50 protein-coding genes and 1 pseudogene (1 of these 51 running past the window's edge) are annotated in these 57,671 nt (G+C 58.1%); 16 read left to right on the top strand and 35 right to left on the bottom strand.

Translation table 11 applies throughout. The annotated features are described in order from the left end of the window. The 6 genes from Q9R34_RS16255 to dnaA form a co-directional block, all read right to left on the bottom strand. On the bottom strand, nucleotides 1–819 hold the 5' portion of the coding sequence (locus Q9R34_RS16255) for an MFS transporter (protein ID WP_434126179.1). The gene continues 498 nt to the left of window position 1, outside the view; the window shows 819 of its 1,317 coding nt (coding positions 1–819); the start codon lies at nucleotides 817–819; its stop codon lies off the left edge, out of view. A gap of 312 nt (nucleotides 820–1,131) precedes the next feature. Next, entirely contained in the window at nucleotides 1,132–1,941 is an 810-nt protein-coding gene (gene yidA / locus Q9R34_RS16250) for a sugar-phosphatase (RefSeq protein ID WP_485895004.1), read from the bottom strand. Nucleotides 1,942–2,279: 338 nt separating this feature from the next. Continuing rightward, nucleotides 2,280–4,688 carry a DNA topoisomerase (ATP-hydrolyzing) subunit B gene (gene gyrB / locus Q9R34_RS16245; RefSeq protein WP_485895002.1) on the bottom strand — a complete coding sequence of 803 codons (2,409 nt, stop codon included), beginning with the start codon at nucleotides 4,686–4,688 and terminating at the stop codon, nucleotides 2,280–2,282. Nucleotides 4,689–4,705: 17 nt separating this feature from the next. Then, nucleotides 4,706–5,791 carry a DNA replication/repair protein RecF gene (gene recF / locus Q9R34_RS16240; RefSeq protein ID WP_485895000.1) on the bottom strand — a complete coding sequence of 362 codons (1,086 nt, stop codon included), beginning with the start codon at nucleotides 5,789–5,791 and terminating at the stop codon, nucleotides 4,706–4,708. A gap of 235 nt (nucleotides 5,792–6,026) precedes the next feature. Beyond that, on the bottom strand, nucleotides 6,027–7,127 hold the full coding sequence (gene dnaN, locus Q9R34_RS16235) for a DNA polymerase III subunit beta (RefSeq protein ID WP_434126185.1): 1,101 nt from the start codon (nucleotides 7,125–7,127) through the stop codon (nucleotides 6,027–6,029). A 4-nt stretch (nucleotides 7,128–7,131) separates the two neighbouring features. Then, nucleotides 7,132–8,538, bottom strand: coding sequence for a chromosomal replication initiator protein DnaA (gene dnaA, locus Q9R34_RS16230; protein WP_033755444.1), 1,407 nt, complete (start codon nucleotides 8,536–8,538; stop codon nucleotides 7,132–7,134). A 597-nt stretch (nucleotides 8,539–9,135) separates the two neighbouring features. Here dnaA and rpmH point away from each other — a divergent pair. The 7 genes and pseudogenes from rpmH to Q9R34_RS16195 all read left to right on the top strand — a co-directional run bounded on the left by rpmH (nucleotide 9,136) and on the right by Q9R34_RS16195 (nucleotide 14,637). Next, entirely contained in the window at nucleotides 9,136–9,276 is a 141-nt protein-coding gene (gene rpmH / locus Q9R34_RS16225) for a 50S ribosomal protein L34 (RefSeq protein ID WP_003849659.1), read from the top strand. 15 nt (nucleotides 9,277–9,291) lie between these two features. Then, a complete protein-coding gene (gene rnpA / locus Q9R34_RS16220) occupies nucleotides 9,292–9,651 on the top strand; it encodes a ribonuclease P protein component (protein WP_033755442.1) in 360 nt (119 codons plus the stop codon). Continuing rightward, nucleotides 9,615–9,873: pseudogene (yidD, locus tag Q9R34_RS16215) on the top strand (membrane protein insertion efficiency factor YidD). Before rnpA ends, yidD begins: the two are co-directional and overlap by 37 nt. 2 nt (nucleotides 9,874–9,875) lie before the next feature. Next, nucleotides 9,876–11,522, top strand: a complete 1,647-nt coding sequence (yidC, locus tag Q9R34_RS16210; protein ID WP_434126187.1) for a membrane protein insertase YidC — start codon at nucleotides 9,876–9,878, stop codon at nucleotides 11,520–11,522. Nucleotides 11,523–11,603: 81 nt separating this feature from the next. Then, nucleotides 11,604–12,968 carry a tRNA uridine-5-carboxymethylaminomethyl(34) synthesis GTPase MnmE gene (gene mnmE, locus Q9R34_RS16205; RefSeq protein ID WP_084884316.1) on the top strand — a complete coding sequence of 455 codons (1,365 nt, stop codon included), beginning with the start codon at nucleotides 11,604–11,606 and terminating at the stop codon, nucleotides 12,966–12,968. 162 nt (nucleotides 12,969–13,130) lie between these two features. Further along, a complete protein-coding gene (locus Q9R34_RS16200; protein WP_434126188.1) occupies nucleotides 13,131–13,721 on the top strand; it encodes a malonic semialdehyde reductase in 591 nt (196 codons plus the stop codon). A 166-nt stretch (nucleotides 13,722–13,887) separates the two neighbouring features. Next, nucleotides 13,888–14,637, top strand: a complete 750-nt coding sequence (locus tag Q9R34_RS16195) for a 4'-phosphopantetheinyl transferase family protein (protein WP_485894995.1) — start codon at nucleotides 13,888–13,890, stop codon at nucleotides 14,635–14,637. Nucleotides 14,638–14,834: 197 nt separating this feature from the next. Here the strand turns inward: Q9R34_RS16195 and Q9R34_RS16190 are convergent, their stop codons facing one another. Beyond that, on the bottom strand, nucleotides 14,835–16,148 hold the full coding sequence (locus Q9R34_RS16190) for an NCS2 family permease (RefSeq protein ID WP_434126190.1): 1,314 nt from the start codon (nucleotides 16,146–16,148) through the stop codon (nucleotides 14,835–14,837). Nucleotides 16,149–16,297: 149 nt separating this feature from the next. Here Q9R34_RS16190 and yieH point away from each other — a divergent pair, with 149 nt between their 5' ends. Continuing rightward, entirely contained in the window at nucleotides 16,298–16,963 is a 666-nt protein-coding gene (gene yieH, locus Q9R34_RS16185) for a 6-phosphogluconate phosphatase (RefSeq protein ID WP_485894993.1), read from the top strand. A gap of 11 nt (nucleotides 16,964–16,974) precedes the next feature. Here yieH and Q9R34_RS16180 read toward each other — a convergent pair whose 3' ends face one another. The 25 genes from Q9R34_RS16180 to ravA form a co-directional block, all read right to left on the bottom strand. After that, the gene (locus Q9R34_RS16180) at nucleotides 16,975–18,210 is read right to left on the bottom strand and encodes an MFS transporter (RefSeq protein WP_485894991.1); all 1,236 of its coding nucleotides are present in this window, start codon (nucleotides 18,208–18,210) and stop codon (nucleotides 16,975–16,977) included. 110 nt (nucleotides 18,211–18,320) lie between these two features. Continuing rightward, the gene (phoU, locus tag Q9R34_RS16175) at nucleotides 18,321–19,055 is read right to left on the bottom strand and encodes a phosphate signaling complex protein PhoU (protein ID WP_485894989.1); all 735 of its coding nucleotides are present in this window, start codon (nucleotides 19,053–19,055) and stop codon (nucleotides 18,321–18,323) included. Between the two features lie 15 nt (nucleotides 19,056–19,070). After that, a complete protein-coding gene (pstB, locus tag Q9R34_RS16170; protein ID WP_120457711.1) occupies nucleotides 19,071–19,844 on the bottom strand; it encodes a phosphate ABC transporter ATP-binding protein PstB in 774 nt (257 codons plus the stop codon). 44 nt (nucleotides 19,845–19,888) lie between these two features. Next, on the bottom strand, nucleotides 19,889–20,779 hold the full coding sequence (pstA, locus tag Q9R34_RS16165; protein WP_434126195.1) for a phosphate ABC transporter permease PstA: 891 nt from the start codon (nucleotides 20,777–20,779) through the stop codon (nucleotides 19,889–19,891). Beyond that, nucleotides 20,776–21,738 carry a phosphate ABC transporter permease PstC gene (pstC, locus tag Q9R34_RS16160; protein ID WP_434126197.1) on the bottom strand — a complete coding sequence of 321 codons (963 nt, stop codon included), beginning with the start codon at nucleotides 21,736–21,738 and terminating at the stop codon, nucleotides 20,776–20,778. Before pstC ends, pstA begins: the two co-directional genes overlap by 4 nt. Nucleotides 21,739–21,826: 88 nt before the next feature. Then, nucleotides 21,827–22,870, bottom strand: a complete 1,044-nt coding sequence (pstS, locus tag Q9R34_RS16155) for a phosphate ABC transporter substrate-binding protein PstS (RefSeq protein WP_485894986.1) — start codon at nucleotides 22,868–22,870, stop codon at nucleotides 21,827–21,829. Nucleotides 22,871–23,086: 216 nt separating this feature from the next. After that, a complete protein-coding gene (locus Q9R34_RS16150) occupies nucleotides 23,087–23,899 on the bottom strand; it encodes a cytochrome c-type biogenesis protein (protein ID WP_485894984.1) in 813 nt (270 codons plus the stop codon). Between the two features lie 990 nt (nucleotides 23,900–24,889). Then, the gene (glmS, locus tag Q9R34_RS16145; protein WP_434126203.1) at nucleotides 24,890–26,719 is read right to left on the bottom strand and encodes a glutamine--fructose-6-phosphate transaminase (isomerizing); all 1,830 of its coding nucleotides are present in this window, start codon (nucleotides 26,717–26,719) and stop codon (nucleotides 24,890–24,892) included. A gap of 148 nt (nucleotides 26,720–26,867) precedes the next feature. Then, the gene (gene glmU, locus Q9R34_RS16140) at nucleotides 26,868–28,238 is read right to left on the bottom strand and encodes a bifunctional UDP-N-acetylglucosamine diphosphorylase/glucosamine-1-phosphate N-acetyltransferase GlmU (RefSeq protein WP_485894982.1); all 1,371 of its coding nucleotides are present in this window, start codon (nucleotides 28,236–28,238) and stop codon (nucleotides 26,868–26,870) included. 158 nt (nucleotides 28,239–28,396) lie between these two features. Beyond that, nucleotides 28,397–28,816, bottom strand: coding sequence for a F0F1 ATP synthase subunit epsilon (locus tag Q9R34_RS16135; protein WP_033755408.1), 420 nt, complete (start codon nucleotides 28,814–28,816; stop codon nucleotides 28,397–28,399). A 24-nt stretch (nucleotides 28,817–28,840) separates the two neighbouring features. After that, nucleotides 28,841–30,238 carry a F0F1 ATP synthase subunit beta gene (gene atpD / locus Q9R34_RS16130; RefSeq protein ID WP_434126207.1) on the bottom strand — a complete coding sequence of 466 codons (1,398 nt, stop codon included), beginning with the start codon at nucleotides 30,236–30,238 and terminating at the stop codon, nucleotides 28,841–28,843. A 29-nt stretch (nucleotides 30,239–30,267) separates the two neighbouring features. Further along, nucleotides 30,268–31,134 carry a F0F1 ATP synthase subunit gamma gene (atpG, locus tag Q9R34_RS16125; protein WP_033755402.1) on the bottom strand — a complete coding sequence of 289 codons (867 nt, stop codon included), beginning with the start codon at nucleotides 31,132–31,134 and terminating at the stop codon, nucleotides 30,268–30,270. A 52-nt stretch (nucleotides 31,135–31,186) separates the two neighbouring features. Continuing rightward, nucleotides 31,187–32,728 carry a F0F1 ATP synthase subunit alpha gene (atpA, locus tag Q9R34_RS16120; RefSeq protein WP_120457695.1) on the bottom strand — a complete coding sequence of 514 codons (1,542 nt, stop codon included), beginning with the start codon at nucleotides 32,726–32,728 and terminating at the stop codon, nucleotides 31,187–31,189. A gap of 14 nt (nucleotides 32,729–32,742) precedes the next feature. After that, nucleotides 32,743–33,276 (bottom strand): F0F1 ATP synthase subunit delta, encoded by a 534-nt coding sequence (atpH, locus tag Q9R34_RS16115; protein WP_485894979.1) that lies wholly within the window; start codon nucleotides 33,274–33,276, stop codon nucleotides 32,743–32,745. A 14-nt stretch (nucleotides 33,277–33,290) separates the two neighbouring features. Beyond that, entirely contained in the window at nucleotides 33,291–33,761 is a 471-nt protein-coding gene (gene atpF, locus Q9R34_RS16110) for a F0F1 ATP synthase subunit B (RefSeq protein WP_033792955.1), read from the bottom strand. A 111-nt stretch (nucleotides 33,762–33,872) separates the two neighbouring features. Next, a complete protein-coding gene (gene atpE / locus Q9R34_RS16105; protein WP_003849523.1) occupies nucleotides 33,873–34,112 on the bottom strand; it encodes a F0F1 ATP synthase subunit C in 240 nt (79 codons plus the stop codon). 48 nt (nucleotides 34,113–34,160) lie between these two features. Next, nucleotides 34,161–34,979 (bottom strand): F0F1 ATP synthase subunit A, encoded by an 819-nt coding sequence (atpB, locus tag Q9R34_RS16100; protein ID WP_434126213.1) that lies wholly within the window; start codon nucleotides 34,977–34,979, stop codon nucleotides 34,161–34,163. A gap of 8 nt (nucleotides 34,980–34,987) precedes the next feature. Next, the gene (gene atpI, locus Q9R34_RS16095; protein WP_434126214.1) at nucleotides 34,988–35,368 is read right to left on the bottom strand and encodes a F0F1 ATP synthase subunit I; all 381 of its coding nucleotides are present in this window, start codon (nucleotides 35,366–35,368) and stop codon (nucleotides 34,988–34,990) included. 713 nt (nucleotides 35,369–36,081) lie between these two features. Continuing rightward, nucleotides 36,082–36,699 (bottom strand): 16S rRNA (guanine(527)-N(7))-methyltransferase RsmG, encoded by a 618-nt coding sequence (rsmG, locus tag Q9R34_RS16090; RefSeq protein WP_485894973.1) that lies wholly within the window; start codon nucleotides 36,697–36,699, stop codon nucleotides 36,082–36,084. Between the two features lie 47 nt (nucleotides 36,700–36,746). Then, nucleotides 36,747–38,636 (bottom strand): tRNA uridine-5-carboxymethylaminomethyl(34) synthesis enzyme MnmG, encoded by a 1,890-nt coding sequence (gene mnmG / locus Q9R34_RS16085; protein WP_434126217.1) that lies wholly within the window; start codon nucleotides 38,634–38,636, stop codon nucleotides 36,747–36,749. 441 nt (nucleotides 38,637–39,077) lie between these two features. Then, nucleotides 39,078–39,518, bottom strand: coding sequence for an FMN-binding protein MioC (gene mioC, locus Q9R34_RS16080; protein WP_485894970.1), 441 nt, complete (start codon nucleotides 39,516–39,518; stop codon nucleotides 39,078–39,080). 152 nt (nucleotides 39,519–39,670) lie between these two features. Next, nucleotides 39,671–40,132, bottom strand: a complete 462-nt coding sequence (gene asnC, locus Q9R34_RS16075; protein WP_033755376.1) for a transcriptional regulator AsnC — start codon at nucleotides 40,130–40,132, stop codon at nucleotides 39,671–39,673. A 102-nt stretch (nucleotides 40,133–40,234) separates the two neighbouring features. Continuing rightward, entirely contained in the window at nucleotides 40,235–42,373 is a 2,139-nt protein-coding gene (gene ovoA, locus Q9R34_RS16070) for a 5-histidylcysteine sulfoxide synthase (RefSeq protein ID WP_485894968.1), read from the bottom strand. 70 nt (nucleotides 42,374–42,443) lie between these two features. Then, nucleotides 42,444–43,904, bottom strand: a complete 1,461-nt coding sequence (gene viaA / locus Q9R34_RS16065; protein WP_485894966.1) for an ATPase RavA stimulator ViaA — start codon at nucleotides 43,902–43,904, stop codon at nucleotides 42,444–42,446. Then, a complete protein-coding gene (ravA, locus tag Q9R34_RS16060) occupies nucleotides 43,901–45,397 on the bottom strand; it encodes an ATPase RavA (protein WP_434126222.1) in 1,497 nt (498 codons plus the stop codon). Before ravA ends, viaA begins: the two co-directional genes overlap by 4 nt. Before the next feature lie 273 nt (nucleotides 45,398–45,670). On the opposite strand from ravA, the gene kup reads away from it, so the two are divergent. Beyond that, the gene (gene kup / locus Q9R34_RS16055; RefSeq protein ID WP_434126224.1) at nucleotides 45,671–47,539 is read left to right on the top strand and encodes a low affinity potassium transporter Kup; all 1,869 of its coding nucleotides are present in this window, start codon (nucleotides 45,671–45,673) and stop codon (nucleotides 47,537–47,539) included. 3 nt (nucleotides 47,540–47,542) lie between these two features. Here kup and qseC read toward each other — a convergent pair whose 3' ends face one another. After that, nucleotides 47,543–48,874 (bottom strand): quorum sensing histidine kinase QseC, encoded by a 1,332-nt coding sequence (gene qseC / locus Q9R34_RS16050; RefSeq protein WP_485894963.1) that lies wholly within the window; start codon nucleotides 48,872–48,874, stop codon nucleotides 47,543–47,545. Beyond that, nucleotides 48,871–49,533: a quorum sensing response regulator transcription factor QseB gene (gene qseB / locus Q9R34_RS16045; protein ID WP_485894961.1), complete on the bottom strand. Its 663-nt coding sequence runs from the start codon at nucleotides 49,531–49,533 to the stop codon at nucleotides 48,871–48,873. The genes qseC and qseB overlap by 4 nt, the downstream gene beginning before the upstream one ends. Nucleotides 49,534–49,695: 162 nt before the next feature. Between qseB and Q9R34_RS16040 the strand changes: the two genes are divergently transcribed. The 7 genes from Q9R34_RS16040 (at nucleotide 49,696) to rbsR (ending at nucleotide 56,061) form a co-directional block, all read left to right on the top strand. Continuing rightward, on the top strand, nucleotides 49,696–50,091 hold the full coding sequence (locus Q9R34_RS16040) for a YgiW/YdeI family stress tolerance OB fold protein (protein WP_434126229.1): 396 nt from the start codon (nucleotides 49,696–49,698) through the stop codon (nucleotides 50,089–50,091). A gap of 170 nt (nucleotides 50,092–50,261) precedes the next feature. Further along, entirely contained in the window at nucleotides 50,262–50,681 is a 420-nt protein-coding gene (rbsD, locus tag Q9R34_RS16035; RefSeq protein ID WP_485894958.1) for a D-ribose pyranase, read from the top strand. Nucleotides 50,682–50,688: 7 nt separating this feature from the next. Next, nucleotides 50,689–52,197, top strand: coding sequence for a ribose ABC transporter ATP-binding protein RbsA (gene rbsA / locus Q9R34_RS16030; protein ID WP_485894956.1), 1,509 nt, complete (start codon nucleotides 50,689–50,691; stop codon nucleotides 52,195–52,197). Continuing rightward, nucleotides 52,194–53,165 (top strand): ribose ABC transporter permease, encoded by a 972-nt coding sequence (gene rbsC / locus Q9R34_RS16025; RefSeq protein WP_434126232.1) that lies wholly within the window; start codon nucleotides 52,194–52,196, stop codon nucleotides 53,163–53,165. The genes rbsA and rbsC overlap by 4 nt, the downstream gene beginning before the upstream one ends. 26 nt (nucleotides 53,166–53,191) lie before the next feature. Further along, nucleotides 53,192–54,067, top strand: a complete 876-nt coding sequence (gene rbsB / locus Q9R34_RS16020; RefSeq protein ID WP_485894954.1) for a ribose ABC transporter substrate-binding protein RbsB — start codon at nucleotides 53,192–53,194, stop codon at nucleotides 54,065–54,067. A gap of 65 nt (nucleotides 54,068–54,132) precedes the next feature. Continuing rightward, on the top strand, nucleotides 54,133–55,065 hold the full coding sequence (gene rbsK, locus Q9R34_RS16015; RefSeq protein WP_434126233.1) for a ribokinase: 933 nt from the start codon (nucleotides 54,133–54,135) through the stop codon (nucleotides 55,063–55,065). A gap of 3 nt (nucleotides 55,066–55,068) precedes the next feature. Then, nucleotides 55,069–56,061 carry a ribose operon transcriptional repressor RbsR gene (rbsR, locus tag Q9R34_RS16010; RefSeq protein ID WP_485894952.1) on the top strand — a complete coding sequence of 331 codons (993 nt, stop codon included), beginning with the start codon at nucleotides 55,069–55,071 and terminating at the stop codon, nucleotides 56,059–56,061. On the opposite strand, the gene mdtD is transcribed toward rbsR, so the two are convergent. Next, nucleotides 56,058–57,461: a multidrug transporter subunit MdtD gene (gene mdtD, locus Q9R34_RS16005; RefSeq protein WP_485894950.1), complete on the bottom strand. Its 1,404-nt coding sequence runs from the start codon at nucleotides 57,459–57,461 to the stop codon at nucleotides 56,058–56,060. The two genes, rbsR and mdtD, sit on opposite strands and share 4 nt — an antisense overlap. Nucleotides 57,462–57,671 lie beyond the last annotated feature (210 nt).

The following is a 57,671-nucleotide window of genomic DNA, read 5'->3' as shown; positions in this document are numbered from 1 at the left end:
CTCCGCCGCAACCGCCTTAACGATCATCGGCAGAAACAGCGTAATGCCGATGGTGCCGAACGCCTGCAGCAGCCACAGCAGACTGAGCGTCCAGACGCGCCGGCTTGTTAGCGCCACGCGCCAGTTATGATCGCGTATCGCCGCGTGCTGTTCATCGCGCGCCAGCGTCTGCTGCAGGTAACTGCGCTGCTCCGCCGTGAGCCAGCGCGCACTGGCGGGCGCATCGTCGAGATAGAACCAGGTGACAATGCCCAGCGCGAACGCCGGGATACCTTCCAGCAGGAAGAGCCAGCGCCAGCCTTCGACGCCCAGCATGCCGTGCAGATTCAGCAGGCTGCCGGAGAGCGGCAGGCCAATCACCGACGCCAGCGCCGCGCCGATATAAAACAGCGACATGGCGCGCGCGCGGTCGCTGCGCGGATACCAGCAGCTCAGGTAGAAAATAATGCCGGGCGTAAAGCCCGCTTCCGCCGCGCCGAGTAAAAAGCGCATCACGTAGAGCTGCATCGGCGTCTGCACCAGGCTCATGCCTGCGGCGATGATGCCCCAGCTCACCATGATGCGCGCGATCCAGCGCCGCGCGCCGACGCGCGTCAACAGCACGTTGCTCGGCACTTCGAAGATGATGTAGGTGACATAGAAGATACCGGCGGCGATGCCGTACATTTCGGCGGTCATCGCCAGATCGGCGTTCATTTGCAGCGCGGCAACCGAGATATTGGCGCGGTCGATATAGGCAATGAGATACAACACCATGATAAAGGGCATGATGCGCAGGTTCATTTTCTTAATGGTGCTGAGGTGAAGAGAGTTGTTCATCGCAAGGTCCTCAGTTCAGATAGCGCAGCAGCAGAAATTAACTCTTTGATTTTAAATATTTAAATTGTCATACCGCAGCGCGTGGCGACAGGGCATCGCCTGGACAGCTGCGTTCGATCATCAGCGCTGCGACGCTGCGCGACCGACCTTTACTAGCGGATTGATTTCAGCTGATAAGAGTGAGGGTGATTGTAGTACCCAAAAATAATTTTGTACTACAATGAAGATCACAAAACAGACAAGGCGGGCCAGATGGCCCGCCTTGAAAGTGAAAAGTGCGACGCAGGACGGCGGAATGCCGCCTGGGAAGGATTAAAGCACCAGCTCTTCGATAGCGTGCGCGACGCCATCTTCCATATTGGTTTTGGTCACAAACTGCGCGATTTGCTTAACGGAGTCGATGGCGTTGCCCATTGCGACGCCCGTGCCGGCGTATTCGATCATCGCCAGGTCGTTCTCCTGATCGCCAATCGCCATCACCTCTTCGCGCGCCAGACCCAGCTTCTCCGCCAGCATTTTAACGCCCTGACCTTTGTTGACGCGGCTATCGAGAATCTCCAGGTAATAGGGCGCGCTCTTGAGAATGGTGTAGTTCTCTTGCGCTCTGGCGGGCAGACGCTGAATCGCGCTATCCAGCAGATCGGGCTTGTCGATCATCATCAGCTTGGGAAAACGCGTGGCGCGGTCCATCTCTTCCACGGCGCGGTAGCGCACGGGAATGCCGGTCAGGCTCGCCTCATGAATGGTGTATTCGCTGAGATCTTTGTTCGGCGTATAAAGCGAGGATTTGTCGAACGCCTGAAAATGCACGCCCAGCTCGCGCGACAGCTGTTCAATGTAGAGGTAATCGTCAAAACCCAGCGTGATTTCCGCCACGCACTCGCCATCTTTCGCCTGCTGCACCAGTGCGCCGTTGTAGCTGATGGAGTACTGACCGTCGTCGACCAGGCCAAGCTCCATCAGGTAGCGCTGGATCCCTACGTATGGGCGCCCGGTCGCCAGCACCACGGCAACGCCTTTTTTATGCGCGCGATCGATTGCCGATTTAACGCCAGCGGTGATCTCGTGCTGCGGGTTAAGCAGCGTGCCGTCCATATCAATTGCAACCAGTTTAATCGCCATAGCTTCCTCGTTGAGTCAGGGTTTGGCTTAAATGCTAGCGCGATTCAGCTCACTGTGACCAGTTTCACGACATTTCAGGCATAAAAAAACCCTTCCGGATGGGAAGGGTTTGCAAACTGGAGCCGGCGTGGGTGACAGAAACCGATCGCAAAGTCGCTGTGCGTCATCCCTGACCGCTCGGCCCACGCAAATACGCGCCTCTTCCTGAGGCGCGCCCGTAAACGGGCCAACGCGCTGCGTTGTTCAAAAACGCTCCCGGCGTTTTTGTCCTTGTCGCGAGATGCTTTGCTCTTCGGTTCCTGTCACCCACGCTTTAGCTTTAGTCGCCGTCTGTTGGCTTAAATATCGATATTCGCCGCTTTCAGGGCGTTCTCTTCGATAAAGGCGCGGCGCGGCTCAACCGCATCACCCATCAGCGTGGTGAAGAGCTGATCGGCGGCGATGGCATCCTTGATGGTCACGCGCAGCATGCGACGGCTGTCCGGATCCATCGTGGTTTCCCACAGCTGCTCGGCGTTCATCTCGCCCAGACCTTTGTAACGCTGTACCGACAGACCGCGTCGCGACTCTTTCACCAGCCATTCGATAGCCTGCTCAAAGCTGGCGACCAGCTGACGGCGCTCGCCGCGCTCGATGTAGGCGTCTTCCTCAATCAGGCCGCGCAGCTTCTCGCCCAGCGCGTTGATTTTACGGTACTCCGGCCCCTGAATGAACTCGGCGTCCAGCGTGTAATCGGTGTCGACGCCGTGCGTGCGCACGCGCAGAACCGGTTCAAAAATATTCTCTTCGCGGTTGGCGCGTACCTGTGCAACGTAAGTGCTGCCGTGCGCTTCGCGCTCGCTCAGATAAGCCACCAGCTTCTCCAGCCAGGCCTGAACCTCAGCCTCATTGCTCAGCTCGCTCAGCGTTGGGTGATAAACCAGCGCGCGCAGCAGCGCGACCGGATAGCGGCGCTCCATACGCTTGATCATCTTCTGCGTGCTGTTGAACTCTGCGACCAGATTTTCCAGCGGCTCACCGCCCAGCGCCGGTGCGCTGGCGTTGGTATGCAGCGTCGCGCCGTCAAGCGCGATGGCGATCTGATACTGATCCATCGCCTCATCATCTTTGATGTACTGCTCCTGCTTGCCTTTCTTCACCTTGTAAAGCGGCGGCTGCGCAATATAAACGTGGCCACGCTCGATGATTTCCGGCATCTGACGATAGAAGAAGGTCAACAGCAGCGTACGAATGTGCGAGCCGTCGACGTCAGCATCGGTCATGATGATGATGCTGTGATAGCGCAGCTTGTCCGGATTGTATTCGTCGCGACCGATACCGCAGCCCAGCGCGGTGATCAGCGTTGCCACTTCCTGCGAAGAGAGCATCTTGTCGAAACGCGCTTTCTCTACGTTAAGAATTTTGCCCTTCAGCGGCAGAATCGCCTGGTTCTTACGGTTACGGCCCTGTTTGGCCGAACCGCCTGCGGAGTCGCCCTCCACCAGGTAGATTTCAGAGAGCGCCGGATCGCGCTCCTGACAATCCGCCAGCTTACCCGGCAGACCTGCCAGATCGAGCGCACCTTTACGGCGCGTCATTTCGCGAGCGCGACGGGCCGCTTCACGGGCGCGGGCGGCGTCGATGATCTTGCCAACGACAATTTTGGCGTCGCTCGGGTTTTCCAGCAGGTATTCGCCCAGCAGCTCGTTCATCTGCTGTTCCACCGCCGATTTCACTTCAGACGAGACCAGCTTGTCTTTGGTCTGCGATGAGAACTTCGGATCAGGCACTTTAACCGACACCACCGCCACCAGGCCTTCGCGGGCGTCGTCGCCGGTGGCGCTGACTTTCGCTTTCTTGCTGTAGCCCTCTTTGTCCATATAGGCGTTCAGGGTACGCGTCATCGCCGCACGGAAGCCCGCGAGGTGGGTACCGCCGTCGCGCTGCGGAATGTTGTTGGTGAAGCAGTAGATGTTCTCCTGGAAGCCATCATTCCACTGCAGCGCCACTTCCACGCCAATGCCGTCTTTCTCGGTAGAGAAGTAGAACACATTCGGATGGATAGGGGTTTTGTTTTTATTCAGGTACTCGACGAACGCCTTGATGCCGCCTTCGTAGTGAAAATGATCGGCTTTGCCGTCACGCTTGTCTTCCAGACGGATCGACACGCCGGAGTTCAGGAACGAGAGTTCGCGCAGGCGCTTCGCCAGAATGTCATATTCGAATTCAACGACGTTGGTGAAGGTTTCGTGGCTCGGCCAGAAACGCACGCGGGTGCCGGTCAAATCGGTTTCGCCCGTGACGTTAAGCGGTGCCTCAGGCACGCCGTGCACGTAAGTCTGCTGGTGCACTTTGCCTTCGCGACGAATGGTCAGCTCCAGCTTCTGCGACAGGGCGTTTACAACCGAGACGCCCACGCCGTGCAGACCGCCCGACACTTTATAGGAGTTGTCGTCGAACTTACCGCCTGCGTGCAGCACGGTCATGATCACTTCCGCAGCGGAAACGCCCTCTTCTTCGTGAATGCCGGTGGGAATGCCACGGCCATCATCCTGAACGGAAACGGAATTATCGGCATGAATGGTCACGACGATATCACTACAGTGACCCGCGAGCGCTTCGTCGATTGCGTTATCCACGACCTCGAATACCATGTGGTGCAGACCGGTGCCGTCATCCGTATCGCCGATATACATACCCGGACGTTTGCGTACCGCATCCAGCCCTTTCAGAACTTTGATACTTGAGGAGTCATAAGAATTCGACATCAACGTTTCTCGCTCATTTAATCTTCAGGTTGAACCGCTATTTTACCCTGTTCCACGCGGAACATCTTGCCCTTTTCGTCACTCATATCGATGACATGATCGGTGGCGATAGCGCTGACAAACACCTGAGCCTGCGTGGCTTTCAGTCGTTGCGCCAGCAGGCGCCGACGGCTGTCGTCCAGCTCGGAAGCGAAGTCATCAATCAGGTAAAGACAGCGGCGTCCGCTCTGGCGCGTCAGGAACTCGCCCTGCGCCAGACGCAATGCACACATCAATAGTTTTAACTGGCCGCGCGACAGCAGATCTTCGACCGGCGTGCCGTCGGCGCGAATGCGGAAATCCGCTTTATGCGGGCCGCTGGCGGTGTAGGTCAGCGCGCGGTCGCGCTCGAAATTGCGCTCCAGCAGATCGCCGTAGGCGCTCTCTTTGTCCCAGCCGCGCTGGAAAGAGAAGTTCAGCGCGAACTCCGGCAAAAACTGCCCGCAGGTGGCGACGATCTCCGCCGAAATGGCGTCGCTGTATTCCGCGCGCCACTGGCTGATCTGCTCTGCCAGCGGCACCAGCTCCTGATCCCAGGCGCGGATTTGGCTATAGCGCGTGACCTGGCGCAGCGCGGCGTTGCGCTGCTTCAGCAGGCGCCGCAAATTGCTCCAGGCGTTGAAGAAACCGGGGGTGTTGTGAAAACAGCCCCAGTCGACATAGGCTCTACGGTATTTGGGGCCGCCGTTGAGCAAAGTAAACCCCTCGGGGGTAATTAACTGCATCGGCAGCAGCTGCGCCAGCTCCGCGACTTTATGGCCGTCGCTGCCGTCGATACGCACCTTGCTGTCGCCCGCGCGGTTTTTGGTCAGGCCGACCGAAATCTCCCGCTCGCTGCTCTCAATGCGACCGTGCAGCACAAAGGCGGCTTCGTCGTGGCGGATCACGCGTCCCGCCTGCAGGCTGCGAAACGCGCGGCCATGACCAAGCGTGTAGATCGCCTCCAGCACGCTGGTTTTGCCGCTGCCGTTCGCGCCCACCAGGAAATTAAACCCCGGCGCCAGCGCCAGATCGGCCTGCTCGATGTTACGAAAGTCTTTGATAAGGAGGCGGGTTAAAGCCATGAATCAGTCCAGCGTGAAGGGCACAAAGAGGTATCGCCTTTGAGCGGCCAGTGGCCAACGGCGAAGCCCGATAACGGCCTCACCACTACCAGGCCGATTCTACCTCACCAGGCCGTCGGCGTCGCAGCCAGTCTGGTTGCGGCCAGCGCGCAGGCCCTGGGAGCATACTGAGGTATGTGACCAGGGACGAGCACTGCCCGCAACCAGAATGGCAAGTAAGCCAGGCCGATATATTCTACAAGCGCATGGGCATCACGACGTAGGCGGCTGCCGGGCTGGCGAGATCTTCAATCTGCACGCTCGACACCGAATCGGTCAGCAGCAGGCGCACATTCTCGCACTTCAGCGCGTTCAGCACGTCCAGCACGTAGCTGACGTTAAAGCCGATCTCCAGCTCGCTGCCGCCATAGGTCACGTCGAGCATCTCTTCCGCCTCTTCCTGCTCAGGGTTGTTAGCGGTAATTTTTAGCTGATTTTCGGTGATATAGAGGCGAACGCCACGGAACTTCTCGTTTGAGAGAATAGCCGCACGGGCAAACGCCTGCTTCAGGATGTCGCAGCCCGCTTCCAGTACTTTATCGGGATTTTTTGGCAATACGCGGCGATAGTCGGGGAAGCGACCATCTACCAGCTTCGACGTAAAGATAAAGTCGCCCACGTGCGCGCGGATATTGCTGCTGCCAATCTGCAGCTGCAGCGGCGTTTCGCCGCCGTCCAGCAGACGCACCAGCTCAATGACCCCTTTACGCGGCACGATCACCGAATGGTTCGGCAGCGCCTGGCCAATCGGCATCGAGCAGACCGCCAGACGGTGGCCGTCGGTGGCGACGGTGCGCAGCTCTTCGCCTTCGGTTTCAAACAGCATGCCGTTAAGGTAGTAGCGCACGTCCTGATGCGCCATCGAGAACTGCGTCGCCTCGATCAGACGCTTCAGCGTCGCCTGCGGCAGCGTAAACTCCACTTCGCTCTGCCAGTCGTCCAGATTAGGAAAGTCGCTGGCTGGCAGGGTCGAGAGCGAAAAGCGGCTGCGCCCGGAGCGCACCAGCATGCGTTCGCCTTCCAGCGTAACGTTAATCTCCGCGCCCTCGGGCAGTCCGCGACAGATGTCGAGGAATTTACGCGCCGGGACGGTGGTGGCCCCCGGCTCGTGCGGCTGGGTCAGCGCCACGCGCGCCACCATCTCCATTTCCAGATCGGTGCCGGTCAGCAACAGCGTGCCGTCGTTGACCTGCATCAACAGATTTCCCAGGATCGGCAGCGTCGGGCGCCCGCCTAACGGGCCGCTGACTTGCTGCAGCGGCTTTAGCAACTGCTCACGTTCAACAATAAATTTCATAGCGTCAGGAGGATAAAGTTCGGATGAGATTAGAGAAATCTTCTTTTATGTCGTGGCTCTCTTCACGCAGCTGCTCGATTTTGCGGCAGGCGTGAAGCACCGTGGTATGGTCGCGGCCGCCGAACGCGTCGCCGATCTCCGGCAGACTGTGGTTCGTCAGCTCTTTCGCCATCGCCATCGCCATCTGGCGTGGGCGCGCGACCGAGCGCGAACGGCGCTTGGACAGCAGATCCGCGACCTTAATTTTGTAATACTCGGCCACCGTCTTCTGGATATTGTCGATGGTGACCAGCTTTTCCTGCAGCGCCAGTAGATCGCGCAGCGCTTCGCGCACAAAGTCGATGGTGATGGCGCGGCCGGTAAAGTTGGCGTTGGCGATCACGCGGTTCAGCGCCCCTTCCAGCTCACGAACGTTGGAGCGCAGGCGTTTAGCGATAAAAAAGGCGACCTCACCCGGCAGGCGAATATCGTTCTCATCCGCTTTTTTCATCAGAATCGCCACGCGCGTTTCCAGCTCCGGCGGCTCAATAGCGACCGTCAGGCCCCAGCCGAAGCGCGACTTCAGCCGATCTTCCACGCCGTTAATCTCTTTAGGATAACGGTCTGAGGTCAAAATGATCTGCTGATTGCCTTCCAGCAGCGCGTTGAAGGTGTGGAAAAACTCCTCCTGCGAGCGCTCTTTATTGGCGAAGAACTGAATATCATCGATAAGCAGCGCATCGACAGAGCGGTAGTAGCGCTTGAACTCCTCAATGGCGTTGTTTTGCAGCGCCTTCACCATGTCCTGCACAAAGCGCTCAGAGTGCATATAGACCACTTTAGCATTCGGCTTGCGCGCGATGATGCCGTTGCCGACCGCGTGCAGCAGGTGGGTTTTGCCCAGGCCGGTGCCGCCATAAAGGAAGAGCGGGTTATAGGCGCCGCCGGGATTGTCCGCCACCTGACGCGCCGCCGCGCGCGCCAGCTGGTTGGATTTACCCTCAACGAAGTTATCGAAGTTGTGGCGGTTATTCACATTAGAGCGGTAGGTCACATCGGCTGGCGCCGGAACGTTGTCCCAGCTTGGGCGCAGGATCTGCGCGGGCGCGGGACGGCTCTCGACCGGCGCGGGGGCGCTGACGCTCGCCATCGCCGGCTGGCTCATCGCCGCAGGCTGCTGCTGGACGGAACGCGTCCCGACTTCGAAACGCAGCAAAGGCACGTCCACACCGCAGAATTCGTTCAGCAGTCCATTGATGTTATTGATGTATTTATCTCGTACCCAGTCGAGCACAAACCGATTTGGTGCATACAAGGCCAGCGTATTGTCGTTTAACTCCGCCTGCAGCGGTCGAATCCACATGCTGAATTCGGTGGCAGGAAGCTCATCCTGCAAACGGGCAAGACACTGTTGCCAGAGCGTAAGTGACACGGCGGACTCCACTTGTACAAAATCGATAAGAAATAGTAGGCGCTAATAAAGAAACGTTCATTTTTGACACAGACGGTAGAAAGCGCCTGCGACCGCTATCAGCGGTTTCCGTCCCTGGGATCGCGACCGGATCGTCAGCGGAAGGGCGGATCATAGCGCAAAGCGAGACAGAGATCTTCACTTTCTACACAGTTTTGATCCTTTTTATCCACAGGCCGTGGACAGGTAAAACAGTTTACGCCTGCTGGCGAAAAAAGCTGCGGGGATCGTCGGAAAAGAGACGCTTTTTCAGGCGGCCTCTCGTTTTTGCGGTGATTTTCATCGGCCCGATCGCAAGAAGATCCCGCGGGATCCTTGCGCTTTAAAGCGGAGACCGTATAATTCTTCCCCCGGCGTTGTCGCGCTATGCCCAATGCCCGGACTCAGCGGGCTGTATCCGGGCTTCCAGGTACCGCGACCAGCGAAGTAAATTGACTCCGGACTGTACAATTATTACAATCCCGCCTCTTTATTAAAGACACATTGAGGCGTCGGTCGTTTTACTGGCCCAAAAACGCGTCACCCAGTGAAATTTTTCAAGTTTAGGTAGAAATCGCCATGAAACGCACTTTTCAACCGTCCGTACTGAAGCGCAACCGTTCTCACGGCTTCCGTGCTCGTATGGCAACCAAAAATGGTCGTCAGGTTCTGGCACGTCGTCGTGCTAAAGGCCGTTCTCGTCTGACCGTTTCTAAGTAATAAAAGCTAACCCTCGTGGTTAAGCTCGCATTTCCCAGGGAGTTACGTTTGTTAACTCCCACTCATTTCACTTTCGTCTTCCAGCAGCCACAACGGGCTGGCACGCCGCAAATTACCATCCTCGGCCGCCTTAATTCGCTGGGGCATCCCCGCATCGGTCTTACCGTCGCTAAAAAGCACGTCAAGCGCGCACACGAACGCAACCGGATCAAACGTTTGACCCGTGAAAGTTTTCGTCTGCTTCAGCATGAACTGCCGGCGATGGATTTCGTCGTTGTGGCGAAAAAGGGGATTGCCGATCTCGACAACCGTATGTTGGCGGAAGCGTTGGAGAAGTTATGGCGTCGTCACTGTCGCCTGGCGCGCGGCTCCTGATCGTCCTGATCCGCGTCTATCAGCGCGGCATCAGCCCCTTGCTGGGACCACACTGTCGGTTTCAGCCAACCTGCTCTCATTATGGAATTGAGGCGTTACGCAGGTTTGGCCTGATAAAAGGCAGTTGGTTGACATTCAAACGCGTATTAAAATGCCACCCTTTGAACCCGGGTGGTGACGATCCTGTGCCGCCAAAAAACCTTTGATACCAGAGAACATTAACGATGGATTCGCAACGCAATCTTTTTCTCATCGCTTTTCTGTTCGTGTCTTTCATGATCTGGCAAGCCTGGCAGACGGACCACGCTCCGCAGCCGCAGCAGACCCAGACCACGCAAAACACCAACAGCGCAGCAGGTGATGCCGCCAGCCAGGGCGTACCGGCCAGCGGCCAGGGCAAAACGATCACCGTTAAGACTGATGTCCTGTCATTGAATATCAACACCCGCGGTGGCGATGTCGAGCAAGCTCAGCTGCTGACCTACCCGGACAAACTGGGTTCCGACCAGCCTTTCCAGCTGCTGGAGACCACGCCATCCTTCGTTTATCAGGCACAGAGCGGGCTCACTGGCCGCAACGGTCCGGATAACCCGAACAACGGCGCGCGTCCGCTGTTCACCGCCGCACAGGATCACTTCGAAATGGCCGACGGCCAGACCGAACTGCGCGTGCCGATGACCTACACCGCAGAAAACGGCGTGGTTTACACCAAAACCTTCGTTTTCAAACGCGGCGAGTTCGCGGTGGATGTGGACTATAACGTCAACAACACCACGCAGCAGCCGCTGGAAGTGTCGCTCTTCGGCCAGCTGAAGCAGACCATCGATCTGCCTAAGCACCGCGATACCGGCAGCAACAACTTTGCGTTGCACACCTTCCGCGGCGCGGCCTACTCCACCAGCGAAGAGAAGTACGAAAAGTACAAATTCGACACCATCGCGGATAACGAAAACCTCAACGCCACCACCAGCAACGGCTGGGTTGCGATGCTGCAGCAGTACTTCGCTACCGCCTGGGTGCCGCGCACCGCTGGCAACAATTCGCTCTATACCAGCAACCTGGGCAACGGTATTGCGGCTATCGGCTACAAATCCGCACCGGTCACCGTGGCGGCCGGTCAGCAGCAGAATCTGGGCGCAACGCTGTGGGTCGGTCCGGAAATTCAGGACAAGATGGCTGCCGTCGCGCCACATCTTGACCTGACCGTCGACTACGGCTGGCTGTGGTTTATCTCTCAGCCGCTGTTTAAGCTGCTGAAGTTTATCCACAGCTTTATCGGCAACTGGGGCTTCTCCATCATCGTCATCACCTTCATCGTGCGCGGCATCATGTACCCGCTGACGAAGGCGCAGTACACCTCGATGGCGAAGATGCGCATGCTGCAGCCGAAGATTCAGGCGATGCGTGAGCGCCTGGGCGACGACAAGCAGAAGCAGAGCCAGGAGATGATGGCGCTCTATAAAGCGGAGAAGGTCAACCCGCTGGGCGGCTGTCTGCCGCTGGTGATTCAGATGCCGATCTTCCTTGCGCTTTACTACATGCTGTCTGGTTCAGTGGAGCTGCGCCACGCGCCGTTTATCCTCTGGATCCATGACCTGTCGGCGCAGGACCCCTACTACATCCTGCCGATTCTGATGGGCATCACCATGTTCTTCATTCAGAAGATGTCACCGACCACCGTGACCGATCCGATGCAGCAGAAGATCATGACCTATATGCCGGTTATCTTTACCGTCTTCTTCCTGTGGTTCCCGTCAGGTCTGGTGCTGTACTACATCGTCAGCAACCTGGTAACCATTCTCCAGCAGCAGCTGATTTATCGCGGCCTGGAAAAACGCGGTCTGCACAGCCGCGACAAGAAGAAGGCGTAACGCGCTTACGCTCGTCTGACAATCTGGTTTACCCTGAGGCGGTCAATAAGACCGCCTTATTTTTTAGCGAGAGAAAATTCCATGAGCCACAGCGATACTATCGTCGCCCAGGCGACGCCTCCCGGACGCGGCGGCGTCGGTATTTTGCGTATCTCCGGCGCGCGCGCCGCCGAGGTGGCGCAGCAGGTGCTCGGCAAGCTGCCGAAGGCGCGCTACGCTGATTATCTGCCGTTTAAAGATGCCGACGGCAGCGTGCTGGACCAGGGCATTGCGCTGTGGTTTCCCGGCCCGAACTCCTTTACCGGCGAAGATGTGCTGGAGCTACAGGGCCACGGCGGCCCGGTGATCCTCGATCTGCTGCTGAAGCGCATCGTGGCGCTGCCTGGCGTACGCATCGCCCAGCCGGGCGAGTTTTCCGAGCGCGCCTTTCTCAATGACAAGCTCGACCTGGCGCAGGCTGAGGCGATCGCCGATCTGATTGACGCCAGCTCCGAACAGGCGGCGCGTTCTGCGGTCAACTCGCTGCAGGGCGCCTTTTCGACCCGCATCAACCAGCTGGTCGAGGCGCTGACCCACCTGCGCATCTACGTCGAAGCGGCTATCGACTTCCCCGATGAAGAGATCGACTTTCTCTCCGACGGTAAAATCGAAGCGCAGCTGGATGAGGTAATCGTCGATCTCGACGCCGTACGCGCCGAAGCGCGTCAGGGCAGCCTGCTGCGCGAAGGCATGAAAGTGGTGATCGCGGGGCGGCCAAATGCGGGTAAATCAAGCCTGCTGAATGCGCTGGCGGGACGCGAAGCGGCGATCGTTACCGATATCGCCGGCACCACGCGCGACGTGCTGCGCGAACATATTCATATCGACGGCATGCCGCTGCATATCATCGACACCGCCGGGCTGCGCGAAGCCAGCGACGAGGTCGAGCGTATCGGCATCGAGCGCGCCTGGCAGGAGATCGAGCAGGCGGATCGCGTACTGTTCATGGTAGACGGCACCACCACCGACGCCACGGAGGCGGCGCAGATCTGGCCCGACTTCGTTTCGCGCCTGCCTGCCGCGTTGCCGATTACCGTTGTACGCAACAAGGCGGATGTCACTGGCGAAACGCTGGGCCTGACAGAAGTAAATCATCACTCACTTATTCGTCTTTCGGCGCGCACCGGCGCGGGCGTCGATGCGCTGCGCGACCATCTGAAACAGTCAATGGGCTTTTCCGGCAATATGGAAGGCGGCTTCCTCGCGCGTCGGCGTCATCTTCAGGCGCTGGAGTTAGCAGCGACTCACTTACAGCAGGGCAAGGCGCAGCTGCTAGGCGCATGGGCGGGCGAACTGCTGGCGGAAGAGCTGCGGCTGGCGCAGCAGGCGCTGAGCGAGATCACCGGCGAGTTTACCTCCGACGATTTGCTGGGACGGATATTTTCCAGCTTCTGTATTGGGAAGTGATCGCAGTCTGCGCTTGCGCCCTGCTCTTCAGTCAAACCCGGCCTTTTGTTATTTGGCGACGAAGCGCCGTTGGGGTATAAACGTTAAACACCGGTCTTCCCGGATACGCCTTCACTATGGCATGTCTCAGGCGGCTGCTTCCGCCTGATCAAGGAGAGTAGAATGCATACACCGCTCGACAACACCGCGCTCGACCAACTGTTTAACGAAGCCCGCACCCATAGCTACTGGCAGGATAAACCCCTTGAGGCTGGCATTCTGGAGCAGCTCTACGCGCTGACCGCCCTTGGCCCGACTTCGGCCAACTGCTCGCCAGGCCGCTTTGTGTTTGTGACCTCGCAGGAAGGCAAAGCGAAGCTGAAGCCGGCGCTCTCGTCTGGCAATGTGGAAAAGACCATGACCGCGCCGGTGACGGTTATCGTCGCCCACGATATGGCGTTTTACGATCGACTGCCGCAGCTGTTTCCGCACGCCGATGCGCGCAGCTGGTTTACCGGCAGCCCTGAGCTGGTAAAAGAGACCGCCTTTCGCAACAGCAGCCTGCAGGCAGGCTATCTCATCCTGGCGGCGCGCTCGCTCGGGCTGGATGCCGGTCCGATGTCTGGTTTCGATCCGTCGAAAGTTAACGAGGCATTCTTCGCCGACAGCAGCTGGCAGGTGAACATGTTGATTAACCTCGGCTATGGCGATAGCGAGAAGCTGCATCCGCGCCTGCCGCGCCTGCGTTTTGAACAGGCGTGCAAACTGGCCTGACGATATTCCGCCGCTGCGCAGGCGCGTAGCGGCCTCTCTTTTCCCGCCGCTTTTTATCAGCCGATTCTGAATATGCGTCATTCTGTTGCATGCCAGATGCAATGTGCTCAGAAAATTCTTACAATGCGCTCCTGATGATTAAGTGACCATTTTCACGGAGCGACAGATGGCGGGTCATTTTGTACGTTGGATGGGCGATCGCGGCATTGTCGCCGACGCCATGCGCATGCCGCAGGATGTCATCGATCAGGCGCGACAGCTGCCTGACAGATACCGCGGTCGCTTTTTGCTTGCTCGTCTGATGCTGGCGCAGCTAATGCTGCGCGTCTACGGTATCAGCACCCTTCCTGCTCTTGTTACCCACAGCAACGGCCGTCCCGCCTTTGCCGATCGCGATTTGCCCGATTTCAGCATCGCCTATGCCGGCAATATGGTCGGCGTGCTGCTGGCTGAAGAGGGCGGACGCGCCGGGCTGGATATGGAGATCGTCCGCGCCCACAGCCGCCAGACGCAGGAGCAGCTGATGCAGTCGCTTACGTCAGGCGAGCGCGCCTGGATCAATGCGCAGCAGGATTTTATGGAAGCGGTGACGCAAATCTGGACCCTGCGCCAGAGCATTCTTAAGCTGACCGGCGAAGGCAACGATAATATGGCCTCGCTGCGGCTGCAGCCCGCGGCAGGCCGTCTGCGTTCAACGAGTTATCCCGATATTCAGGCTGTGTGCGACGCCGAGCCGACGCTGGTGTGGTCATGCGCGCTGTCGTCCGCGACCCAGCGTTTGCACCTGTGGGAAATTGACGCCTCGCGCGAGTGGCATGCGCTGCGCGACGTAGAGATGAGCAAGCCTAATATCGGACCGCACACGCTGCGTCTGACCAGCTCACCGCGAGAGCGCAGTCTCCATTCTGAGGCATAAAAAAAGCCGCTTAAGCGGCTTTTTTTATGGCATAACCGTGCCAACGCGGGTGAGGTGAACCGATCGCAAAGACGCAAAAAACGGCATCCCTGCCAGCTCGGCCCGCGCCATCCATGGCGCGTGACGCTTTGCTCTTCGGTTCACCTCACCCGCTTGCAGACGACTCTGCGGTTTGCGACAGAGCCCGAGCTTTTTCCTTAATGCGCGTCGATAAAGGCGATTTTCAACACAAACAGCAGCGCCACCACTACGACACAGGGGCTAATTTCGCGCCAGCGGCCGGTGCCAAGCTTCATCACGCAGTAGGCGATAAAGCCCAGTGCGATACCCTCGGTAATGGAGAAGCTGAACGGCATCATCGCCGCGGTCACGAAAGCCGGCACCGCTTCGGTGAGATCGTCCCAGCGCACGCGAGACAGGCTGGCGGTCATTAGCACGCCGACGTAGATCAGCGCGCCTGCGGCCGCATAGCCCGGCACCATCGCCGCCAGCGGCGACAGGAACATCACCAGCAGAAAAAGCACGCCGGTCACCACCGCCATCAGGCCGGTGCGGCCGCCGATCGCCACGCCGGACGAACTCTCGATGTAAGCGGTCACTGACGAGGTACCCGCCAGCGCGCCGGTGACGGAGCTGAAGCTATCGACAAACAGCGCCTGCTTCATACGCGGAAACGTGCCGGTCTCATCGGTCAGACCCGCTTTATCGGTTACGCCGATCAGGGTGCCGGAAGAGTCGAACAGGTTAACCAGCATAAAGGAGAAGATAACGCCCGCCATGCCGATATTGAATGCGCCTTTGATATCCACCTGCCCGACCACGCTACCGATCGCAGGCGGCGCGGAGAAAAGGCCGACAAACTTCACATCGCCCAGCGCCCAGCCGATAGCCGTGGTGATCACCATCGAGATCAGCACCGCCGCATGGATATTGCGCGACGCCAGAATGGCGATGATAAAGAAGCCGAGCGCGCCGAGCAGTACGCTGTGCGAGGTGAGATTGCCGACAGCAGCGATGGTATCGGGATTCGCAACGATAATGCCGGCGTTCTTCAGCCCCATCATGGCGATAAACAAACCGATACCGGCGGTGATGCCGACGCGCAGGCTCAGCGGGATATTGGCAATCATCCAGTAACGCACGCGCAGCAGCGTCAGGATCAACAGCCCCAGCGCGCCCCAGAAAATCGCGCCCATGCCTACCTGCCACGAATAGCCCATTGCGCCCACGACCACGAAGGCGAAAAAGGCGTTGAGCCCCATCGCTGGCGCCAGCGCCACCGGCAGATTGGCGAACAGGCCCATCAAAATACTGCCGAATGCAGCGATAAGGCAGGTGGTAACGAATACCGCCTGGGTATCCATGCCTGCCACGCCAAGAATCTGCGGATTAACAAAGACGATGTAGACCATCGTCAGGAAAGTGGTGATACCGGCAATAACTTCGGTGCGCACCGTGGTGCCATGTTCCTGTAGCTTAAAAACGCGCTGCAAAAGGCCTTGTTTACTCATGCCAACGATCCTGATGAAAAGAAGTCGGCGCGTATCCTGACCGCTTTGCAGCGGCAATACAATGATTTTTCGCAACCGTTTCCGGGATCGCAATCTGCGTCGATTAGGTTAAAGTGTGTGCTCTCTCGAAAACAGAAGGAGTGCGACAGATGGCAGTAGAGTGCGTGTTTTTTGACTGCGACGGCACCCTGGTGGACAGCGAATTGCTCTGTACCCAGGCGTACGTCAACACCTTTGCCCGCTACGGAATTGACTGCTCGTTGCAGGAGATGTTCGAAAAGTACAAAGGCGTTCAGCTCTACGACATTATTCGCGACGTCGGAGAAACGCATCACACCACGCTGCCGCAGGCGACGTTTGAAACCGACTATCGCGCCGAGGTGGCGCGCCTGTTCGACGCGTCGCTGACGGAAATTCCCGGCGCGAAAGCGCTGGTGGAGAAACTCACCGTGCCGATGTGCGTCGTCTCCAACGGCACGGTAAAGAAGATGCAGCACTCGCTGGGGCTGACCGGCATGCTGCCCTGGTTTCGCGATCGCCTCTACAGCGGCTACGACATTTCGCGCTGGAAGCCCGATCCTGCGCTGATGCATTACGCCGCCGAACAGATGCAGGTGCCTGTCGAGCGCTGCATTCTGGTGGACGATTCCGAAGCGGGCGCCCGCGCGGGCGTCGCGGCGGGCATCCCGGTGTTTTACTACTGCGCGGACGCGCACAATCCTGAAATCGATCACCCACTGGTGACGCGCTTTACCGATATGGCCGCGCTGCCCGCGCTGTGGCGCGCGCGCGGCTGGCAGCTGGTCACCGACTGACCCTTTACGCTTTAGCCAATCGCGCCCAGCGAATCGTCGTTGCCCTGCTTTTTCGGCAGCAAAAAGAGCGTGGCGACGATATCCAGCAGGTAGATCAGCGCCAGCAGCGTGATCGCCGCGGTAAATGAAATTTTCGTCGCCAGCAGGCCGATCACCAGCGGGCCGAAGCCGCCGACGCCGCGCCCGAGGTTGAACAAGACGTTCTGCGCCGTGGCGCGCGCCTGCGGCGGGAAGGTGTCGGAGATCAGCGCGCCGTAGCCGCCAATCATGCCATTGACGAACATGCCCATCAGCGCGCCGGTAAACAGCATCACGGTGGGATCGCGCAGCTGCGCGTAGATCACCACCATCGCCACGGCGCCGAACTGATAAAGCAGGAAAATTTTCCAGCGCGCAAAGCGGTCCGCCAGCACGCCGAACAGCCAGATGCCGAAGGTCATGCCGACCACGGTGACCGCGGTCCATAATCCCGATTTGGTCAGGCTGAAGCCGAAGTTAGCGGAGAGATAGCTCGGCATCCAGATCATCAGCCCGTAATAGCCGAAGTTCTGCACCGACGTCAGGATAAAGATGCCGAGGCTCGCTTTCGCCGTGGCGCGATCCTGCACCAGCATTTTCAGGCGCGCAGCGAACGACAGCGACGGCGTCAGCGTCGCCTGTCGGGTAAAGGCCTCAGGCTCGCCCATGCTGCGCCGCAGCACAAAAGAGAACAGCGCAGGCAGCAGACCCACCAGAAACATGCCGCGCCAGCCGATAACGCCCAGCAGCGGCGGCGTGATAAAGGCCGCCAGCAGCACGCCAAGCTGCCAGCCAATGCCGACCCACGCCGAGGCGCGGTTGCGCTTTTCCGCCGGCCAGGCTTCAGCGATCAGCGCCATGCCGATGCCGAACTCGCCACCCAGCCCCATGCCCGCCAGCGTGCGGTACGCCAGCAGATCCCAGTAGCCCTGCGCCACCGCGCACAGTCCGGTGAAAATCGAGAACATCAGAATGGTGACAGTGAGGATGCGAATGCGGCCAAAACGATCGCTGAGATGGCCGAAGAGAATACCGCCCACCACCGCGCCAACCAGCGTCCAGGTAACCAGCGAGCCCGCCTGCGACGGATCCAGCGCCAGCGACAGGCTAATCGCCGGCAGCATAAACCCCAGGATCAGCAGATCGAATCCATCCATCGCGTAACCGCTGACCGCGGCCAGCATCGCCTTTGCAGGCGTCACGCTCTGCTTACTGCGGGAAAGAGACATGAATCAGCACCTTGATAGAGAAAAAAGTGCGCCAAGTATATAAAGGAAACGGTTGCGTGGAACAGCAAAAGCGGCTCGCCGTGCGCCAGCCAGCGCACGGCAGAGGAGCATCAGGAGGGTTTGTTGGAGCCGTCGTCGCCGGAGAGCAGCTCATCCAGCTTATCGCCGCCGACGTGGCGGAAATCCTGACCTTTTACGAAGTAGAAAATGATTTCGCAGATGTTCTGACAGCGGTCGCCGATACGCTCAATGGCGCGGGCGCAGAACAGCGCGGTCAGCACGCTCGGAATAGTACGCGGATCTTCCATCATGTAGGTCATCAGCTGACGCACGATGCCCTCGTACTCTTTGTCGACCTTCTTGTCTTCGCGGTAGATCTGAATCGCTTCGGTAAGATCCATGCGCGCGAAGGCGTCCAGCACGTCGTGCAGCATCTCCACGGTGTGATGCCCCAGCGACTCCAGGCTGACCAGCAGCGGCATATGCTGCTGGCCAAATTTTTCCAGCGCGGTGCGGCTGATTTTTTCCGCCACGTCGCCGATGCGCTCCAGCTCGGAGATGGTTTTGATGATCGCCATCACCAGGCGCAGGTCGCTGGCGGTGGGCTGGCGTTTGGCGATGATGCGCACGCAGGCCTCATCAATCTCCACTTCCATCATGTTGACCTTCTGGTCGCCGTCGATCACGCGCTGCGCCAGCTCGCCGTCAAGATTGTGCATCGCGGTGATGGCGTCGGTGAGCTGCTGCTCTACCATGCCGCCCATAATCATCACCTGGGTGCGAATGTGCTCCAGCTCCGCATTGAACTGACCGGAGATATGCTTGTTCAGATTGAGGTTATCCATGTTTATCTCCTGAAATCAGCCGTAGCGGCCGGTAATGTAATCTTCGGTCTGTTTCTGCGCCGGCTTGGTGAACAGCCTGTCAGTATCGCTGAACTCAATTAGCTCGCCCAGATACATAAAGGCGGTATGGTCGGAACAGCGCGCCGCCTGCTGCATATTATGCGTCACGATGACCACGGTATAGTCCTGCTTCAGTTCGGTGATCAGCTCTTCGATACGGCCGGTGGAGATGGGGTCCAGCGCCGAACAGGGCTCGTCCAGCAGCAGCACTTCCGGGCGAATCGCGATACCGCGCGCGATGCACAGACGCTGCTGCTGGCCGCCCGAAAGACTGTATCCGCTCTGATGCAGCTTGTCTTTGGTTTCATTCCACAGCGCCGCTTTGCTCAGCGCCCACTGCACGCGCTCGTCCATATCGGCACGCGACAGCTTTTCGAACAGACGCACGCCAAAGGCGATATTGTCGTAGATCGACATCGGGAACGGCGTCGGTTTCTGGAACACCATGCCGACGCGCGCGCGCAGCAGAGCAATATCCTGGCTGGAGGCCAGGATATTGTCGCCATCCAGCAAGATGTCGCCTTCGGCGCGCTGCTCCGGATAGAGCGAGTACATTTTGTTGAAGGTGCGCAGCAGGGTTGATTTGCCGCAGCCTGACGGACCGATAAACGCGGTGACCTGGTTTTTCGCGATATCCAGGTTGATGTTCTTCAGCGCGTGAAATTTGCCGTAGTAGAAGTTCAGGTTACGCACCTGAATTTTACCGCTGTTGGAAGTCGCGATACTCATTGCTCGTCTCTCTTAAACGGCGCCGCGCCAGGCAGCGCCGAAGGTTAACCGTGTTTGCTCTTGGTGAAAATTACGCGCGCCAGAATATTCAGCAGCAGCACGCAGAGCGTGATAATCAGCACGCCCGCCCAGGCCAGGCTCTGCCACTCGGCAAAGGGGCTCATCGCGAACTTAAAGATGGTGACCGGCAGATTCGCCAGCGGCTGCATCATGTCGGTGGACCAGAACTGGTTCGACAGGGCGGTAAACAGCAGCGGCGCCGTTTCCCCCGCGATACGGGCGATCGCCAGCAGCACGCCGGTCAGGATGCCCGATACCGACGCCTTCAGCGTAATTGCGGAGATCATCTTCCACTTGGGCGTGCCGAGCGCGTAGGCCGCTTCGCGCATGCTGTCTGGTACCAGCCGCAGCATATTTTCAGTGGTGCGGATAACGATGGGGATCTGCAGCAGCGCCAGCGCGATCACGCCCGCCCAGCCGGAGAAGTGATGCATCTGCGCCACCACGATGGTGTATACGAACAGGCCCACCACAATCGACGGCGCCGAGAGCAGAATATCGTTGATAAAGCGGATGACTTCCGCCAGTGCCGACTTGCGGCCATATTCCGCCAGATACACGCCCGCCAGGATGCCCAGCGGCGTGCCGATCACCGTCGACCACAAAATCAGCAGACCGCTGCCCGCCAGGGCGTTGGCCAGACCGCCGCCAGCGGTATTCGGCGGCGGCGTCGATTCGGTGAACAGCGACCAGCTCAGCCCGTCGACGCCGCGCGTGACGGTGGTGAAGAGGATCCATATCAGCCAGAACAGGCCAAAGGCCATGGTCAGCAGCGACAGCGTCAGGGCGATCTTATTCTTGGTGCTGCGCCAGGCCTGCATTTTGCGACGCGACGCGTCCAGTTCGGCGCGAGCCTGCAGTTCAATCGTCGTCATGAGCGCGCTCCTTCACTTTTCGCCAGGCGCAGGATCATCAGCTTGGAAATGGCCAGCACGATAAAGGTGATAACAAACAGGATCAGCCCCAGCTCCATCAGCGCGGCGACATGCACGCCCGACTCAGCTTCGGCGAACTCATTTGCCAGCGCAGAGGTGATGCTGTTGCCCGGCATAAACAGCGAGGCGCTGTCGAGCTGGTAGGTGTTGCCGATGATAAAAGTCACCGCCATGGTTTCGCCCAGCGCGCGCCCAAGGCCGAGCATCACGCCGCCAATCACGCCGTTTTTGGTGAACGGCAGCACGATGCGCCAGATCACTTCCCAGGTGGTGCAGCCGATGCCGTAGGCAGACTCTTTCATCATTACCGGCGTCTGCTCGAACACGTCGCGCATCACCGAGGCGATGTAAGGAATGATCATGATCGCCAGAATGACGCCCGCCGCCAGGATGCCGATGCCGAAGGCCGGGCCAGAAAAGAGCGCGCCAACAAAGGGGATGTTCGACATGATTTCGCCGACCGGCGTCTGGAAATATTCGGCAAACAGCGGCGCGAAGATAAACAGGCCCCACATGCCGTAAACGATGCTGGGGATTGCCGCCAGCAGCTCAATGGCGGTGCCGAGCGGACGGCGCAGCCAGCCCGGCGAGAGCTCTGTCAGAAACAGCGCGATGCCGAAGCTCACCGGCACGGCGATAATCAGCGCAATCAGCGAGGTCACGAGGGTGCCGTAGATAGGCACCAGCGCGCCAAATTCTTCGTTCGGCGCATCCCAGGTTTTGTTCCACAGAAAGGAAAAGCCAAATTTCTGAATGCTTGGCCAGGAGGAGAAAATCAGGGAGACGATAATGCCGCCCAACAGCAACAGGACAATCAGCGCAGCCAGTTTAACCAGCGCGCCGAAAATCATGTCACCTTGCTTACCGGGGGCTTTGAATGCCGGCTTCGTTGCAGCCATAGAAGTCTCATTCTTCAGAGGTTGTCAGGGCGGCGCAGGGCCGCCCTTCTCGATCTGGCCGGACGCGCGTCCGACCGGAGTTGTTCGCTTACTGGTAAAGCGCTTTGCCAGAACTGTCTTTGATATTGGCTTTCCAGGCGTCGCGGATCTGCTGGGTTACGCTGTCCGGCAGGGTGGCGTAATCCAGGCTGGTTGCGGTTTTGTCGCCGTTTTTGTACGCCCAGTCGAAGAACTTCAGCACTTCACTGCCCTTCTCGGCGTTAGCCTGATCTTTGTAGATCAGAATGAAGGTGGTTGAGGTGATCGGCCAGGCGTCGTTGCCTTTCTGGAAGGTCAGGTCCTGAGCAAAGGATTTGCTCCAGTCTGCGCCTTTCGCCGCGTTAGAGAAGCTGGTTTCGCTGGGTGCGACCGGCTTGCCGTCCGCATCGACCAGTTTGGTGTAGGTCAGGTTGTTCTGCTTGGCATAGGCGTATTCGACATAGCCGATTGAACCCGGCAGACGCTGTACGAACGCCGCGACGCCGTCGTTGCCTTTGCCACCCAGGCCAGCCGGCCAGTTAACGGTATTGCCTTTACCGATTTTGCTGTTCCACTCTTCGTTGACCTTCGCCAGGTAGCTGGTGAAGACGAATGAGGTGCCAGAACCATCTGCGCGGCGCACCACGTTGATGTTGGTATCGGGCAGTTTCACGCCAGGGTTCAGCCTGGTGATGGCCGCGTCGTTCCACTTTTTAATTTTGCCCAGATAGATGTCGCCAACGGTTTTGCCGTCGAGGGTCAGTTCGCCTGACTTCACACCCGGGATATTGACGGCCAGTACGACGCCGCCAATGACGGTCGGGAACTGAAACAGGCCGTTTTTCTGCAGGTCTTCATCTTTCATCGGCGCATCTGACGCGCCAAAATCCACGGTTTTTGCGATGATCTGCTTCACGCCGCCGGATGAACCAATGCCCTGGTAGTTGATTTTGCTACCGGTGGCTTGCTGATATTCTGCTGCCCACTTGGCATAAACCGGCGCCGGGAAAGTCCCGCCCGCGCCCGTCAGATCGGTGGCTGCAAAGGCAGAAACCGCGCTTAGGGCGAGAGTGGCGGTAAGGATTCGGGCTACGGTGCTACGCATCAGTGTCATGTTCCCTCCAGGGGAGTTAATCTCAGGCTTGAGGCCGTTGTAATTGGAGTCAGTGATTGCTGCAGGAGGGAAAATAGGACAGTTTGATGACAGTGAAATGTAGGAAATATGACAGATTTATGACAGAACGCAGGGGGAAAAGGGAGTGAAAAAGCATGACGGGCAGTTTAACACGCGTTCTCTGCCGTGCCCGTCATTTGTGCGGAAAACTGACCGCTATTCTGCTGCCATCGCCATACGAATCACCCCTGCGGATTCGCTTTGCGGTAATGCCAGCACGTTGCGCCATAAATCCTTATACAGGTTGCAGGCGATCTTTTCTTTGCCTGTCCCTTTTCGCGGATCGCCTAGTATTTCCAGATCCTGGCCATATTTCGGCACCATCATTTGTATGACTTTTCGCGCACTCTGCTGCGCCTGTTGTTGCTCTTCGCGGGTTACGCTGTGTCGGTTGGGGCCCCAGGCAGCACGCATCATCGCGACATCAGCACTCATCCGCTGTCTGGTTATACTTTCAGGAATGATTTTCGTGGGGTTAATCCCGCCCTTAACGTCAGGAAAAAGGAACCGGTAGCAGGCATCATCACTGACCCGCTGGACGGCCTCAATCTGAGCAACATTAACCTGCATAACCGCCACAACCCGATCATCCGGTGCCAGTGCCAGACGACTTTTCTGGATGGCCAGGATTTGCGGCTGAATATAGTCGATAACCTGCTGCTCGCTTTTACCTGCTTTGATCATGGCCGCAGACTGGGCACGCATTTGCTCGAACTTCTCGGGCTCCTGCTCTTTCAATACTTGCCAGGTTGGCATGGTTGCTATAGCAGCATCCAGCTGCTGTTCCACATTCTGGTTAGCCTGATTTTTAAGGTAATGCGCATCCAGTACGTTCCAGACCACAATTGCCGTTAGGGTCAGCACGACAGCACCGACTCGCCCAACCCAGCCCTTTTTGCGTATCAGCGCAACTACCGCTGCAATAACGGCGCCCGCATAGCCAGCCAGAAGTACATGCGTCCAGTTCATAGTGCTTATCCTTGTGTTTTTAGTACTGCCAGAGAATCGTGATGGTTTTGAGGTGCTAAAACGAGCACACAGGTTTGCCCTGAGTTCGCGGGCTTTCGGCATATAAAAAATCCCGGCCAGATGACCGGGAGGGCATTATTTTAAACAAAATCAGAAGCGGTAACCAACCCCAATGTTAAAGCCGTTTATTGCCACGTTCTCATTATATTTTACGCGTGTGTTTTCGTATCTAGCGGATACGAACAGAGAGGCTGTCGGGTTGATAATTATCCCTGTGCCACAGGCAAAACACCTTTTGTTATCGCCAAAGCTTTCAGCATATCGTGACGTGTAGATAACCCGCTCTTTTACTCTTGTATTAGCAGCCCCGCAGGCACATACAGGCTGGCATAATCATTAATATAATACGAAGGCCCCGCCAGGAAAGAGTAATATCTAAACGTTCTAGCCGCTCGTTTCGCCAGAGTATTGAACGCGAAAAGAATAATCATCACTATCTTACTTCCTGCACATCTGTGCAGGGGTTGGCTTCCTGCTCTTAAGCACGGTATAACCGATGCTCCAGGCAACACCATCTATGTTTATAACAAAATTCCTTGCTGTGAAAACGGATTATGCAGAGGAATATCTCAGCGCCCAAAACGCAGATTCTGCTTTACTTCTTCTAATGGTGAGGCATTTACCTTGATGATAATTTGTTGTTCCTTTTGCATCAGCCGATCCGGTCATGCTGGCTTTGGCGCGCGTCAACATAGATATAAACCATGATCAAAAATAACCTTTTCAAACATAATTCCAGCAGTATAAAACTCATTAACGCCACAAAAAATCACAGCAAAAATAAAATGATCGATAGTCGACTAGCGAGTAGAACGTCGCCATTCAGGGATAATTTTTATCACTACACCATATTTGCATGCATAATTAGTAAATAATAAAAAACCCGGCTAACTCGCCGGGCCTGGTATTCATTTAATATAACGACACGCTTTACTCTACCGTCACTGACTTCGCCAGGTTACGCGGCTGATCCACGTCGGTGCCTTTAATCAGCGCGACGTGATAAGAGAGCAGCTGCAGCGGCACGGTGTAGAAAATGGGCGCGATCACCTCCTCCACGTGCGGCAGGGAGATAATCTTCATGCCGTCGCTGTCGCTGAAGCCGGCGTCCTGATCGGCAAACACGTACAGCAAGCCGCCGCGCGCGCGCACCTCTTCAATATTGGACTTCAGCTTTTCCAGCAGTTCGTTGTTCGGCGCCACCACGATCACCGGCATATCGGCATCGATCAGCGCCAGCGGACCGTGCTTCAGCTCGCCAGCGGCATAGGCTTCCGCGTGAATATAGGAGATCTCTTTCAGCTTGAGCGCCCCTTCCATCGCGATCGGATACTGATCGCCGCGGCCGAGGAACAGCGCATGATGCTTGTCAGAGAAATCTTCCGCCAGCAGTTCAATACGCTTGTCCTGCGCCAGCATCTGCTCGATGCGGCTCGGCAGCGCCTGCAGGCCGTGCACGATTTCATGCTCGGTGTCTGCCGACATACCGCGCAGGCGGCCTACTTTCGCCACCAGCATCAGCAGCACGGTCAGCTGCGTGGTAAAAGCCTTGGTCGAGGCAACGCCGATTTCGGTGCCCGCTTTGGTCATCAGCGCCAGATCTGACTCGCGCACCAGCGAGGAGCCCGCGACGTTGCAGATCGCCAGCGAACCGAGGTAGCCCAGCTCTTTGGTCAGGCGCAGCGCCGCCAGCGTATCGGCGGTTTCGCCAGACTGCGACAGGGTGATCAGCAGGCTGTTTTTGCGCACGGCAGATTTGCGGTAGCGGAATTCAGAGGCGATCTCGACGTCGCAGGGAATGTTTGCCAGCGACTCGAACCAGTAGCGCGCCACCATACCGGAGTTGTACGAGGTACCGCAGGCGATGATTTGAATATGCTCAACCTGGCTCAGCAGCGCTTCGGCGTGCGGCCCCAGCTCGCTGAGATCGACTTCGCCATGGCTGAAACGACCGGTTAAGGTGTTTTTAATCGCCATCGGCTGTTCGTAAATCTCTTTCTGCATATAGTGGCGATACAGACCTTTATCACCCGCGTCATACTGCACGCTCGATTCAATCTCAGCGCGCTGCACCGCGTTGCCCGCACGATCGACGATAGTGACGTCGCGACGGCTAATCTCAGCGATGTCGCCCTCTTCCAGATAGATGAAGCGGCGCGTCACCGGCAGCAGCGCCAGCTGATCGGAAGCGATGAAGTTCTCGCCGACGCCGCGACCAATCACCAGCGGACTGCCCGAACGTGCGGCCACCAGCAGCGACGGATCGCGGCTGTCCATGATCACCATGCCATAGGCGCCGCGCAGCTGAGGAATGACGCGCAGCACCACCTCGCGCAGCGTGCCGCCCTGTTTCTGCTCCCAGTGCACCAGATGCGCCACCACTTCGGTGTCGGTTTCAGATACGAAGCGATAACCGCGAGCGATCAGCGCTTCACGCAGCGGCTCATGGTTTTCGATAATGCCGTTATGCACCACGACGATCTGCCCGGAGACATGCGGATGCGCGTTGGCCTCCGACGGTTCGCCGTGCGTTGCCCAGCGCGTATGCGCAATGCCGGTGCCGCCGATCAGCGGCTGCTGCTCAGCAGCCTCCGCCAGCATCTGCACTTTGCCGACGCGACGCAGTCGCGTCACATGGCCCTGACGATCAACCACGGCCAGACCGGCCGAATCATAACCGCGATACTCGAGGCGACGCAGGCCTTCCAGCAGAATCTCTGCGATATCGCGCTGCGCTACTGCACCTACAATTCCACACATAAATGTTATTCCTGACCTGATGGCTTTCGACCATCTTTCGTTGTCATACGACCTGATAACCGGCTTTGCCGGGCTCCCCGAGCCTTGTAGAGAGTGGGGATTATTATTGTGTTACTGCGGCGGCCAGCACCCGGCTGGCCGCTAAAAATTACTTTTTCTTCGCCGGACGCTGCCAGTCCGCTTTGCTGTTCTGCTCTTTGCGGTTGTAAACCAGCGCCGCTTCGGTAACGTCTTTCATTACCGTGGTGCCCGCCGCGATAGTCGCGCCCGCCGCCACGCTGACCGGCGCCACCAGCTGCGTATCGGAGCCGACAAAGACGTTATCGCCGATAAGGGTTTTAGACTTGTTCGCGCCATCGTAATTGCAGGTGATGGTGCCTGCGCCGATGTTGACGTTGGCGCCAATCTCCGCGTCGCCGAGATAGCTCAGATGTCCCGCCTTCGAACCTTTACCCAGCGTCGCCTTCTTCATTTCGACGAAGTTCCCGACGTGGGCGGCCTGCGCCAGTTCACTGCCTGGACGCAGACGGGCGAAAGGCCCAACGGTGCAGTCGGCGGCGAGGCGTGCATCCTCGATCACTGACCAGGGGCTGATTTCGCAGTCATCGCCAATGACACTGTTTTTAATGATGCAGCCCGCGCCGATTTTCACGCGGTCACCAAGGCTGACCTCACCTTCGATAATGACATTAATGTCAATCTCGACGTCACGACCGTGGCGCAAAACGCCACGCAGATCAAAACGCACCGGATCGCGCAGCATCACGCCCGCCAGCAGCAGTTTTTCCGCCTGTTCGCTCTGATAAACCCGCTCCAGCGTCGCCAGCTGCAGGCGGTTGTTAACGCCGTCGGTCTCGCTGACGCGCCCCGGGTGCACCGCGTTAATCTGTCGCCCTTCCTGATGCGCCAGCGCAATGATGTCGGTGATGTAGTATTCGCCCTGCGCGTTGTTATTGGAGAGCTGCGCCAGCCAGCGCTTCAGATCGCCACCGTTGGCGATCAGGATGCCGGTATTGATTTCGGTGATCTTCAGCTGCTCGGGCGTGGCGTCTTTCTGCTCGACAATGCCGACGATAGCGCTGTTTTCGCGCACGATGCGCCCGTAGCCGCTGGGATTATCCAGCACCACCGTCAGCAGGCCGATGCCGCCTTCAGGTTTGGCGTCGCGCAGACGCTGCAGCGTCTCCTGAGAGATCAGCGGCACGTCGCCGTAGAGCATCAGAATATCTTCGTCGTCAGCGAATGCGGGAGCAGCCTGCTGCATGGCGTGGCCGGTACCGAGCTGTTCCGCCTGCAGCACCCAGTTGAGTGAGGGCTCGCTCAGCGTCGCCTTCAGCCGGTCACCGCCGTGGCCGTAGACCAGATGAATATGGCGCGCACCGAGGCCAGTGGCGGCGTCGATCACGTGCTGTACCATGGGTTTGCCTGCAAGGGTATGCAGAACTTTGGGCAGATCGGAATACATACGGGTTCCCTTGCCGGCAGCAAGGATCACCACGCTCATTGCGCTGTTAGACATAACCATCCTGACAGAGTTTTTGACATGCGAAAGTTAAACGGTTTACCCCTGAGATTACTACATTTTTCTCAGGTCGAAATTAGGCGCGCGCAGGTTGAAGTGCGGGCAAAAAAAATGCCAGCCCAAAGGGCTGGCATTTCGTGACGCATAAAGCCTGATTACATCGCTTTTTTGGTCAGCTCGATCACGCGCAGTTTAGCAATGGCTTTCGCCAGCTCCGCAGAAGCCTGAGCGTAGTCCACGTCGCCGTGGCTGCTGTTCATATGCTCTTCTGCTTTGCGTTTCGCTTCCAGCGCACGCGCCTCGTCCAGGTCGGTACCGCGAATTGCGGTATCGGCCAGAACGGTGGTGCTGCCCGGCTGCACTTCCAGCACGCCGCCAGAGAGGTAGATAAACTCCTCTTCGCCGTGCTGCTTCACGATACGGATCATTCCAGGCTTGATGGCAGTCAGCAGCGGCGCGTGACCAGGGAAAATACCCAGCTCGCCTTCGCTACCTGACACCTGAATTTTCTGCACCAGGCCAGAGAACAGCTGTTTCTCTGCGCTGACGACGTCCAGGTGATAAGTCATAGCCATATCTGTCCTCCCGGGAAACCGTTATTACAGTTTCTTCGCTTTTTCCACGGCTTCTTCGATAGCGCCGACCATGTAGAAAGCCTGCTCCGGCAGATGGTCGAACTCGCCGTCCATAATGCCTTTAAAGCCACGGATAGTGTCTTTCAGCGTAACGTATTTACCTGGCGCACCGGTGAAGACTTCAGCAACGAAGAACGGCTGAGACAGGAAGCGCTGAATCTTACGCGCGCGTGCCACCAGCAGTTTGTCGTCTTCAGACAGCTCGTCCATACCGAGGATGGCGATGATGTCTTTCAGTTCCTGGTAACGCTGCAGCAGAGACTGCACGCCGCGCGCAACGTCGTAGTGCTCCTGGCCAACCACCAGCGGATCCAGCTGACGGCTGGTGGAATCCAGCGGGTCAACGGCCGGGTAGATACCCAGAGAGGCGATCTGACGGCTCAGCGTAACGGTTGAGTCCAGGTGGGCGAAGGTGGTCGCCGGAGACGGGTCAGTCAAGTCATCCGCAGGGACGTAAACGGCCTGTACGGAGGTGATTGAACCGGTCTTGGTGGAGGTAATACGCTCCTGCAGCACGCCCATCTCTTCAGCCAGGGTCGGCTGGTAGCCTACCGCTGACGGCATACGACCCAGCAGTGCGGAAACTTCCGTACCAGCCAGGGTGTAACGATAGATGTTGTCGATGAACAGCAGAACATCGCGGCCTTCGTCACGGAATTTTTCCGCCATGGTCAGACCGGTCAGAGCCACGCGCAGACGGTTACCCGGCGGCTCGTTCATCTGGCCATACACCAGCGCAACTTTGTCGATTACGTTGGAGTCGGTCATTTCGTGGTAGAAGTCGTTACCCTCACGAGTACGCTCACCCACGCCGGCAAATACCGAGTAACCTGAGTGCTCAGCCGCGATGTTACGGATCAGCTCCATCATGTTTACGGTTTTACCTACGCCCGCGCCGCCAAACAGGCCGACTTTACCGCCCTTGGCGAACGGACACATCAGGTCGATAACCTTGATGCCGGTTTCCAGCAGTTCCTGCGAGTTGGACTGGTCTTCATAAGAAGGCGCCGCGCGGTGAATAGAGGAGATCTCTACTGCACTGCCGTCTTCTTCTTTGATGTCGCCTTTCATGTCGATCGGCTCGCCCAGCACGTTCATGATACGGCCGAGGGTGGCTTTGCCCACCGGAACCTGGATCGGTTTTTTCAGGTCAGCAACTTCCAGACCGCGCTTCAGGCCGTCAGAAGAACCCATGGCGATGGTACGAACCACGCCGCCGCCCAGCTGCTGCTGAACTTCCAGCACCAGACGAGCATCACCATTCTTAACCTCAAGGGCGTTGTACACTTGCGGTACCGCGTCCTGAGGGAATTCGACGTCAACTACGGCGCCGATAATCTGGACAATCTTTCCAGCTGCCATCTTGAATCCTCTACCTAATTCTTACCTGGTTAAACCGCGGAGGCTCCCGAGACGATCTCGGTGAGTTCCTGGGTGATGCTGGCCTGACGAGCTTTGTTGTATACCAACTGCAGCTCTTTGATCAGATTTCCGCCGTTGTCGGTTGCGGCTTTCATCGCCACCATACGCGCGGCCTGTTCGCTGGCCAGGTTTTCCACCACACCCTGATAAACCTGCGATTCGACATAACGACGCAGCAGGGTATCCAGCAGCGCTTTCGGATCGGGCTCGTACAGGTAATCCCAGGTCTTCGCCTTCATCTCTTCTTCACCTTCCGCTGGCGGTAACGGCAGCAGTTGGGTAATGGTCGGAGTCTGAGACATGGTGTTATTGAACTTGTTGCTGACGACATACAGCTTGTCGATGCGACCTTCGTCGTAAGCCTGCAGCATCACTTTTACCGGGCCGATCAGATCGGACAGGGCAGGTTTATCGCCCATGCCGGTGACCTGAGCCACGATGTTGCCGCCTACGGAGCCGAAGAACGCCAGACCTTTGGAACCGATGATCGACAGATCGCTCTGCACGCCTTTATCGGACCAGGCCTTCATATCTGCCAGCAATTTTTTGAACAGGTTAATGTTCAAACCACCACAAAGCCCGCGGTCAGTCGAAACGACCAGGTAGCCGACGCGCTTAACGTCGCGCTCTTCCAGGTAAGGGTGCTTGTATTCCAGATTTCCTAACGCAAGGTGACCAATCACTTTGCGCATGGTATCTGCATACGGACGGCTGGCCGCCATGCGTTCCTGCGTTTTACGCATTTTGGAGGCGGCGACCATTTCCATCGCTTTGGTGATCTTCTGCGTGTTTTTCACGCTTCCAATCTTGTTACGTATCTCTTTTGCGCCGGCCATTAGCTTCTCCTCAAAGCCTTGCGGCCTGCCTTTTCAGACAGGCCGCCAGACATTACCAGGACTGGGTTGCTTTAAACGTGTCGAGCAGGCCTTTCAGCTTCGCTTCGATATCGTTGTTGTAGTTACCAGTTTGGTTGATTTCCTGCATCAGCTCGGCGTGGTCGCGGTCTGCGAACGCCAGCAGGGCAGCTTCGAAGCTAAGGATTTTCGCCAGTTCAACGTCGTTCAGGTAGCCGCGCTCGGCAGCAAACAGCACCAGACCCTGCTGCGCAACGGACATCGGCGCATACTGTTTCTGTTTCAGCAGCTCGGTCACTTTCTGACCGTGGCTCAGCTGTTTGCGGGTCGCGTCATCCAGATCGGAAGCGAACTGCGAGAACGCCGCCAGCTCACGATACTGTGCCAGCGCGGTACGGATGCCGCCGGACAGTTTCTTGATGATCTTGGTCTGAGCAGCACCACCAACACGCGATACGGAGATACCTGGGTTAACCGCCGGACGAATACCGGAGTTGAACAGGTTCGATTCCAGGAAGATCTGACCATCGGTAATCGAGATTACGTTGGTCGGAACGAACGCGGAAACGTCGCCCGCCTGGGTTTCGATGATCGGCAGCGCGGTCAGTGAACCGGTTTTACCTTTAACTTCGCCGTTGGTGAAACGCTCAACGTAGTCAGCGCTAACGCGTGACGCACGCTCCAGCAGACGAGAGTGGAGATAGAACACGTCGCCCGGGAACGCTTCACGGCCCGGCGGACGGCGCAGCAGCAGAGAAATCTGACGGTAAGCGACAGCCTGCTTGGACAGGTCATCGTATACGATCAGAGCATCTTCGCCGCGGTCGCGGAAGTATTCGCCCATGGCGCAGCCGGAGTAGGGCGCCAGGTACTGCAGTGCAGCGGATTCAGACGCGGACGCAACCACCACGATGGTGTTCGACAGTGCGCCGTGCTCTTCCAGCTTGCGCACCACGTTAGCGATGGTAGAAGCTTTCTGACCGATCGCGACGTACACGCATTTGATGCCGGAGTCGCGCTGGTTGATGATCGCGTCGATCGCCAGTGCGGTTTTACCGGTCTGACGGTCGCCGATGATCAGCTCACGCTGGCCACGACCGATTGGAATCATCGCATCGACAGATTTGTAACCGGTCTGAACCGGCTCGTCGACTGACTGACGGTCGATAACGCCCGGTGCGATCACTTCAACCGGCGAGAAGCCGTCGTTGTCGATCGCGCCTTTGCCGTCGATTGGCGCACCCAGGGTGTTCACCACGCGGCCCAGCAGGCCACGACCGACCGGCACTTCCAGAATACGACCGGTACACTTAACCTTCATGCCTTCGGCGAGGTCAGCGTACGGGCCCATGACCACGGCGCCGACTGAGTCGCGCTCAAGGTTCAGGGCGATAGCATAACGGTTGCCCGGCAGGGCGATCATCTCACCCTGCATGACATCGGCCAGGCCGTGTACGCGGATGATACCGTCGCTTACAGAAACGATTGTACCTTCGTTGTGAGCTTCGCTCACGACATTGAACTGAGCAATGCGCTGCTTGATCAGTTCGCTGATTTCGGTGGAATTCAGTTGCATATGCTCCAGTCCCCTTAAGACTGCAAGGCGTCTGCCAGACGCTCGAGACGGCCGCGCACGCTGCCATCAATCACCAGATCACCCGCACGGATGATCACGCCTGCCATGACAGACTTATCAATTTTGCAATTCAGCTTAACTTTGCGTGACAGACGTTTTTCCATCGCGGCGCTGATGTTAGTCAGCTGGCTGTCACTCAGCGTAACGGCAGAAATCACATCCACTTCCGCAGTCGCCTCATAGGCGTCACGCAGGTGAATGAACTGCCCGAGTACAGCTGGAAGCGCGGTCAAACGTCCGTTCTCTGCCATCACCTTAATCAGGTTCTGGCCGTGTTCATCTAATTGATCGCCGCAGACGGCAATGAAAGAAGCCGATAACGCTTCCGGCGCCAGCGCGCCAGAGAGAAGATCGGCCATTTGCTCATTGCGTGCTACGGTCGCGGCAAACGCCAGCATGTTTTGCCAGCGCTCGATGCTTTGATGCTCAACAGCAAAGTCAAAAGCTGCTTTGGCGTAGGGGCGAGCTACAGTAATCAGTTCAGACATCAGCCCCTCCCTCCTTACAGTTCAGCGACCAGTTTATCAACGATGTCGCTGTTAGCAGCTTCATCCACGGAACGTTCGATGATCTTCTCGGCGCCAGCCATTGCCAGCAACGCGACTTGCTTACGCAGCTCTTCGCGAGCACGTTTACGCTCGGCGTCAATTTCAGCCTGCGCCTGCGTCACGATGCGGTTACGTTCGTTCTCGGCTTCAGTTTTCGCTTCGTCCAGAATCTGAGTACGGCGTTTGTTCGCCTGCTCGATAATGACCTGAGCTTCTTCTTTAGCTTTTTTCAGCTGGTCGGTCACATTGGCCTGCGCGAGATCCAAATCTTTCTTCGCGCGTTCAGCAGAAGCAAGGCCTTCAGCAATTTCTTTCTGGCGCTTTTCGATGGCAGCCATAATCGGCGGCCATACGTACTTCATGCAGAACGCGACGAACAGGATAAACGCGATGGCCTGGCCGAGGATTGTTGCGTTAATGTTCACAGCACAATGCCTCTAATTAAGTTGTTAACTTTTCTGCCGATATCTTCACGATAAGCGGCAGAACCGTTCATCATCGCACCCGGTGCCATGATGAACCAGGAGCGACAGGCTTTAGGCGACAGCAAACATCACATAGAGACCCAGACCAACAGCGATCATCGGGATTGCATCCACCAGACCCATTACAACAAAGAACTGCGTACGCAGCAGAGGGATCAGATCCGGCTGGCGCGCGGCGCCTTCCAGGAATTTACCTCCGAGGATGCCGATACCGATCGCAGCACCGATTGCCGCCAGGCCCATCATCACAGCGGCAGCCATGTACAGCAGATCCATATTCAGGTTTTCCATGACAGTCTCCAGTTTGTTTCAGTTAAACGCTTAGTGTTGAGAAAAAAATCAATGTTCTTCAGATGCCATCGACAGATAGACAATCGTGAGGACCATGAAAATGAAAGCCTGCAACGAGATGATCAGGATGTGGAAAATGGCCCACGGCACATTCAGCACCCACTGCGACCACCACGGCAACAGACCGGCAATAAGGATAAAGATCAGCTCACCCGCATACATGTTGCCGAACAGACGCAGACCGAGTGAAACCGGTTTGGACAGCAGGCTAACACCTTCAAGGATCAGGTTGATGGGGATGAAGATCGGGTGATTAAAAGGCTGCAGCGTCAGCTCTTTCGCGAAGCCGCCTACACCTTTCATTTTGATGCTGTAGAACAGAATCAAAATAAATACGCCCAACGCCATAGACAGCGTGATGTTCACGTCTGCGGACGGCACGACGCGCAGCGCCGGCAGGCCCAGCCAGTGCTCGCCGATGTACGGCAGCAGGTCGATAGGCAGCAGATCCATGAAGTTCATCAGGAAGACCCAGACGAAAATCGTCAGAGCCAGCGGGGCGATAAGTTTGCTTTTACCGTGGTACATGTCGCGCACGTTGCTATCAACGAAGCCGACAACCAGTTCGATAGCAGCCTGCATTTTCCCTGGCACGCCGCTGGTAGCGCTCTTCGCCACTTTGCGGAACAACACCAGGAAAATGAATCCCAGCACCAGAGAGAAAAACATAGAATCGATATTTAATACCCAAAACGTCGCGGGAGCGTCGTGAGCATTCACTAACTCGAAGGTACGCAGGTCCAACTGAAGATGCGTCAGATGGTGACCGATGTACTCTTGAGGAGTTTGAGTTTCTCCTGCAGCCATGATGCCTTTTACCCTTTGTTGTTAATTACCGCCGGTGCCAACATCTGAACCACCAGCACCGATAACCAGGTTATCCCGAGCGGCCAGAAAACCACCCTGAAAACACCCAACGCCACAATGAGCAACGCGATAGTTGCGATGACCTTGCCGATTTCGCCGAGAGCGAAACTCCACGCAACCCGCCCGGAAGCCGGGGATTGCCCTTGCAGGCGCCAGGCTAAAAACATGAACAACACGTTCGGCAGCCAGGCTGCCGCTCCACCAGCCAGCGCAGAGACGCCCCAGGTGACATCTTTCAGGGCAAAGAGAGCGCCGATGATGAGCACAGTCACCAGCTGGATAACCAGCACGGTTCGGGCGAATTTTACACTGTAAAGAGACACTGACATGGCGCTGTTACTCCCCTGCCCCATAAGGGGTATGTCGCGTGTCGTATAAGACTGCCTTTACTCACTCGAGTCAAGCAGCAAAAGCCGTGCAAATTATACGGGCCGCACCTGCGATTTCAATCCGTAAGTAGCCAAAAGGTGAACAATTATTTAAATTTCTTTCCGAACGGCTATTTTTCCAAAGATTGCCAGGCGAAATTATGGACCTGCGCCGTGCTAATTTGGCTTCAGGCTTGCATTTAAAGCGTGCTTTAGATCACATTCTAAACATTGCCCGCCTGTTCAAATTTGCTGACGAGCAAGAGTGACGTCTATTAAATCGCCATTAAAACCTTTAAAAACAGCCGGATAATATTTTCGTCACCTCAAGCTCACCTTATTTTCGATAAAAACAGCTGATTGACATCACAGAGTGCGGCAAGAACGTTAAATTGATATTACGCACGCGGCGTTATTACCCTGATATATTTTCCAGCGTGATTATCTGCGTGCCCTGCAGAAGCGGTAGAAGTGATCTTCTTGATAAACAAATGTGAATTAATCGTTAAATGTAACAGAGCTTTTCGGATAATTTCCGGCAAGCCTGTTAACGTAATTTTGCTGCCACCGCGTTTAAAATCGCCGTGTGCTGAGATATCAACTGCCGATTTTATGAGCAGCGCATTGAGTAAGCCAAATGCCTTTGAACGCCTTAATCCCTGCGCTGTTTAGGGCTATTCGCGTCCGATGATCACCAGGTGACGCTCGCCGTCCAGCTCGGGAACCTGTAGCGCTTCGACAGCAACCAGACGAAAGCCGGCCGGCAGGCTGGCAATTTCATCGTCGGGACGCACCCCTTTCAGCGCATAAAATTGTCCCTGCGCGGAAGGCAGATGATGACACCAGTTCACCATATCCTGCAGCGAGGCGAACGCGCGGCTGATGACGCCGTCGAACGGCGGCTCGGAGGGAAACGCCTCTACCCTGCTCTGCACCGGCGTGATGTTAGACAAGCCCAGCTCATGCTGAACCTGACGCAGGAAACGCACGCGCTTGCCCAGGCTGTCGAGCAGCGTAAAGTGCGCCTGCGGCAGTACAATTGCGAGCGGAATGCCCGGCAGACCCGGTCCGGTGCCCACGTCGATAAAGCGTTCGCCCTTCAGATGAGGCGCTACCACGATACTGTCGAGGATATGGCGCACCAGCATCTGCTGCGGATCGCGCACTGACGTCAGGTTATAGGCTTTGTTCCACTTATCCAGCAGGCCAACATAGGCGACCAGCTGCTCTTTTTGTTGATCGGAGAGGGAAATACCGGCTGCCTTTAGCAGCGAAGCGAGTTTTGTGATCACAGCATAAATCCAGTCAGCGGGGGCGAGCGGCCTCGCCCCGTTTCAGGTCAGGCGCTTTTGCGCAGCAGCCCTTGTTTTTTCAGGTAAATCAACAAAATCGAAATCGCCGCCGGCGTGATGCCGGAGATACGCGACGCCTGTCCGATCGAAGAAGGCTTATGATCGTTAAGCTTGGCGATGACTTCGTTCGACAGGCCGTTGACCTGGCGATAATCCAGCTCGGCCGGCAGCAGCGTATTTTCATTGCGCAGTTGACGATCGATCTCTTCCTGCTGGCGCGCGATGTAGCCTTCGTACTTCACCTGAATCTCAACCTGTTCGGCCGCCTGCGCGTCAGAGAGCGACGGGCCGAAGCTCGGCAGCGCGGTAAGCTGAGCGTAGGTCAGCTCAGGACGACGCAGCAGATCTTCTCCGCTCGCCTCTTTGGTGATCGCGCTATTAAGCAGCGTGTTCACTTCGGCAACGTTTTCCGACTTCGGATGGACCCAGATATCACGCAGACGCTGACGCTCCTGCTCAATCGCCTCCAGCTTCTGGTTAAAGCGCGCCCAGCGGGCATCATCCACCAGACCCAGCTCGCGGCCGGTTTCGGTCAGACGGAGATCGGCGTTATCTTCGCGCAGCATCAGACGATATTCAGCGCGCGAGGTAAACATGCGATACGGCTCTTTGGTGCCGAGCGTGCAGAGATCGTCCACCAGCACGCCGAGGTAGGCCTGATCGCGACGCGGGGCCCAGCCCTCTTTGTCGGCGGAGTGGCGTCCAGCGTTAAGGCCTGCCAGCAGTCCCTGCGCCGCCGCCTCTTCGTAGCCGGTGGTGCCGTTGATCTGGCCAGCGAAGAACAGCCCGTGAATATATTTGCTCTCCAGCGTCGGCTTGAGATCGCGCGGATCGAAAAAGTCATACTCGATCGCATAGCCCGGGCGAACGATTTTCGCGTTCTCCAGCCCCTTCATAGAGCGCACGATCTGCATCTGTACGTCAAACGGCAGGCTGGTAGAGATGCCATTCGGGTAAATTTCGTTGCTGGTCAGCCCTTCAGGCTCCAGGAAAATCTGATGCGCATTGCGATCGGCGAAGCGCATCACTTTGTCTTCGATCGACGGGCAGTAGCGCGGACCGATCCCCTCGATGATCCCGGCATACATCGGGCTGCGATCGAGGTTATTGCGGATCACCTCATGGGTCTGCTCGTTGGTATAGGTGATCCAGCAGGGAACCTGCTGCGGATGCTGCGAGGCATCCCCCATGAACGAGAAGACCGGCATCGGGTTGTCGCCATGCTGCGGGCTGAGCACGGAAAAATCGATGGTGCGCGCGTCGATGCGCGGCGGCGTACCGGTCTTCAGACGGCTGACGCGCAGCGGCAGCGCGCGCAGGCGCTTCGCCAGCGGAACAGACGGCGGATCGCCCGCGCGACCGCCGCTGTAGTTATCCAGCCCGATATGAATTTTGCCGTCAAGGAAGGTTCCCACGGTAAGCACCACGGCTTTGGCGCGGAACTTCAGCCCCATCTGCGTAACAGCACCCACGACGCGATCGTTTTCAACGATAAGATCGTCCACCGCCTGCTGGAAGATCATCAGGTTAGGCTGGTTCTCCAGCGCGGTGCGTACCGCCTGGCGATACAGCACGCGATCCGCCTGCGCGCGGGTGGCGCGCACCGCCGGGCCTTTGCTGCTGTTTAGTATCCTAAACTGGATGCCCGCTTTGTCGATTGCCGTGGCCATCAGGCCGCCTAAGGCATCCACTTCCTTAACCAGATGTCCTTTTCCAATGCCACCGATCGCCGGGTTGCAGGACATTTGTCCAAGCGTATCAATGTTATGGGTGAGTAACAGCGTCTGCTGACCCATTCGGGCAGCGGCCATCGCGGCTTCTGTGCCCGCATGACCACCACCGATTACGATGACGTCAAAAGGATCTGGATAAAACATGAAGTGGTACCTCGTTGATGAACTGGCAGGGATCGTTGCCCTGGGCGGTGGATTCTACTGAAATTCCGCCGAGGGTGAAAGCGGCGGGATCTGCGGGTTTAAAAGAAAGGATCTTTATTCTGTATATGATCTTTCTGTTAGATCTCTTTATTAGGATCGCGACGACCTGTGGATAAGCATGAAAAGCAATCGCTTATCAGGCAGATAGCGAGGATCCTTTGCTGTGAATGATCGGTGATCCTGACCCGTATAAGCTGGGATCAAAATAGCGAGTTATGCACAGCTCATAAAAGCATCCGCGGTTATTATCTGGATAACTACCGGTTTTACGCAGTATTCAGGCATGGTTATCCACAAAAAAAACGAGCGAGGTCGGATAAAAACAGACGTTTTAGCTGGGGATCCTGTGAAATACCCGATCCCCTGCGGCAAAGGATCCGCTCAGAGATGAGCCATCCACCCGCTGAGCCAGGCCTCGGCCGGATCTTCGGGGATCTCATGCTCCAGCACGTCGATTTCCAGCCGCTCGCCGATGCGCTGCGCACCACGAGCGATCAGCTGCGCATCCAGAGAACGAATCGCGCCGCAGAAGAGATCGTATTCATGGTTGCCAAGGCCGACAGCCCCGAACCGCAATGCCGACAGATCGGGCTGGGTCTCGGCAATCGCTTCATATAAAGGCTGCAGATTATCCGGCAGTTCGCCTGCACCATGGGTAGAACTCACCACCAGCCAGATCCCCTGCTGCGGCAGCTCGTCCAGCGTCGGGCCGTGCAGCAGCTGGGTGGAAAACCCCGCTTCCTGCAGTTTCTCTTCCAGATGTTCGGCCACATATTCGGCGCTGCCCAGCGTGCTGCCACTGATTAAAGTAATGTCGGCCATGATGCTCTCCCGGAATAAAGGCGAGCATTGTACGCTGTGATCAAGCCGTGATCCACCTGTGGAAAACAGGGTTAATAGAAATGAGGATGCGAACGCAGCCGCTGGTGCTGGCGGCGAACGCAGGGGATAAGATTGTGCACAGAAAAAAAAGATCAGGGCTTGATGGTGCGCATGATCGGGTTTTGCAGCGAGATCAGGGTTTCAGTGGACTGGATTTCGTCAATGGTCTGGATCTTGTTGATCAGCACCTGCTGCAGCGCGTCGATAGATCGGCACATCACCTTAATAAAGATGCTGTAGTGGCCCGTGGTGTACCAGGCCTCAACCACCTCGTCGAGCGCCTCCAGCTTGCTGAGCGCGGCAGGATAGTCGCGCGCGCTCTTCAGGATGATGCCAATGAAGCAGCAGACGTCGAACCCCAGCTGACGCGGATCGATCTCGACGCGGGTGCCGAGAATAATGCCGGCCTGTTTCATCTTCTCCACGCGAACATGGATGGTGCCCGGACTGACGTTGAACTGTTTCGCCAGTTCGGCGTAAGCGGTGCGGGCATTGTCCAGCAACGCATTCAGGATCCCGCGATCCAGGTTGTCCAGTTGCAGTGATTCGGCCATATCATCCTCATGTCAGCTCTTCTTCTTTGAACAGAGGAGAATGTGCAGCAAAAAGCGACGGCAGGCAATCTCCAGCAGCGGCGTTTGCCGCTGCTGTCAGGATTAACGCTTACGCCACAGCGTGGCCTGCGCCAGCGAATGCTGATACTTGCGCGCGGTTTCGCGGATCACGAAAGGCTGCTCCTGCGGCGCGCCAACCGGCTCAAACTCCGCCGCCAGCAGCCGCTGTAGCGCCTGCAGCGTCGTGAGCGCCTCGCCGTTTTCGCGGATGCCGCCCAGCCAGTTCTCTTTCGGCGTGAAGGCTTCCAGCCAGGTATAAGGCGAGGAGAGCAGCAGCAGACCGCCGGCGCGTATCATCGGCGCGATATCCTGCAGAAAGCGCTGTGGCTGACGCAGGCGATCGATCAGGTTTGCGGCCAGCACCAGATCGTACTGAGCAGGCTGCGGTTTGAGGTTGCAGGCGTCGCCCTGTACGAACTGAATGCGCCGCGCCTGTTCGACGTCGAGAGCGAAATCTTTCAGGCGCACCTGGCGATACGCCACCAGATCGCCCTCTTCCGGCACCACATAGCGGAAATCCTCGCCCGAGGCGAGCTGCAGCGCGACGTCGATAAAGCGTGCCGAATAATCCATCCCGATCACCCGTTCGAAATGGCGTGCCAGTTCGAAGCTGGCGCGGCCGGTGGCGCAGCCAATATCAAGCGCGCTGCCGTGCGACGCGCAGTGGGGCAGCGCCAGCGCTACTAGCGATTCGGCGTAGTTGTCGACGCCGAAATAGCGCGGGCCGTACTGAAAATCGAGATACTGCGACACCATCTCATCGGTTTCGTAGGGGTTGAGCGTCATCGATTCTTTATGGGAAGAGACGACGTAGCGGAAGCCCGCATGCTGGAAAAAGTGGCGACGGAAGGCGTAGCGTGATGACTTCAGCGCCTCGTTGCCGGTGGAGATCCAGCTGCCGCCCTTGATGATTGAATGCTTGCCGTCGAAGGTCGGCGTCGAGAAGTCATCGTAGAGCGGATGCACGCGGAAGCCTTCAAAGCCGTTGATCGGCGTGGTGGTCCACTGCCAGATGTTGCCCACGATGTCGAAAAAGTCGCCCTGGGCGAAGCGATCGACGGCGCAGGATGAGGCCCAGTAGGCAAGGTTAAGATTGCCCGGCGCCTGCTGCCACTCCGGCTGATCGCCCTCGACCTGCTCGCGCAGCTGCATCCATTCCGCCTCGCACGGCAGCTGCACTGACACGCCCGTCTGCTCGGCTTTCCAGCGGCAAAACGCGGCGGCTTCCAGCTGATTAACCTCAACTGGCCAGTCCCAGGGCATCGCGACCTCTTCGGTCATCAGGCGCAGTTTCAACGCGTCCGGCTGCTGCGCGTCGCCAACCCAGAAAGTTGGCATCTGCGCCTCGGCAAAGCTGCGCCAGCCCCAGCCTTCGTCATCCCAGTAGTGGCGCTGCTGGTAGCCGCCCGCCGCAACAAATGCGAAAAACTCGGCATTGCTGACCAGCATTTTGCTGGCTTTGAACGGCTGGAGTTCGGTCGTCAGGCTGCCGTATTCGTTATCCCAGCCGTAGGTATCGTCGCTTTTCCCCTGTGTAACGACGCCGCCTGGCATGGCGATCAGGCTGTTGGCCGGTACCGCGTCGCGCAGGTGACGCGCCTCCTGACAGGCTGGCCACTGCGGCTGCGGCGTAACCCATTCGATGGGCAGCTGGCGCATCAGCACGCTGGAGGTTTCCAGATGAATACGTTCATGCTCAATACCCATCAGGATCACCCACGCCGGGCTTTCCCAGTCTATCGGCAACGCCAGCGGCATGGTTTCGATAAAGCGCGTCACCAGGCTTTTCACTTTGCCGCGGTAATCCCGCACCTCCTGCACGCTGGGCCAGGCGTAGTGGCTCTCATCGAGATCGTCCCAGCTCATCTCATCCACGCCGATCGCCATCATCGCCTCGATGCGGTCGTCCACGCGCGCGTCGATGTAGCGGCCTGCCATCAGCTTATTGATATAGAAAGAGGCGGTGTGGCCGAAATAGAAAATTAAAGGATGGCGCAGCGAGATGGCTTTGGTAAACCAGGCGCGATCGTCGGCAAGACAATCGAACAGGCTTTCATACAGTTCCCAGGTTTGCGTGTAGTAAGCCAGCAGCTCGGCGCGTTTCTCTGCCACGCTGCTGCCGGAAAGGTGTACCGTACGGGTCGGCGCCGGTAATGCCTGATGTTGTTGTTCGATAGTCACAGTGAACTCCGTTAGCTGAATAAACACAGCGGGTCATTCACTATAGCAAATCGGGGTTTCTGCCCCGTGACTAACGCCGCCAGCGGCGCAGCAGGCGGCTTTTCATGCCGGTATCGAAGCGCCAGATATGATCGAAGATGCGCAGAATGCCGGGTTTGCCGTGGGCCGACATCGCCACGGCGTGAAAGCGCTGCTGCTGATGCAGCTGACGCAGCTTAATCAGGCTGACGATCTCGTCGGGCAGCCGCTGAGCGATAAAGTCGGAGACGACCACGGCGTCGGCATCCTGCCACAGCGCGCCCTCCATACGCTTTGCCACGGCGGCCAGACAGGCGGCAAGGTCGGTGCCGCCGCGAAAGCGCTGGCTGAGAAAGCGGATCGCCTGCTCCAGCCCGTCGTCGCCGGTGAGCTCGTAGCCGATAACGTCGTGGGCAAACAGCATAATGTAACAGCGCCGCCGATCGGCCAGCGCCACTTTCAACAGCGCCAGGCAGAACGCTTTGGCGCAGCGCTCGTTAAAGCCGCCCATCGAGCCGGAGGTATCGACGCAGACGATAAAGGGGCCGCGCGGCTGCTCTTCGTGCTGCTGGTGGCTGACCGGTCGCAGCGTGACTTTTTCATGCCAGGCGTCGCCCTGTAGTTTGTAAGTCAGCAGCCGTTTTTCCACCAGGCGACGATAAAATTCCAGCTCCAGCTCGCTGATGCTGATGGTGGCCAGCTCCGGCGGCAGCAGACGCAGCACGTCGTCGCTCTGATGAACGCCGCTTACCTCTTCGGGCACCGCGTCCGGCTCGCGCACCAGCTGGTGGAAAGCCTCCAGCGGCGCATCCTGAGATGGCACCGATTTCGCCTCGCGGCTGCGGCCCAGCTGTTGCGCCAGCGCCAGCAGCTCCGGCTGCTGCGCCAGAAAGTCGCCATACTCCAGCATCAGCTGATAGTCGCCGTGCTGCAGCGGGGCTTTACTCATATCCCATAAGCGACCGGCCGCGGCCTCGTCGTTGTCGCTCAGCAGCGGCGCCAGCTGGCCGCTTAGCGCCATACGCTGCTGCAGCTCGGCCATCAGGCGTTCGCGCTGCTGCTCCAGCAGTTGTTCGTTAAGCGTCAGCGTCTGCAGCGTCAGGCTGAGACGCCAGCGCTGCAGAAACAGCGTATGCTGCGCGCCGCTTAGCTGATGCGCATCAATATGCTGCAACAGGCGCTGTGCCTCCTCCAGAAAGGGCGAAGTCAGCTGTGTCAGCGCCTCGAGTATTTCGGGCAGCTGCTGGCTGAAGTCGTGATGGCTGAGCAGCTGCGCGCGCTGAAACAGCTGAAACTCGTCGGCCAGCGTCTCCGGCACCGGCGTCGCTTTTAGCTCGGCATTGATCTCCGCTTTCCAGCGCGGCACGTCGCGCAGCATCGCCTGCTTCAGGCCGGGGAATTTTTCAAAGAAGATCGCCAGCTGCGGAGAGGCGAGCAGCGCGAGGATCAACTCTTCGATCAGTTCGGCTTCGCCGATGGAGAGCAGCGCGCTGAGCGTCTCCAGCGAGATCATTTACGCGCCTGTTTCAGCTGATCGGCCACGTCCTGCAGGCTGGTTTCGATGCGCGCCAGCCAGTCGTCGCTGATAAACAGACAGCGCTGATGCTGGCTGAACTGATAGCGCTGCGCGCGCAGCTGGGTATCCAGCTCGTCCAGCGCCTCGCTGATTTCAGCCGGCAGCTCGCTGTGCGCAACGGCACCAGGCAGCGTCAGGCGCGCCGTTTGCAGGCTGACGTCGCGCAGCGCCAGACAGTGCTGCGCGTCTACCAGCAGATCGAGCGTCTGAGCGAAACCGATGCCGTTCAGCTTGCCGCGCACGTCGCCGCCCTTCAGCAACCACTGCTCCAGCGCGTCGCGGGCGATCACCACATGGGTAACCTGCATATCGTGCAGCGTCAGCGGCTGCTGCAGCATCAGGGTCAGCTGCGGCTCCGTCAGGCTGGCAGGCAGCTCGTAGTGCGGCTTGCGGCTGAACATGCCGCTGTGTTTTTCCAGCGCGATCGCCTGCGCCACGCTTCTCTGCTGCTGTAGCGCCAGGCGTCGCGCTTTGAGCTGCTGTAGCCTGAGCAGCAGCGTCTGCTGCTGCCACGCCTGCTGCGTCATCAGCTGGTCAATGGCGCGCTCCAGCACCTGCATAGAGGCGACGTCGTGCCACAGGCAATCCTTCAACAGAATAAGGTCGATTGGCGCGATGGCGCTGCGGCCGCTGTAGAAGGCGCTCGCCTGCAGGAGGTGAATCGCTTTTTTCCAGCGGCGATCGGAGATATAGGGCGCGTCGGGCAGGGTTTCCAGCTGCTGGCGCAGCTGATAGATCAGCTCGAAGACGTTATCGGGCAGGCTGACCTGGCTAATGCTCTGCTGCCACTGATGATACTCCTCGTCGCTGATGCGCAGCGATTCCGCGACCGGATTAGCATTTTCATCCTGCTGGTGGGTCAGCATGCTGCGAAAGTTTTGCTTCTCATGCACGTTGTCGAGCCAGAGACGGATCAGCATGCGGTCATAGAGCGCTTCCAGGCCGCTGTCCGCTTCCGGCAGTTCGTTCGAGGCGGTAACCAGCAGGCGCATCGGAATTTTTTCTTCGCTGTCGCCATTGCGGAAGCGGCGCTCGTTAATGGCGGTCAGCAGGGTATTAAGGATGGCGGGGCCCGCCTTCCAGATCTCATCGAGAAACACGATCTCCGCGTCGGGCAGATAGCCTTTCGTCAGCCGCTGATAGCGGCCTTCATCTTTTAACGCCTGAATCGACAGCGGGCCGAACACCTCCTCGGGCGTCGAGAAGCGCGTCATCAGGTATTCAAACGCGCGGGCATTCTGAAAAGCGTATTTCAGACGGCGGGCGATCAGGCTCTTGGCGATGCCCGGCGGGCCAAGCAAAAAGACGCTTTCACCGCTCAGCGCCGCCAGCAGACAGAGGCGAATAGCGTCGTGGCGTTCATACAGACCCTTCTCGAGGGCATTGCTGAGACGAGAAATTCTTTCTGCCAAAAGATGGGGTTGAGCCATAATCACTTCATTGTCCTTCTGTTACTGCTGCCGTCTTATTATGGCAGGCGCACTACTCTACTGATTATGATGCGTGAAAGCGTTGATTGCCGTCCGCTTTTTTTGTGTCACAAAATCCAATCATCGCATAATGCCGCCAGAAAAATCGTCAGCGCTGACAGCATCGATGAAAGTGCGGGGTGGGTTTTTTAGAAAACAGGTGCATACTGTGCGCTTTTTGACAGCAAGAGCGATGGGGGGTTGCGCCTCTCTGCTCCAACAAAAGATGACTCTATGAGCTCGGATAACAAGCAATCACTTAGTGCGTTAACGCTGGCCGCGATTGGCGTAGTGTATGGCGATATCGGCACCAGCCCGCTCTATACCTTGCGTGAATGCCTCTCCGGTCAGTTTGGTTTCGGCGTGGAGCGCGAAGCGGTTTTCGGCTTTCTGTCGCTGATTTTCTGGCTGCTGCTGCTGGTGGTCTCGCTGAAATATATCAGCTACGTCATGCGCGCGGACAACGCCGGCGAGGGCGGCATTTTAACCCTGATGTCGCTGGCAGGCCGCAATACCGGCGCACGCGCTACGGCGGTACTGGTCATTATGGGCCTGATCGGCGGCAGCTTCTTTTATGGGGAAGTGGTGATTACACCCGCCATCTCCGTCATGTCGGCGATTGAAGGGCTGGAGATTGCTGCGCCCTCGCTCGATCCCTTTATCGTTCCGCTCTCTATCGCAGTGCTGACGCTGCTGTTTATCATCCAGAAGCATGGCACCGGTATAGTGGGCAAACTCTTCGCCCCCGTGATGCTGATCTGGTTCGCCACGCTGGCGGTACTGGGCGTCACCGGCATCATGAAGAACCCGGAAGTGCTTCAGGCGCTTAATCCCTCCTGGGCGGTCAGCTTCTTCATGCACTACAAGACCATTTCGTTCTTTGCGCTGGGCGCGGTGGTGCTGGCGATTACCGGCGTGGAAGCGCTCTATGCAGACATGGGGCACTTCGGCAAAATGCCGATTCGCATCGCCTGGTTTATCGTGGTGCTGCCATCGCTGGTGCTGAACTATTTCGGCCAGGGCGCGCTGCTGCTCAGCGATCCGAAAGCGATTAAAAATCCTTTCTTCCTGCTGGCGCCGGACTGGGCGCTGATCCCGCTGCTGATTCTGGCGACGCTGGCGACGGTTATCGCCTCGCAGGCGGTGATCTCTGGCGTCTTCTCGCTGACGCGCCAGGCGGTGCGCCTGGGTTACCTGCCTGGCATGCGCATTATCCATACCTCAGAGATGGAGTCCGGTCAGATCTACGTGCCGATGATCAACTGGGTGCTCTATTTCGCCGTGCTGATCGTGATTATCAGCTTTGAACACTCCAGCAACCTGGCGGCGGCTTATGGCATCGCGGTTACCGGCACCATGGTGCTGACTTCGATTCTCTCCTGCACCGTCGCGGTAAAAAACTGGCACTGGAGCCGGCTGGCAGTCGGCCTGATCCTGACGCTGTTTCTCTGCATCGATGTGCCGCTCTTCTCCGCCAACCTGATTAAGCTTTTCTCTGGCGGCTGGCTGCCGCTCTGTCTGGGGCTGATCATGTTCCTGATTATGACGACCTGGAAGAGCGAGCGCTTTCGCCTGCTGCGCCGGATGCACGAGCACGGCAACTCACTGGAGGCAATGATCGCCTCGCTGGAGAAATCGCCGCCGGTGCGCGTGCCGGGTACCGCCGTCTATATGTCGCGCGCGCTCAACGTGATCCCCTTTGCGCTGCTGCACAACCTCAAGCACAACAAGGTGCTGCACGAGCGCGTGGTCTTTTTGACGCTGCGCACCGAAGATGCGCCTTACGTGCATAACGTGCGCCGCGTCGCCATCGAACAGCTGTCGCCAACCTTCTGGCGCGTGGTGGCCAGCTACGGCTGGCGCGAAACGCCGAATGTAGAGGAGATTTTCCACCGCTGCGGGCTGGAAGGGCTTAACTGCCGGATGATGGAGACCTCGTTCTTTATGTCGCACGAGTCGCTGATTATAGGCAAACGTCCCTGGTATCTGCGCCTGCGCGGCAAGCTCTTCCTGGCGCTGCAGCGCAACGCGCTGCGGGCGCCTGACCAGTTTGAGATCCCGCCGAACCGGGTTATTGAGCTCGGCACCCAGGTCGAGATCTGATCGTTACCAGCGCAGGGTGACGCAGAGTCCGCCGCCCTCGCGCTGGCTGAAGCGCAGCTGCATGCTGTGCAGCTGCGCGACGTTGCGCACAATCGACAATCCCAGCCCGCTGCCGCTCTTCTCCTGTCCGGGCGGCCGCCAGAACCGCTCACCCAGACGCTGCATCTCCGCCTCGCTCAGGCCCGCGCCATTATCCTCAACGCGCAGCCCGCGGTTCTCCAGCACTATCCGGACGTCGCTGCCTTCCGGCGTATAGCGAATGGCGTTGTCCAGCAGGTTGCGTACCAGCAGCGACAGCAGCAGCGGATGACCCTGCATAACCGGCTCGGCAAGCGTTTCCAGACGCAGCGCGACGCCAGCGCGATCGGCGTGTGGCAGCTGCTCGGCCAGTGCCTCCTGCAGCAGGCTATGGAGGTCGACTGGCTGAAACGCCTCGCGCGCGTCCTCCGCCTCGGCGCGCGACAGCGTCAGCAGCTGATCCACCAGCCGCGTAGCGCGCTGAATACCGGCGTCCAGCTGGCGCAACGCATGCTGGCGCATCCCCTCGTCGTCAGCGGCAAGCTGCACCACCTCGCTCTGCACGCGCAGCGCCGCCAGCGGGCTGCGTAGCTCGTGGGCGGCGTCGGAGGTAAAGCGGCGCTCGCGCTGCACCATAGCGCTGATGCGGCTGAACAGCCCGTTCAGCGCTTCCGTTAGCGGTCTGACCTCCAGCGGCACCCGCCCGGCGTCCAGCGGTCTGTCGTCGTCCGGCGCGCGCTGCGCCAGCAGTTGCGTAATGCGCTTGAGCGGGCGCAGCTCGCGCCATACCAGGCCAAGCAGCAGCAGCAGCATCAGCGGCAGCGCGATAAGCCAGGGCAGAATGCTGCTTTGCACCAGCGCTTTCGCCATATCGTCGCGGTATTCCCACTCCTGGCCCACCACGATGCGGTGCTGGCCGTCCGGCGTCGTCAGCCAGACAAAGCGCCAGTCGTCATCGTCGTCGATTAACCGTCCGTCGTGAAATCCCTGCGCCTCGGCGTCGAACGGGAGCATTCTGCCGTTTTCGCCGTCGTTCAGCACCGGCCTGCCGTCTCGGGTGAAAATAGCAAAGGCGAGCGCGTCGTCATCCTGATCGCCGCGATGGTGGCGCAGCAGAGCCTTGTTTTTAGGCAGCGTAGCGTCAGCGGGCGCGGTGAGGTCAAGCGCCATCAGGCGTTTGGCGAACAGCAGCTGCTGGGTGTCGAACAGTTCGTTAATGGTATCGCGCGTCTGTAGCCAGGCGCTCAGGCTGGCGCTGCCCCAGCAGAGGCCAAGCAGCAGCACAAAGCCGACCCCAAGCCGGAGAAACAGGCTCATTGCGGCTCTCCCAGCATATAGCCGACGCCGTGCACGGTGCGGATAAAAGTCGCGCCGAGCTTTTTACGCAGGTGATGAATATGCACTTCCACTGCGTTGCTGGAGACGTCGGCATCCCAGCTGTAGAGCTTCTCTTCCAGCTGCGCACGCGTCAGCACGCGGCCAGGATGGCGTAAAAACAGCTCCAGCAGCGCCAGCTCCCGGCTTTTGAGCGTAACGACCTCGTCATCCAGGGTCACGCTATGGCTGGCAGGTTGCATTATGACGTTACCGTGACGCAGTTCCGGCTGTAGCTGGCCGTGGCGACGCCGGATAAGCGCCTGTAGTCGTGCGGCGACTTCCGTCAGAGCGAAGGGTTTACAGAGATAGTCGTCTGCCCCCAGCTGCAACCCCTCTACGCGCTGATCGAGGGCGTCGCGGGCGGTCAGGATCAGCACCGGCACGTCCGCGCCCTGCTGTCGCCAGTCGCGCAGAATTTCCAGCCCGTCGCGCTGCGGCAGCGAGAGATCGAGGATGACCGCATCCCAGGGGGCGGCATGCAGCGCGGCAAACCCCCCATCGCCGGAAACAAACCAGTCGACGCTGAAACCTAATTTTCCCAGGCCAGCCTTGATGCCATCGCCAATCAGCCGGTCATCCTCAATCAGTAAAATACGCATTTTCCCTCCTGTGTCCGCAAAGGCTTTATACGAAGGAGAACGCTGCTTGTACAGGTGATATCGCTACTTTTCGCTTATTTTTGCCTCTTAAGATCCTGTTAAGAACTCCGTGTTTTAATTAGCAGCGTACAAAACACACATTCATGGAAACGAGGTGAAAATATGAAAAAGCATGCCGCACTCTTAGCTATCCTGGCGCTGACCACTGCACCGGTCTTTGCCGCGCCGCAAGGCGGATTTGTCGATGCGAATGCGCCTGCCGTTCAGGCGAAACAGGGAGGTTTTCAGAATGACCAGAGCAGCGTGGTGACCGTCAAGCAGGCGGAAGAGATGAAAGACGACAGCTGGATTACCGTGCGCGGTCAGCTGGAGAAACAGATCGGCGACGAAGATTATCTGTTTCGCGACGCCACCGGCACCATGAAAGTCGAGATCGACCACAAGCGCTGGGAGGGTTTGACCATTACGCCGAAAGATCGCGTTGAGCTGACGGGGGAGCTGGACAAAGATTTCAACAGCATTGAACTTGACGTTAAGCAGGTGCGTAAAGCGCCGTAACGCCTTCCCTGCCGGGCCGCTTCAGCGGCCCTTTTTATCGCCTAAGCCAAATTGGCCTGCGCGCGAGCGAAACGTTTCGATAACGATCACACTTCTCGATTTCCCCCGTTGAGTTACCGCCGCCATTTCATACACTGCCGTCAGCGAAACGTTTCGCTCTGGAGCAGAAAATGAAAAAAGGTCGCCTGTTAAACGCTGAAATCTCTTACCTGATTGCCCGCCTGGGCCATACGGATACGCTGACCATTGCCGATGCCGGCTTGCCGATCCCGGCAGGGCCGCAGCGCATCGATCTGGCGCTGACGCCGGGCACGCCCGATTTTATGCAGGTGGTAAAAGCCGTCACGCTGGAGATGCAGGTGGAAAGCGCCCTGATTGCGGAAGAGGTTAAGCAGCATAATCCGCAGCTCCATAGCGAGCTTCTCGCCGTGCTCGAAGCCTTGCAACAGCACCAGGGAAACAAGATTGCAGTACGTTACACCAGTCATGAACAGTTCAAACAACAGACTCAACGCAGTCAGGCGGTCATTCGCAGCGGAGAGTGCTCTCCGTTTGCGAATGTCATCCTGAGCGCTGGCGTCACCTTCTGAGGCCGTTATGCAACCCTTATTACAGCTCCAGGGGATTGAGAAATCCTTTCCCGGCGTAAAGGCGTTAAAGAGCGCGTCGCTGGCGGTCTATCCAGAACGCGTGATGGCGCTGGTAGGCGAGAACGGCGCCGGCAAATCCACCATGATGAAGGTGCTGACCGGCATCTACAGCCGCGATGCGGGTTCGCTGCGCTGGCTGGGTGAAGAGACCACCTTCAGCGGCCCGAAAGCGTCGCAGGAAGCGGGTATCGGCATTATTCATCAGGAACTAAACCTCATTCCGCAGCTGACCGTAGCGGAGAACATTTTTTTGGGACGCGAGTTCGTCAACCGTTTCGGCCGTATTGACTGGAAACGGATGTACGCTGAGGCGGACGCGCTGCTGAAGCGTCTCAACCTGCGTTTCAACAGCCACAAGCTGGTGGGCGATCTTTCGATCGGCGATCAGCAGATGGTGGAGATCGCCAAAGTCCTGAGCTTTAAGTCGCAGGTGATCATTATGGATGAGCCGACCGACGCGCTGACCGATACCGAAACGCTGTCGCTGTTTCGCGTCATCAACGAGCTGAAGGCGCAGGGCTGCGGCATTGTCTATATCTCCCACCGCATGAAAGAGATCTTCGAGATTTGCGACGACGTGACGGTTTTCCGCGACGGCCAGTTTATTGCCGAACGTCCGGTGAATGAGCTCAGCGAAGAGAGCCTGATCGAGATGATGGTCGGGCGCAAGCTGGAAGATCAATACCCACGCCTCGAGCAGGCGCCGGGAGAGATTCGCCTCAAGGTTGAGAACCTCAGCGGACCGGGCGTGCATGAGGTCAGCTTTACGCTGCGCAAAGGCGAGATCCTGGGCGTTTCCGGGCTGATGGGGGCCGGACGCACCGAGCTGATGAAGCTGCTTTACGGCGCCCTGCCGCGCAGCAAAGGCCGCGTCTGGCTCGACGGCCGCGAAGTGGTAACGCGCGCGCCGCAGGATGGTCTGGCCAGCGGCATTGTCTATATCTCCGAGGATCGCAAGCGCGACGGGCTGGTACTGGGCATGTCGGTAAAAGAGAACATGTCGCTGACGGCGCTGCGTTACTTCAGCAACGGCAGCGGCACGCTGAAACACGCCGCTGAGCAGCTGGCGGTGGGCGATTTTATCCGTCTTTTCAATATCAAAACGCCGTCAATGGAGCAGGCAATTGGCCTGCTCTCCGGCGGCAATCAGCAGAAAGTGGCTATCGCGCGCGGGCTGATGACGCGTCCCAACGTGCTGATCCTTGACGAACCGACGCGTGGCGTCGACGTCGGGGCGAAGAAAGAGATTTACCAGCTTATTAATCAGTTCAAGGCCGAAGGGCTAAGCATCATTCTCGTCTCATCGGAGATGCCGGAGGTGCTTGGCATGAGCGACCGCATCCTGGTGATGCATGAAGGCCGTTCCGGCGGCGAATTTACCCGCGAGCAGGCGACGCAGGAATCTTTAATGGCGGCAGCCGTAGGCAAGCAACACAGCGAGGATTTAGTTGTATGAGCACCCAAACCTTACCGTCCAGCCGTCGCTGGTTCAGCAAAGCCTGGCTGATGGAGCAAAAATCGCTGATTGCGCTCATCGTGCTGATCGCGGTGGTGGCGAGCCAGAGCCCTAACTTTTTCACCGTCGCGAACCTGTTCAATATTCTGCAGCAGACCTCGGTCAACGCCATTATGGCGGTCGGCATGACGCTGGTGATCCTCACCTCCGGCATCGATCTCTCGGTGGGATCGCTGCTGGCGCTGACGGGCGCGGTGGCCGCCTCGCTGGTGGGCATAGAGGTCAACGCGCTGGTGGCTGTCGCGGGTGCGCTGGCGCTGGGAGCGGCGATCGGCGCCGTCACAGGCACTATCGTGGCGCGCGGCAAGGTGCAGGCCTTTATCGCCACGCTGGTGATGATGCTGCTGCTGCGCGGCGTCACCATGGTCTACACCGACGGCAGCCCGATTAATACCGGCTTCAACGACAACGCCGATCTCTTCGGCTGGTTCGGCATTGGCCGCCCGCTGGGGATCCCGACGCCGGTGTGGCTGATGGCCGTCGTTTTCCTGCTTGCCTGGTACATGCTGCATCACACGCGCCTTGGTCGTTACATCTACGCGCTGGGCGGCAACGAAGCGGCAACGCGCCTCTCCGGCATTAACGTTAACCGCGTAAAAGTGATCGTCTACGCCCTGAGCGGCATGCTGGCGGCGCTGGCAGGCACCATCGAAGTTGCACGCCTCTCTTCGGCGCAGCCGACGGCGGGTACCGGCTATGAGCTGGACGCGATTGCGGCGGTGGTGCTGGGCGGCACCAGCCTGGCGGGCGGCAAAGGGCGCATTATGGGCACCCTGATTGGCGCGCTGATCCTGGGCTTCCTGAATAACGGCCTGAACCTGATGGGCGTCTCTTCCTACTACCAGATGATCGTAAAAGCGGTGGTAATCCTGCTGGCGGTACTGGTGGATAACAAAAGCAGTAAATAACTCTGACCTTTACACAGGATGAAATGATGAAAAAGTTGACCGCACTGGCTGTGATCCTCGGCGCGACATTAAGCGCCAGCGCAGTGGCGAAAGATACCATCGCGCTGGTGGTGTCGACGCTGAATAACCCCTTCTTTGTCTCGCTGAAAGAGGGCGCGCAGAAAGAGGCCGATAAACTGGGCTACAACCTGGTCGTGCTGGATTCGCAAAACAACCCGGCGAAAGAGCTGGCTAACGTGCAGGATCTGACCGTGCGCGGCGCCAAACTGCTGCTGATCAACCCAACTGATTCCGATGCGGTCGGCAATGCGGTGAAAATGGCTAACCAGGCCAATATCCCGGTGATCACCCTGGACCGCGTCGCGGCGCAGGGCAAAGTGGTGAGCCATGTCGCCTCCGATAACCGTTTCGGCGGCAAAATGGCGGGCGACTATATCGCGAAGCGTCTGGGCGACAATGCCAAAATTATTGAACTGCAGGGTATTGCCGGTACCTCTGCGGCGCGTGAGCGTGGCGAAGGCTTTAAACAGGCCTCGGATGCGCATAAATTCCAGGTGCTGGCGAGCCAGCCAGCGGACTTTGATCGCACTAAGGGCCTGAACGTGATGCAGAACCTGCTGCAGGCGCATCCGGATGTGCAGGCGGTCTTTGCGCAAAATGATGAAATGGCGCTTGGCGCGTTACGTGCATTGCAAACTGCCGGGAAATCTGATGTCGTGGTAGTCGGCTTTGACGGCACCGCCGACGGCGTGAAAGCGGTCGAAGGTGGCAAACTGGCGGCAACAGTCGCTCAGATGCCGGACAACATCGGCATGATTGGCGTCGATACCGCCGATAAAGTGCTGAAAGGTGAAAAAGTGCAGGCCATCAATCCCGTTGACCTGAAACTGGTCACCAAATAACTCAAAGAAAAGCAGGGCAATGCGCCACCTTTAACCGGTGGCGCACTCTTTCTGGATCACACCCTATGAGCAAAAGCGCAAAACTGGCCGTTCTCGGCAGCATTAATGCTGACCATATTCTTAACCTGACGCACTTTCCTCGTCCCGGCGAAACGGTGATCGGGGAGCAGTATACCGTTGCGTTTGGCGGCAAAGGGGCAAACCAGGCGGTCGCCGCCGGGCGAGCTGGCGCAGATATCGCCTTTATCGCCTGCCTTGGCGATGACGCTATCGGCGAGCGTATTCGCGCGCAGCTGGCGCGGGACCGCGTTGATACCGCCGCGGTTGAGACCGTGAGCGGCGAACCCACCGGCGTGGCGATGATTTTCGTCAACGGCGAAGGCGAAAACAGCATCGGCATCTGCGCGGGCGCCAACGCGGCGTTAACGCCTGACTGCGTGGCGCGTCATCAGCAGGTCATTGTCAACGCCTCGGCGCTGCTGATGCAGCTGGAGTCGCCGCTGGAGAGCGTGCTGGCGGCGGCAAAGATCGCGCGCGCCCATCAGACGCAGGTGATCCTCAACCCCGCGCCGGCGACGCCGCTTGACGATGAGCTGCTGGCGCTGGTGGATATCATCACGCCTAATGAAACCGAAGCGGAAAGCCTGACCGGCATCGCCATCTCCAGCGATGAGGAGGCCGCACGCGCGGCAGAGGCGCTGCATGCCAAAGGTATTGGCACCGTACTTATCACCCTGGGACGTCGCGGCGTCTGGCTCAGCGAGCAGGGCGAAAAGGGCGGGCGCATCGCCGGCTTTACGGTGAAAGCGGTCGATACCATTGCGGCAGGTGACACCTTTAACGGCGCATTTATTACGGCGCGGCTGGAAGGCAAAAGCCTGCATGACGCGGTACGCTTTGCCCATGCGGCGGCGGCCATCGCCGTCACGCGCCCGGGCGCGCAGCCCTCCGTGCCGTGGCGCGCGGAAATCGACGATTTTCTACTTCAGCAGGGTTAAGCCTTGGCGACCATGAAAGATGTCGCCCGCATGGCGGGCGTCTCCACCTCCACTGTCTCGCACGTTATCAACAACAACCGTTTTGTCAGCGAAGCGGTGCGCGAGAAGGTCGATCGGGCGATCAGCACGCTGAACTACGCACCTTCGGCGCTGGCGCGCAGCCTTAAGCTTAACCAGACGCACACTATTGGCATGCTGCTGACGGCCAGCAGCAACCCCTTTTACGCCGAAGTGGTGCGCGGCGTCGAAGACAGCTGTTACGAGCGCGGCTACAGCCTGATCCTCTGCAATACGGCGGGCGACGAAGAGCGCATGAACCGCAGCCTGGAAACGCTGCTGCAAAAGCGCGTCGACGGCCTGCTGATCATGTGCACCGAAAGCCATCTGCCCTCAGCCGCCATCCTTAATCGCTATCCTTCTATTCCTGCCGTGATGATGGACTGGGCACCGTTTGAAGGGCGCGGCGATATTATTCAGGACAATGCGCTGCTGGGCGGCGAACTGGCGACGCAGCATCTGATTGACCGCGGCTACACCCGCATCGCCTGCATTTCCGGCCCGCTGGATAAAACCCCGGGACGTATGCGTCTACAGGGCTATTACCATGCGATGGAGAAAAACGGGCTGGCGATTCCGGCTGGCTATGTGATTAACAGCGACTTCGAATTTCAGGGCGGCTACAGCGCCATGAAGGAGCTGCTGGCGCTGGCGTCGCCGCCACAGGCGGTTTTCACCAGCAACGATGCGATGGCAGTCGGGGTTTATCACGCGCTGTTTGAGGCGGGACTGCGCATTCCGCAAGATATGGCGGTAATGGGATATGACGATATAGAACTGGCGCGCTATCTGACGCCACCGCTGACGACGATTCACCAGCCGAAGGATGAGTTAGGCCAGCTGGCGATCGATACCTTAATTCATCGCCTGAACGATCCCGACGCCAGCCAGCAAATGCTGGAGCTGACGCCGGAACTGGTAGTGCGCGCCTCGACTTAAGCGCTTTTCTTCTTTTTATCGCGATTGGTGATCAGGTGACGGCCGTCGCCCGGCCGCAGCAGCGCAAAGGTAAAGGCCGACATCACCGTGACGATGCCCATCGTCAGGAAGGTCGCATGGAACTGCTCGACGGTGCCGGTTTCGAACTCTTGATAAAAGCGCAGCACCGCGGCGCTTACTGCAACGCCAAAGCTAATCGACAGCTGCTGCGTCACCGCCAGCACGCTGTTGCCGCCGCTGGCGTTATCATCGTTCAAATCCGCCAGCGTGATGGTGTTCATCGCGGTGAACTGCGTTGACATCGCCATGCCGAGAATAAACAGCGGCAGTAGCAGCAGAATGATGCTTTCAGACGGCGACTGTAGCGCAAAGCTGGCAATCAGAATGCCGATGACGACGGTAATGCCGACCAGCGTACGGCGATAGCCGAACAGGCGCAGCACCTGAGTCACCGTCGATTTGGCCAGGATCGAGCCGATGGCCGTTGGCGCCATCATGCAGCCCGCCACCACTGCCGAAAAGCCAAACCCGACCTGCAGCATTAACGGCATCAGGAAGGGGACGCAGCCGGTGCCAAGGCGCGACGCAATATTGCCGATAATGCCGACCGAAAAGGTGCGGGTCTTGAACAGCGGCAGGCTGATTAGCGGCGCTGGGTGGCGGCGCGCATGGAGGATATAAAGAAGCAATAATAGTACGCCTGCCGCCAGCACGCCTGACGCCAGCCAGGCAGAGACGATACGCTCGCCGAACAGCTCAATGCCGATCGACAACAAAACCAGCCCCGCGCCGAACAGCAGGAAACCGAGAAAATCGAAGCGACGTCGGGGCAGGGTAAAGTCCGGCATATATTTGCGCGCATAGACAATGCCAAGAATGCCGACGGGAATGTTAATCAGGAATATCCAGTGCCAGGTGGCGTAGGTGACCAGCAGCCCGCCGAGTAGCGGACCCAGTATCGGCCCTACCAGGCCGGGCATGGTGACGAAGTTCAGTACCGGCAGGAGTTCGCTACGCGGATAGGCGCGCAGCAACGCCAGGCGCGCCACCGGCATCATCATCGCGCCGCCTACGCCCTGAACGATGCGCGAGAGCACCAACATCGTCAGCGATTGCGATAAGGCACAGGCCAGCGAGCCAAAGGTAAAGAGTGATACTGCGACAATAAAGACTTTGCGCGTGCCAAAGCGGTCGGCAAGCCAGCCGCTCACGGGAATCAACATGGCGACGGTAAGGGTGTAGCTGATAACGGCGGACTGCATGGCCAGAGGAGAGCGGTCGAGGCTGGTCGCGATAGCGGGTAGCGCAGTATTGAGAATGGTGGCATCCAGTGCCTGCATAAAAAACGCCATGGCGGCTATCCATGGCAGACCGGCCATACTGCGCGCGGATCGTATCATCGAAAATCCTTCTATATAGGTGTCACTAGCTGGCAAGAAACCGAAGTGACAGCATAGCATCGGCATAAAAGGGCTGGTGGGCAATTTTCCACGTCAGAAGGCTGTTTCTGTGCGCTTTTTCGCCCAGAAATGTCTGCTTTTAACCCGTTCGATTAAAAAAAAGGCATCTGGCAATTATTTTTAAAGAAATGCTTGTCAGCCCGGCAGAAC

The organism is Enterobacter sp. BRE11 (assembly GCF_031844285.1).
Lineage (GTDB): Bacteria > Pseudomonadota > Gammaproteobacteria > Enterobacterales > Enterobacteriaceae > Pantoea.
Note: the sequence above shows the minus strand (reverse complement) of the source record. Positions and strands in the feature narration are given on the sequence as shown.

Excerpts from the sequence above, each read along its gene's own strand:
- yidA (WP_485895004.1), bottom strand. The coding sequence starts at position 1,941 with ATGGCGATTAAACTGGTTGCAATTGATATGGACGGCACGCTGCTTAAC.
- gyrB (WP_485895002.1), bottom strand. The coding sequence starts at position 4,688 with ATGTCGAATTCTTATGACTCCTCAAGTATCAAAGTTCTGAAAGGGCTG.
- recF (WP_485895000.1), bottom strand. The coding sequence starts at position 5,791 with ATGGCTTTAACCCGCCTCCTTATCAAAGACTTTCGTAACATCGAGCAG.
- dnaN (WP_434126185.1), bottom strand. The coding sequence starts at position 7,127 with ATGAAATTTATTGTTGAACGTGAGCAGTTGCTAAAGCCGCTGCAGCAA.
- rpmH (WP_003849659.1), top strand. The coding sequence starts at position 9,136 with ATGAAACGCACTTTTCAACCGTCCGTACTGAAGCGCAACCGTTCTCAC.
- yidC (WP_434126187.1), top strand. The coding sequence starts at position 9,876 with ATGGATTCGCAACGCAATCTTTTTCTCATCGCTTTTCTGTTCGTGTCT.
- mnmE (WP_084884316.1), top strand. The coding sequence starts at position 11,604 with ATGAGCCACAGCGATACTATCGTCGCCCAGGCGACGCCTCCCGGACGC.
- Q9R34_RS16200 (WP_434126188.1), top strand. The coding sequence starts at position 13,131 with ATGCATACACCGCTCGACAACACCGCGCTCGACCAACTGTTTAACGAA.
- Q9R34_RS16195 (WP_485894995.1), top strand. The coding sequence starts at position 13,888 with ATGGCGGGTCATTTTGTACGTTGGATGGGCGATCGCGGCATTGTCGCC.
- Q9R34_RS16190 (WP_434126190.1), bottom strand. The coding sequence starts at position 16,148 with ATGAGTAAACAAGGCCTTTTGCAGCGCGTTTTTAAGCTACAGGAACAT.
- yieH (WP_485894993.1), top strand. The coding sequence starts at position 16,298 with ATGGCAGTAGAGTGCGTGTTTTTTGACTGCGACGGCACCCTGGTGGAC.
- Q9R34_RS16180 (WP_485894991.1), bottom strand. The coding sequence starts at position 18,210 with ATGTCTCTTTCCCGCAGTAAGCAGAGCGTGACGCCTGCAAAGGCGATG.
- phoU (WP_485894989.1), bottom strand. The coding sequence starts at position 19,055 with ATGGATAACCTCAATCTGAACAAGCATATCTCCGGTCAGTTCAATGCG.
- pstB (WP_120457711.1), bottom strand. The coding sequence starts at position 19,844 with ATGAGTATCGCGACTTCCAACAGCGGTAAAATTCAGGTGCGTAACCTG.
- pstA (WP_434126195.1), bottom strand. The coding sequence starts at position 20,779 with ATGACGACGATTGAACTGCAGGCTCGCGCCGAACTGGACGCGTCGCGT.
- pstC (WP_434126197.1), bottom strand. The coding sequence starts at position 21,738 with ATGGCTGCAACGAAGCCGGCATTCAAAGCCCCCGGTAAGCAAGGTGAC.
- pstS (WP_485894986.1), bottom strand. The coding sequence starts at position 22,870 with ATGACACTGATGCGTAGCACCGTAGCCCGAATCCTTACCGCCACTCTC.
- Q9R34_RS16150 (WP_485894984.1), bottom strand. The coding sequence starts at position 23,899 with ATGAACTGGACGCATGTACTTCTGGCTGGCTATGCGGGCGCCGTTATT.
- glmS (WP_434126203.1), bottom strand. The coding sequence starts at position 26,719 with ATGTGTGGAATTGTAGGTGCAGTAGCGCAGCGCGATATCGCAGAGATT.
- glmU (WP_485894982.1), bottom strand. The coding sequence starts at position 28,238 with ATGTCTAACAGCGCAATGAGCGTGGTGATCCTTGCTGCCGGCAAGGGA.
- Q9R34_RS16135 (WP_033755408.1), bottom strand. The coding sequence starts at position 28,816 with ATGGCTATGACTTATCACCTGGACGTCGTCAGCGCAGAGAAACAGCTG.
- atpD (WP_434126207.1), bottom strand. The coding sequence starts at position 30,238 with ATGGCAGCTGGAAAGATTGTCCAGATTATCGGCGCCGTAGTTGACGTC.
- atpG (WP_033755402.1), bottom strand. The coding sequence starts at position 31,134 with ATGGCCGGCGCAAAAGAGATACGTAACAAGATTGGAAGCGTGAAAAAC.
- atpA (WP_120457695.1), bottom strand. The coding sequence starts at position 32,728 with ATGCAACTGAATTCCACCGAAATCAGCGAACTGATCAAGCAGCGCATT.
- atpH (WP_485894979.1), bottom strand. The coding sequence starts at position 33,276 with ATGTCTGAACTGATTACTGTAGCTCGCCCCTACGCCAAAGCAGCTTTT.
- atpE (WP_003849523.1), bottom strand. The coding sequence starts at position 34,112 with ATGGAAAACCTGAATATGGATCTGCTGTACATGGCTGCCGCTGTGATG.
- atpB (WP_434126213.1), bottom strand. The coding sequence starts at position 34,979 with ATGGCTGCAGGAGAAACTCAAACTCCTCAAGAGTACATCGGTCACCAT.
- atpI (WP_434126214.1), bottom strand. The coding sequence starts at position 35,368 with ATGTCAGTGTCTCTTTACAGTGTAAAATTCGCCCGAACCGTGCTGGTT.
- mnmG (WP_434126217.1), bottom strand. The coding sequence starts at position 38,636 with ATGTTTTATCCAGATCCTTTTGACGTCATCGTAATCGGTGGTGGTCAT.
- mioC (WP_485894970.1), bottom strand. The coding sequence starts at position 39,518 with ATGGCCGACATTACTTTAATCAGTGGCAGCACGCTGGGCAGCGCCGAA.
- asnC (WP_033755376.1), bottom strand. The coding sequence starts at position 40,132 with ATGGCCGAATCACTGCAACTGGACAACCTGGATCGCGGGATCCTGAAT.
- viaA (WP_485894966.1), bottom strand. The coding sequence starts at position 43,904 with ATGATCTCGCTGGAGACGCTCAGCGCGCTGCTCTCCATCGGCGAAGCC.
- ravA (WP_434126222.1), bottom strand. The coding sequence starts at position 45,397 with ATGGCTCAACCCCATCTTTTGGCAGAAAGAATTTCTCGTCTCAGCAAT.
- kup (WP_434126224.1), top strand. The coding sequence starts at position 45,671 with ATGAGCTCGGATAACAAGCAATCACTTAGTGCGTTAACGCTGGCCGCG.
- qseC (WP_485894963.1), bottom strand. The coding sequence starts at position 48,874 with ATGAGCCTGTTTCTCCGGCTTGGGGTCGGCTTTGTGCTGCTGCTTGGC.
- qseB (WP_485894961.1), bottom strand. The coding sequence starts at position 49,533 with ATGCGTATTTTACTGATTGAGGATGACCGGCTGATTGGCGATGGCATC.
- Q9R34_RS16040 (WP_434126229.1), top strand. The coding sequence starts at position 49,696 with ATGAAAAAGCATGCCGCACTCTTAGCTATCCTGGCGCTGACCACTGCA.
- rbsD (WP_485894958.1), top strand. The coding sequence starts at position 50,262 with ATGAAAAAAGGTCGCCTGTTAAACGCTGAAATCTCTTACCTGATTGCC.
- rbsA (WP_485894956.1), top strand. The coding sequence starts at position 50,689 with ATGCAACCCTTATTACAGCTCCAGGGGATTGAGAAATCCTTTCCCGGC.
- rbsC (WP_434126232.1), top strand. The coding sequence starts at position 52,194 with ATGAGCACCCAAACCTTACCGTCCAGCCGTCGCTGGTTCAGCAAAGCC.
- rbsB (WP_485894954.1), top strand. The coding sequence starts at position 53,192 with ATGAAAAAGTTGACCGCACTGGCTGTGATCCTCGGCGCGACATTAAGC.
- rbsK (WP_434126233.1), top strand. The coding sequence starts at position 54,133 with ATGAGCAAAAGCGCAAAACTGGCCGTTCTCGGCAGCATTAATGCTGAC.
- mdtD (WP_485894950.1), bottom strand. The coding sequence starts at position 57,461 with ATGATACGATCCGCGCGCAGTATGGCCGGTCTGCCATGGATAGCCGCC.